This is a genomic window from Maribacter halichondriae (assembly GCF_027474825.1).
GTDB classification, from domain to species: domain Bacteria; phylum Bacteroidota; class Bacteroidia; order Flavobacteriales; family Flavobacteriaceae; genus Meishania; species Meishania halichondriae.
The window spans coordinates 3,830,686-3,888,356 of the sequence record NZ_CP107030.1; the positions used below are offsets into that span (position 1 = coordinate 3,830,686).

The 57,671-nt window shown below is 40.0% G+C and carries 55 protein-coding genes, 1 tRNA gene and 5 pseudogenes (2 of these 61 only partly in view); 18 read left to right on the forward strand and 43 right to left on the reverse strand.

Annotation, left to right across the window (positions count from 1 at the left end):
- From N8A86_RS17815 to N8A86_RS17845, 7 genes are all read left to right on the forward strand, one after another.
- Positions 1–955: the 3' portion of an AAA family ATPase gene (locus N8A86_RS17815; RefSeq protein WP_273566597.1), read on the forward strand. 56 nt of this gene lie to the left of the window's left edge; 955 of the gene's 1,011 nt are visible here — the last part of the coding sequence; its start codon lies off the left edge, out of view; its stop codon occupies positions 953–955.
- 13 nt (positions 956–968) lie between these two features.
- Positions 969–1,862, forward strand: coding sequence for a DUF58 domain-containing protein (locus N8A86_RS17820; RefSeq protein ID WP_273566598.1), 894 nt, complete (start codon positions 969–971; stop codon positions 1,860–1,862).
- 1 nt (position 1,863) lies between these two features.
- Entirely contained in the window at positions 1,864–3,159 is a 1,296-nt protein-coding gene (locus N8A86_RS17825) for a BatA domain-containing protein (protein WP_273566599.1), read from the forward strand.
- On the forward strand, positions 3,156–5,189 hold the full coding sequence (locus N8A86_RS17830) for a DUF4175 family protein (RefSeq protein WP_273566600.1): 2,034 nt from the start codon (positions 3,156–3,158) through the stop codon (positions 5,187–5,189). Before N8A86_RS17825 ends, N8A86_RS17830 begins: the two co-directional genes overlap by 4 nt.
- Positions 5,190–5,203: 14 nt before the next feature.
- A complete protein-coding gene (locus tag N8A86_RS17835; protein WP_273566601.1) occupies positions 5,204–5,374 on the forward strand; it encodes a hypothetical protein in 171 nt (56 codons plus the stop codon).
- Positions 5,364–7,127, forward strand: a complete 1,764-nt coding sequence (locus N8A86_RS17840; protein ID WP_273566602.1) for a hypothetical protein — start codon at positions 5,364–5,366, stop codon at positions 7,125–7,127. Before N8A86_RS17835 ends, N8A86_RS17840 begins: the two co-directional genes overlap by 11 nt.
- A gap of 132 nt (positions 7,128–7,259) precedes the next feature.
- Positions 7,260–8,474, forward strand: coding sequence for a hypothetical protein (locus tag N8A86_RS17845; protein ID WP_273566603.1), 1,215 nt, complete (start codon positions 7,260–7,262; stop codon positions 8,472–8,474).
- Between the two features lie 44 nt (positions 8,475–8,518).
- Here N8A86_RS17845 and N8A86_RS17850 read toward each other — a convergent pair whose 3' ends face one another.
- From N8A86_RS17850 to mnmE, 21 genes and pseudogenes are all read right to left on the reverse strand, one after another.
- Positions 8,519–9,379: a hypothetical protein gene (locus tag N8A86_RS17850; protein ID WP_273566604.1), complete on the reverse strand. Its 861-nt coding sequence runs from the start codon at positions 9,377–9,379 to the stop codon at positions 8,519–8,521.
- Positions 9,380–9,386: 7 nt separating this feature from the next.
- Positions 9,387–10,400: a Gfo/Idh/MocA family protein gene (locus N8A86_RS17855; RefSeq protein WP_273566605.1), complete on the reverse strand. Its 1,014-nt coding sequence runs from the start codon at positions 10,398–10,400 to the stop codon at positions 9,387–9,389.
- 45 nt (positions 10,401–10,445) lie between these two features.
- Positions 10,446–10,631: a hypothetical protein gene (locus N8A86_RS17860; RefSeq protein WP_273566606.1), complete on the reverse strand. Its 186-nt coding sequence runs from the start codon at positions 10,629–10,631 to the stop codon at positions 10,446–10,448.
- Between the two features lie 23 nt (positions 10,632–10,654).
- Entirely contained in the window at positions 10,655–10,924 is a 270-nt protein-coding gene (locus N8A86_RS17865) for a hypothetical protein (protein ID WP_273566607.1), read from the reverse strand.
- 15 nt (positions 10,925–10,939) lie between these two features.
- Complete coding sequence (locus N8A86_RS17870; protein ID WP_273566608.1) at positions 10,940–11,203, reverse strand: glycosyltransferase family protein; 264 nt, start codon at positions 11,201–11,203, stop codon at positions 10,940–10,942.
- A gap of 20 nt (positions 11,204–11,223) precedes the next feature.
- Positions 11,224–11,433, reverse strand: coding sequence for a hypothetical protein (locus tag N8A86_RS17875; RefSeq protein ID WP_273566609.1), 210 nt, complete (start codon positions 11,431–11,433; stop codon positions 11,224–11,226).
- Between the two features lie 23 nt (positions 11,434–11,456).
- Positions 11,457–13,313, reverse strand: coding sequence for an asparagine synthase (glutamine-hydrolyzing) (gene asnB / locus N8A86_RS17880; protein WP_273566610.1), 1,857 nt, complete (start codon positions 13,311–13,313; stop codon positions 11,457–11,459).
- Between the two features lie 68 nt (positions 13,314–13,381).
- The gene (locus N8A86_RS17885; protein WP_273566611.1) at positions 13,382–14,467 is read right to left on the reverse strand and encodes a glycosyltransferase; all 1,086 of its coding nucleotides are present in this window, start codon (positions 14,465–14,467) and stop codon (positions 13,382–13,384) included.
- A 14-nt stretch (positions 14,468–14,481) separates the two neighbouring features.
- The gene (locus tag N8A86_RS17890) at positions 14,482–15,513 is read right to left on the reverse strand and encodes a GNAT family N-acetyltransferase (RefSeq protein WP_273566612.1); all 1,032 of its coding nucleotides are present in this window, start codon (positions 15,511–15,513) and stop codon (positions 14,482–14,484) included.
- A gap of 328 nt (positions 15,514–15,841) precedes the next feature.
- A complete protein-coding gene (locus tag N8A86_RS17895) occupies positions 15,842–16,921 on the reverse strand; it encodes a glycosyltransferase (RefSeq protein WP_273566613.1) in 1,080 nt (359 codons plus the stop codon).
- Positions 16,922–16,933: 12 nt separating this feature from the next.
- Positions 16,934–17,677 (reverse strand): hypothetical protein, encoded by a 744-nt coding sequence (locus tag N8A86_RS17900; protein ID WP_273566614.1) that lies wholly within the window; start codon positions 17,675–17,677, stop codon positions 16,934–16,936.
- Entirely contained in the window at positions 17,674–18,333 is a 660-nt protein-coding gene (locus N8A86_RS17905) for a glycosyltransferase family 2 protein (RefSeq protein WP_273566615.1), read from the reverse strand. The genes N8A86_RS17900 and N8A86_RS17905 overlap by 4 nt, the downstream gene beginning before the upstream one ends.
- Positions 18,334–18,335: 2 nt before the next feature.
- Positions 18,336–19,244 carry a hypothetical protein gene (locus tag N8A86_RS17910; RefSeq protein WP_273566616.1) on the reverse strand — a complete coding sequence of 303 codons (909 nt, stop codon included), beginning with the start codon at positions 19,242–19,244 and terminating at the stop codon, positions 18,336–18,338.
- On the reverse strand, positions 19,241–20,644 hold the full coding sequence (locus N8A86_RS17915; RefSeq protein ID WP_273566617.1) for an oligosaccharide flippase family protein: 1,404 nt from the start codon (positions 20,642–20,644) through the stop codon (positions 19,241–19,243). Before N8A86_RS17915 ends, N8A86_RS17910 begins: the two co-directional genes overlap by 4 nt.
- Positions 20,645–20,756: 112 nt before the next feature.
- On the reverse strand, positions 20,757–22,862 hold the full coding sequence (locus tag N8A86_RS17920; protein WP_273566618.1) for a polysaccharide biosynthesis tyrosine autokinase: 2,106 nt from the start codon (positions 22,860–22,862) through the stop codon (positions 20,757–20,759).
- Between the two features lie 8 nt (positions 22,863–22,870).
- Positions 22,871–23,086 (reverse strand): hypothetical protein, encoded by a 216-nt coding sequence (locus N8A86_RS17925; protein ID WP_273566619.1) that lies wholly within the window; start codon positions 23,084–23,086, stop codon positions 22,871–22,873.
- Between the two features lie 7 nt (positions 23,087–23,093).
- Positions 23,094–23,924 carry a polysaccharide biosynthesis/export family protein gene (locus tag N8A86_RS17930; protein ID WP_273566620.1) on the reverse strand — a complete coding sequence of 277 codons (831 nt, stop codon included), beginning with the start codon at positions 23,922–23,924 and terminating at the stop codon, positions 23,094–23,096.
- A 195-nt stretch (positions 23,925–24,119) separates the two neighbouring features.
- Positions 24,120–25,466: an undecaprenyl-phosphate glucose phosphotransferase gene (locus N8A86_RS17935; RefSeq protein ID WP_273566621.1), complete on the reverse strand. Its 1,347-nt coding sequence runs from the start codon at positions 25,464–25,466 to the stop codon at positions 24,120–24,122.
- A gap of 564 nt (positions 25,467–26,030) precedes the next feature.
- The gene (locus N8A86_RS17940) at positions 26,031–26,750 is read right to left on the reverse strand and encodes a polysaccharide deacetylase family protein (RefSeq protein WP_273566622.1); all 720 of its coding nucleotides are present in this window, start codon (positions 26,748–26,750) and stop codon (positions 26,031–26,033) included.
- 5 nt (positions 26,751–26,755) lie between these two features.
- A complete protein-coding gene (locus N8A86_RS17945) occupies positions 26,756–26,914 on the reverse strand; it encodes a hypothetical protein (protein ID WP_273566623.1) in 159 nt (52 codons plus the stop codon).
- A gap of 244 nt (positions 26,915–27,158) precedes the next feature.
- Positions 27,159–28,561: pseudogene (gene mnmE / locus N8A86_RS17950) on the reverse strand (tRNA uridine-5-carboxymethylaminomethyl(34) synthesis GTPase MnmE).
- 148 nt (positions 28,562–28,709) lie between these two features.
- Here mnmE and N8A86_RS17955 point away from each other — a divergent pair.
- Both N8A86_RS17955 and N8A86_RS17960 read left to right on the forward strand, forming a co-directional pair.
- Positions 28,710–29,168, forward strand: a complete 459-nt coding sequence (locus N8A86_RS17955; protein WP_273566624.1) for a hypothetical protein — start codon at positions 28,710–28,712, stop codon at positions 29,166–29,168.
- A gap of 90 nt (positions 29,169–29,258) precedes the next feature.
- The gene (locus N8A86_RS17960; protein ID WP_273566625.1) at positions 29,259–29,624 is read left to right on the forward strand and encodes a DUF4870 domain-containing protein; all 366 of its coding nucleotides are present in this window, start codon (positions 29,259–29,261) and stop codon (positions 29,622–29,624) included.
- A gap of 118 nt (positions 29,625–29,742) precedes the next feature.
- On the opposite strand, the pseudogene dnaN reads toward N8A86_RS17960, so the two are convergent.
- The 4 genes and pseudogenes from dnaN to N8A86_RS17980 all read right to left on the reverse strand — a co-directional run bounded on the left by dnaN (position 29,743) and on the right by N8A86_RS17980 (position 34,334).
- Positions 29,743–30,860: pseudogene (gene dnaN, locus N8A86_RS17965) on the reverse strand (DNA polymerase III subunit beta).
- 132 nt (positions 30,861–30,992) lie between these two features.
- Entirely contained in the window at positions 30,993–32,657 is a 1,665-nt protein-coding gene (gene gldG, locus N8A86_RS17970) for a gliding motility-associated ABC transporter substrate-binding protein GldG (protein ID WP_273566626.1), read from the reverse strand.
- Positions 32,654–33,388, reverse strand: a complete 735-nt coding sequence (gene gldF, locus N8A86_RS17975; RefSeq protein WP_273566627.1) for a gliding motility-associated ABC transporter permease subunit GldF — start codon at positions 33,386–33,388, stop codon at positions 32,654–32,656. Before gldF ends, gldG begins: the two co-directional genes overlap by 4 nt.
- 115 nt (positions 33,389–33,503) lie before the next feature.
- Complete coding sequence (locus N8A86_RS17980) at positions 33,504–34,334, reverse strand: SAM hydrolase/SAM-dependent halogenase family protein (protein ID WP_273566628.1); 831 nt, start codon at positions 34,332–34,334, stop codon at positions 33,504–33,506.
- Between the two features lie 128 nt (positions 34,335–34,462).
- Between N8A86_RS17980 and N8A86_RS17985 the strand changes: the two genes are divergently transcribed.
- A complete protein-coding gene (locus N8A86_RS17985) occupies positions 34,463–35,416 on the forward strand; it encodes a PhoH family protein (protein WP_273566629.1) in 954 nt (317 codons plus the stop codon).
- 8 nt (positions 35,417–35,424) lie between these two features.
- The gene (locus N8A86_RS17990; protein ID WP_273566630.1) at positions 35,425–36,375 is read left to right on the forward strand and encodes a phosphoribosylaminoimidazolesuccinocarboxamide synthase; all 951 of its coding nucleotides are present in this window, start codon (positions 35,425–35,427) and stop codon (positions 36,373–36,375) included.
- A gap of 55 nt (positions 36,376–36,430) precedes the next feature.
- Here the strand turns inward: N8A86_RS17990 and N8A86_RS17995 are convergent.
- A tRNA-Met gene (locus tag N8A86_RS17995) sits at positions 36,431–36,504 on the reverse strand.
- Between the two features lie 184 nt (positions 36,505–36,688).
- On the opposite strand from N8A86_RS17995, the gene N8A86_RS18000 reads away from it, so the two are divergent.
- Both N8A86_RS18000 and N8A86_RS18005 read left to right on the forward strand, forming a co-directional pair.
- Positions 36,689–37,072: an START-like domain-containing protein gene (locus N8A86_RS18000; protein ID WP_273566631.1), complete on the forward strand. Its 384-nt coding sequence runs from the start codon at positions 36,689–36,691 to the stop codon at positions 37,070–37,072.
- 53 nt (positions 37,073–37,125) lie between these two features.
- Positions 37,126–37,967 (forward strand): annotated as a pseudogene (locus N8A86_RS18005) (aminotransferase class IV).
- 18 nt (positions 37,968–37,985) lie between these two features.
- On the opposite strand, the gene N8A86_RS18010 reads toward N8A86_RS18005, so the two are convergent.
- The 5 genes from N8A86_RS18010 to N8A86_RS18030 form a co-directional block, all read right to left on the reverse strand.
- On the reverse strand, positions 37,986–38,546 hold the full coding sequence (locus tag N8A86_RS18010) for a YqgE/AlgH family protein (protein ID WP_273566632.1): 561 nt from the start codon (positions 38,544–38,546) through the stop codon (positions 37,986–37,988).
- 116 nt (positions 38,547–38,662) lie between these two features.
- Positions 38,663–38,935 carry an HU family DNA-binding protein gene (locus N8A86_RS18015; protein ID WP_273566633.1) on the reverse strand — a complete coding sequence of 91 codons (273 nt, stop codon included), beginning with the start codon at positions 38,933–38,935 and terminating at the stop codon, positions 38,663–38,665.
- Between the two features lie 176 nt (positions 38,936–39,111).
- Positions 39,112–40,068 (reverse strand): methionyl-tRNA formyltransferase, encoded by a 957-nt coding sequence (gene fmt / locus N8A86_RS18020; RefSeq protein ID WP_273566634.1) that lies wholly within the window; start codon positions 40,066–40,068, stop codon positions 39,112–39,114.
- Positions 40,055–41,965 carry a RecQ family ATP-dependent DNA helicase gene (locus N8A86_RS18025; protein ID WP_273566635.1) on the reverse strand — a complete coding sequence of 637 codons (1,911 nt, stop codon included), beginning with the start codon at positions 41,963–41,965 and terminating at the stop codon, positions 40,055–40,057. The genes fmt and N8A86_RS18025 overlap by 14 nt, the downstream gene beginning before the upstream one ends.
- Complete coding sequence (locus tag N8A86_RS18030; protein WP_273566636.1) at positions 41,962–42,522, reverse strand: AAA family ATPase; 561 nt, start codon at positions 42,520–42,522, stop codon at positions 41,962–41,964. Before N8A86_RS18030 ends, N8A86_RS18025 begins: the two co-directional genes overlap by 4 nt.
- An 87-nt stretch (positions 42,523–42,609) precedes the next feature.
- On the opposite strand from N8A86_RS18030, the gene N8A86_RS18035 reads away from it, so the two are divergent.
- The 3 genes and pseudogenes from N8A86_RS18035 (at position 42,610) to murA (ending at position 44,977) form a co-directional block, all read left to right on the forward strand.
- Entirely contained in the window at positions 42,610–42,918 is a 309-nt protein-coding gene (locus tag N8A86_RS18035; RefSeq protein ID WP_273569097.1) for a DUF493 family protein, read from the forward strand.
- Between the two features lie 87 nt (positions 42,919–43,005).
- A pseudogene (locus N8A86_RS18040) lies at positions 43,006–43,654 on the forward strand (DUF4290 domain-containing protein).
- Between the two features lie 15 nt (positions 43,655–43,669).
- Positions 43,670–44,977 carry a UDP-N-acetylglucosamine 1-carboxyvinyltransferase gene (murA, locus tag N8A86_RS18045; protein ID WP_273566637.1) on the forward strand — a complete coding sequence of 436 codons (1,308 nt, stop codon included), beginning with the start codon at positions 43,670–43,672 and terminating at the stop codon, positions 44,975–44,977.
- On the opposite strand, the gene N8A86_RS18050 is transcribed toward murA, so the two are convergent.
- The 7 genes and pseudogenes from N8A86_RS18050 to N8A86_RS18080 all read right to left on the reverse strand — a co-directional run bounded on the left by N8A86_RS18050 (position 44,964) and on the right by N8A86_RS18080 (position 50,210).
- Positions 44,964–45,389 (reverse strand): hypothetical protein, encoded by a 426-nt coding sequence (locus N8A86_RS18050; RefSeq protein ID WP_273566638.1) that lies wholly within the window; start codon positions 45,387–45,389, stop codon positions 44,964–44,966. The two genes, murA and N8A86_RS18050, sit on opposite strands and share 14 nt — an antisense overlap.
- Positions 45,389–46,390 carry a pirin family protein gene (locus N8A86_RS18055; protein WP_273566639.1) on the reverse strand — a complete coding sequence of 334 codons (1,002 nt, stop codon included), beginning with the start codon at positions 46,388–46,390 and terminating at the stop codon, positions 45,389–45,391. Before N8A86_RS18055 ends, N8A86_RS18050 begins: the two co-directional genes overlap by 1 nt.
- 174 nt (positions 46,391–46,564) lie before the next feature.
- Positions 46,565–47,011 (reverse strand): hypothetical protein, encoded by a 447-nt coding sequence (locus tag N8A86_RS18060; protein ID WP_273566640.1) that lies wholly within the window; start codon positions 47,009–47,011, stop codon positions 46,565–46,567.
- A gap of 169 nt (positions 47,012–47,180) precedes the next feature.
- Positions 47,181–47,624, reverse strand: a complete 444-nt coding sequence (locus N8A86_RS18065) for a VOC family protein (protein ID WP_273566641.1) — start codon at positions 47,622–47,624, stop codon at positions 47,181–47,183.
- Between the two features lie 21 nt (positions 47,625–47,645).
- Positions 47,646–48,332 (reverse strand): lysoplasmalogenase, encoded by a 687-nt coding sequence (locus tag N8A86_RS18070; RefSeq protein WP_273566642.1) that lies wholly within the window; start codon positions 48,330–48,332, stop codon positions 47,646–47,648.
- A 5-nt stretch (positions 48,333–48,337) separates the two neighbouring features.
- Positions 48,338–48,772 carry a (4Fe-4S)-binding protein gene (locus N8A86_RS18075; protein WP_273566643.1) on the reverse strand — a complete coding sequence of 145 codons (435 nt, stop codon included), beginning with the start codon at positions 48,770–48,772 and terminating at the stop codon, positions 48,338–48,340.
- An 8-nt stretch (positions 48,773–48,780) separates the two neighbouring features.
- Positions 48,781–50,210: pseudogene (locus N8A86_RS18080) on the reverse strand (amidohydrolase).
- 306 nt (positions 50,211–50,516) lie between these two features.
- On the opposite strand from N8A86_RS18080, the gene N8A86_RS18085 reads away from it, so the two are divergent.
- Complete coding sequence (locus N8A86_RS18085; RefSeq protein WP_273566644.1) at positions 50,517–51,566, forward strand: DUF6340 family protein; 1,050 nt, start codon at positions 50,517–50,519, stop codon at positions 51,564–51,566.
- Positions 51,567–51,606: 40 nt separating this feature from the next.
- Here the strand turns inward: N8A86_RS18085 and N8A86_RS18090 are convergent, their stop codons facing one another.
- The 3 genes from N8A86_RS18090 to N8A86_RS18100 all read right to left on the reverse strand — a co-directional run bounded on the left by N8A86_RS18090 (position 51,607) and on the right by N8A86_RS18100 (position 54,239).
- Entirely contained in the window at positions 51,607–52,917 is a 1,311-nt protein-coding gene (locus N8A86_RS18090; RefSeq protein WP_273566645.1) for a cryptochrome/photolyase family protein, read from the reverse strand.
- Between the two features lie 128 nt (positions 52,918–53,045).
- The gene (locus N8A86_RS18095) at positions 53,046–53,738 is read right to left on the reverse strand and encodes an SDR family NAD(P)-dependent oxidoreductase (protein WP_273566646.1); all 693 of its coding nucleotides are present in this window, start codon (positions 53,736–53,738) and stop codon (positions 53,046–53,048) included.
- Positions 53,739–53,741: 3 nt separating this feature from the next.
- Positions 53,742–54,239, reverse strand: a complete 498-nt coding sequence (locus N8A86_RS18100) for an SRPBCC family protein (protein WP_273566647.1) — start codon at positions 54,237–54,239, stop codon at positions 53,742–53,744.
- A gap of 184 nt (positions 54,240–54,423) precedes the next feature.
- Here N8A86_RS18100 and N8A86_RS18105 point away from each other — a divergent pair, with 184 nt between their 5' ends.
- Positions 54,424–55,275, forward strand: coding sequence for a DUF2911 domain-containing protein (locus tag N8A86_RS18105; protein ID WP_273566648.1), 852 nt, complete (start codon positions 54,424–54,426; stop codon positions 55,273–55,275).
- A gap of 158 nt (positions 55,276–55,433) precedes the next feature.
- On the opposite strand, the gene N8A86_RS18110 is transcribed toward N8A86_RS18105, so the two are convergent.
- Complete coding sequence (locus N8A86_RS18110) at positions 55,434–56,651, reverse strand: M57 family metalloprotease (protein ID WP_273566649.1); 1,218 nt, start codon at positions 56,649–56,651, stop codon at positions 55,434–55,436.
- A 175-nt stretch (positions 56,652–56,826) separates the two neighbouring features.
- Positions 56,827–57,671: the 3' end of a sodium:solute symporter family protein gene (locus N8A86_RS18115; RefSeq protein ID WP_273566650.1), read on the reverse strand. The gene runs 889 nt beyond the window's last position; only the last 845 of its 1,734 coding nucleotides appear in the window; the start codon falls outside the window, past its right edge; its stop codon occupies positions 56,827–56,829.

Consider the following 57,671-nt stretch of genomic DNA (forward strand, 5'->3'; position numbering starts at 1 on the left):
TACCGATTTAAAAAAAGAGATTGCCAAAGTCATAATAGGTCAAGATGAGACGGTAGAACATCTTTTAATAACCTTTTTGGCTGGTGGGCATGCTTTGTTAGAGGGCGTTCCAGGATTGGCTAAAACTTTGATGATCAAAACCTTGGCGCAAGCTATAGATTTAAAATTCAAAAGAATACAGTTTACCCCTGATTTGATGCCGTCCGATATTATTGGAACCGAAATTTTGGAGGAAGACCATAGTACGGGCAAAAAGATTTTTGAATTCAACAAAGGGCCGATTTTCGCCAATATCATTTTGGCGGATGAAATCAATAGGACTCCTCCAAAAACCCAAGCGGCCTTATTAGAGGCCATGCAAGAATTCGAGGTGACCTATTCAGGAAAGACCTATAACCTTGATAGACCTTTCTTTATTCTCGCCACACAAAACCCGATAGAACAATCGGGAACCTTCCCTTTACCGGAAGCGCAACAAGATAGATTCCTTTTTTACATAAAAATCGGATATCCGACCGATATTGAGGAAACGGCTATTTTAAAAAGCACTACGGGAACAAAAAAAGAATCCGTTAAAACGGTCATTACCGGGGCGGAGATTTTGCGTTTGCAGCAATTGGTAAGAGAAGTTCCCATCAGCGATGATTTAATAAGTTTCGTGAGCCAAGTAGTCCGTTCGACCAGACCTGAAACGACCTCAAGCGACTACGTAAAAGAATGGGTGAGTTGGGGAGCTGGGCCGAGAGCAGGACAGGCCATGATTTTAACGGCCAAAGCCAGAGCGCTTCAGGCAGGCCGCCTGGCCGTAACACTTGATGACTTACAACATGTTGCATTGCCGGTACTTCGACATCGTGTTATTGTAAATTTTAGGGCGGAGGCCGAAGGTATAGACTCCGATAGAGTCACGCGACAACTTTTAAAGACGATTCAATTTTCCGAAACCAGCATATAGCAATCACCAAGAAGTGAAAGACTACCATCAGTTACTTAGACCTGAAACTATAAATAGCGTATCTGGGCTGTCATTGATAGCTAGGGTCATCGTCGATGGTTATCTCTCGGGGTTGAATCAAAGTCGAAGGGTAGGGTCGGGGTTGGAGTTTAGTCAGTATCGGGGCTATGAACCAGGAGACGATATGCGACTCTTAGATTGGAAAATGTTGGCTCGATCGGGTCGGTATTATATCAAACAATCGGAAATTGAAACACATATTGCCGTCAAATTCATATTGGACTCCAGTAAATCGATGTTGCATGAAGAAGATGGCCTTTCGAAACTTGATTTTGTAAAGGTTCTCGTTGCTTCATTGTCTTATCTCTCCCAAAAACAGGGAGATGCCGTAGGACTTTTCAGTGTGAACGACCAGAAATTGTTCAGTCTGAACCCAACGGTGCAAAAACAGCAATTCAAACGGATGTTGCATGAACTGATACAGGTGAACGCCCGTGGCAAATGGCCTGATAATCCTGCGATCTTGGATAAGCTACATGACAGAAGCCATAAAGAACTTATTTTCTTTATTACGGACTTATATGAACATCATAACGAATTGACCGAAATGATCCGGGGTTTGAAAACCTCTCGTAACGAGGTGGTCGTTTTACATATTATGGGCAAAAACGAATTGGAATTTGGTTACAATGGTCCCGCGATTTTCGAGGACTTGGAAACAGGTGAACGAATCAGGGTCGATGCAAGAACAATGAAAAGTAAATACCAAGACACATTGAATGCCATGATATCAGATACTAAAGAACTGTTGTTTTCCAATGGCATTGGTTATCATCTGTTCAATTTGTCCGAACCGATTGAGAATGCCCTGCAGATTTTCTTAAAACAACGTGCTAGGTTGATGTAATATGCAATTTTTATCTCCAACATATCTCTGGGCGCTGATCGCACTTGCCATTCCTATCGCCATACATTTTTGGAGTAGAAAAAAAGTAAGGGTCATTAAGGTTGGTAGCACCCAATTTTTAGAAAACTTAAACCCAAAACAAACGAGTAGCATAAAGCTAAATGAAATAATTCTACTCATCCTTAGACTTTTGAGTATCATGCTATTGACGCTTATCTTGGCCAGACCACAATTTAAAAACACTATAAAAAATTCCCCGATTACCTATCTTATCGAACCTTCATTACTTTTAAATGAGAGAATCACAAAAATGCTGGATTCCATCCCGAAAGAATCGATACGATTATTAGAAAAGGGATTTCCTCCCTATCACCAGAACACTGCAAATAACAGAGCATCGAAAACTCCGGATTATTGGCAACTGGCCATTGACATGGAAGAACTTACCACCGACAGTATCGTTGTTTTCGCAAATGCTTACCAGAGCGGAATAAAAGGTATGCGGCCCGAAATTTCGGTAAACGTAAACTGGATTAGCATCGATGATGGAGAAATCCGCGAAGGAATCGTCGAAGCTGTTGACAAAGAAGCTGAAATAACACTTTTAAAAGTTTCTGGCGATTCAAGATTTTTGATATTTTCAAAGGAAGTCGAGCCGAAAAATAGCGACTTAATCAAAATCACAAATGACGGGGATAGTGTTTTGGTGGAAGATGACGGGCGAAGCGTATCCCTCCCTTTACAAAAAGAAGACCCGATAAAAGTCTCCATAGTCTATGAGGAAAGCTTGACGGATCAGATGCGATTTATTCAATCCGCATATCGCGCTATGGGTACGTATTTGGATAGACAAGTGGAAATTCAAGTTGAAAAAGCCGATGATAACCTGAATACTTCAAATTATGATAACCTGATTTGGTTAACCGGAAAACCATTGAAGAAGTATTCTGGAAAAGCCCTTGTGTATCATCCGGACAGTTTAAGCACTTCGTTGATTACCCTCGGGAATTTGGCCAATGTCTGGCATTTGACGCGAAACCTGAACAGCCAGAATATCATAAAAGAACATGTTGTGGAACAACTGATGGAACTACATTATTTTCACCCCAGATTGAAGGATAGAATAATACCTTACGATGCCCGGGTTTTGGATGTAGCCGAACTGCGCCCTGTAGTTTCAAATCTTAGGAAGAATAAAACCAGTCTTCAGCTTTTCGATATTTCACCGTGGCTATGGGTCTTTTTAGTCATTGTGCTCTTGGCCGAACGCATTATCGCTAAATATCGAAGGCAATGACGGGCTCAGGTAAAAACATATTGATCCAACTACAAAATAAGTGGAAGCTCCGTCTTTGGTTCGAGATTTTTCTTTATTCGTTCGGAGGTACTATTTTAATCTACAGATTAGATTTTTCTCCATGGTTGACAATACTACTTTTCTTGACAATCGCCGGTGCACTGATCATCTTAAAAAAACCTTGGCGATTGACTTTGGAAAAAATAGCCAGTCATATAGATAGAAAACTGGACGCTGTGGAGTACAGCTCCGGACTTTTATTGCTTCCGAAAGAGCAAATGTCCTATTTGGCCATGCTACAAGAGCAAAAGGTCATCAAAGCCTTGAATAAAAACGGCGATGCCATCGTACCTAAAAAAGGTTTAAAATCCGCTATGCTATTTGCGGGAATCTGTTTATTACTTGGTTTTTTGTTTTCCTATTTTAATCTATCCGATAGTTTTACATCTAAGGCTACGGAAGCAGGGAAAAAAGATATAATCAGTTTTCAACCGGCCGATTCATTGGCGCTTAAGTCTTCACTCCCAAAGTTATTAGGTCAGAAGGTTACCATATCCTATCCTGCGTATGCGGGAATCAAACCGCTATTGACTACCAAAATGAACGTTCAGGCACTTGAAGGATCTAAACTATCCTGGGAAATTAATTTTGATAATCATGTAGATAGCGTCTTTATCGAACGCAACTTGGAAAGGTTTCCGATGCAATACAAAGAAGATTCATATTCCAAAACCATGGTTTTGAATGCATCCGGATTTTATAATTTTCGTTTCGTTGACCGAGATGGCGGAAGTTACGTCTCAGATCTATATGCGCTAGAAGCTATCAAGGATCAAATGCCCACTTTGGAAATTCAAGGTCTGGATCAGTTCTCATCCTTTGAATCCGAAGAAAATAAGCAGTTGCAGTTTAAGACTTTGATCAAAGATGATTACGGAATTGAAAATGCCCAAATTATAGCGACGGTAAGCAAAGGTTCTGGAGAATCGGTAAAATTCAGGGAAGAAAAACTTCCCTTTGCAAATTCGATTAAAGCAGGAAGTAAACAACTTGAACTCTCCAAGAAAATCGATCTGGATAAGCTAAAAATGGAACCGGGCGATGAGCTTTACTTTTACATTGAGGCGACCGATACAAAGCGTCCAAAACCCAATACGACAAGAAGCGAGACCTTTTTTGCCGTTATTAAAGACACAACATCCAATCAATTTGCGGTCGAAGGGACTCTCGGAGCCGATTTGATGCCAGATTATTTCAGAAGCCAACGCCAATTGATTATCGATACCGAAAAATTGATTGCACAAAAATCAAAATTAACCAAACAAGCGTTTAATTCTACCAGTAATGAGTTGGGCTTTGACCAAAAAGCACTCCGCCTTAAATACGGTGAATTCATGGGTGATGAAGCTGATTCGGGAATACAGGTTACCCAAGAAGTGGATACCGAAGAACAAAAGGACGATAACCCCTTGGCCGAATATACCCATGATCATGATGGCTCCAATGAACCTAATCTTGTGGATCACGACCATCAAGAAGCGGATGACGATAAGAAAACAGAAGACCCATTACATGATTATCTACACGATCACGATGATCCTGAGGAGTCAACCTTATTTACACAGTCCCTGAAGAGCAAGTTACGTCAAGCAATGGCTGAAATGTGGGATGCGGAACTATATCTGCGATTGTACACCCCGAAAAAATCGTTGCCATATCAGTACAGGGCCTTAAAGCTGATTCAAGAGATAAAGAATAGCGCACGAATCTATGTGCACCGTATCGGTTTTGATCCACCACCCATAAAAGAGGAGGTTCGTTTGACGGGTGATATCGTTGAGGTCGGCAATTATCAAAAAATCGAAGAAATCGGTGTATCGAAACCATATCCGAATATACGATCGGCGATTCAAAGACTTCAACAAATTTTAGTCGATGAAATTTCGATTTCCGAGTTGGATAAAACTCTTTTGAAAAAGCAGGTAGCGAATTGGCCGAAAAGGCGATTTCAGAACCCGGTAAGTACTTAGGAACCCTACAACAATTGAAGTGGTTAACCGAAGATCTTAAAACAACTCCTGAAACACTACTCGAAGTACAACAAGGTTTGCTCAGGGCAATTCCAAAGTCGGATGCAGTTCCTAATGGGGAGAATATGTTTTACGATGAAATCAATCAAATTTTGGTAAAGGAATTGGAGCACTATGATGAATGAGTTCGTTTTTATGAACCACAATTGGATTTGGCCCGTTGTCATCGGTTCCATTTTACTTTTTCTATTTTTCTTCTGGAAGGAATGGTCGAACTCCCCAAAACAAAAAATAGTTGTCAATGCAATCGTAGGCCTAATTACCATTGGCTCACTCGCACTTATGGCCCTAAGACCTGCGATTCCCCAAACTCTCGAAATGGGCGGGGCGGTTTTGCTCACCGAAGGTTACGATCAAAAGAAATTGGACAGCCTTCTGGAATCGGACAAAAACCTGGGTATAATCCGATATGATACCAACGGACCTACATCCCTTAAATTAGATTCCATTACTTCATTACATATTCTTGGTGCGGGGATCGCCCCTTTTGATTTCTGGCGGTTTGCAGAGATATCCGTTACGTATTTGGGTGCCAAAATTCCAAGAGGCATTACAAGGCTGCAATACGAAGAGAAGAATACGGTAGACTCTGAGTTGGTCGTGAATGGTGTATACAACACCCCGACGCCGGGCCATAAAATTATCTTGCAAGGCCCTGGGGAATCACCATTGGATTCGGTGGAATTGAATAGTTCGAAAACTCAAACATTTAGCCTCTCTACAACCCTAAAAGTCGAAGGTAAATATGTATATGCACTGGCCGAAAAAGATGCGTTGGGCACAACCCTATCCTCAGAACCCTTGCCGATTCAGGTTATGGAGCTCAAACCGTTGCGTGTTTTAATCATAAATGAATTTCCTTCTTTTGAGACTAAATATCTGAAGAACTACTTAGCGGAAATGAACCTCGAAGTGATGGTCAGAAGCCAATTGACCAAGGGTAAATATAAATTCGAATACTTTAATAGGTCCCGAACACCGATATACAGTTTTTCTTCGGATAATCTAAAAAACTTCGATGTAGTCATTCTGGATGCCACTTCATACCGAAACTTAACTTCAAGCGCATTTTCAATATTGGTGACCGCGACAAGGGAAGAAGGACTTGGCATCTTTATTCAACCTGATGAAGAATTGTTTCGATTACGGGGTAAAAAATCCTTTTTCAATTTTATTTCCAACAGAAATACTGAAGTTGTATTGGGCGAAAGGGAGAGAATCAAATTGGAAAGTTATCCTTATAGTTTTGATAAAGAACTTTTATTGGAACCCATCCAAAACTCAAAAGGCAATATTTTGTCGGCGTACCGAAGACTTGAGCGGGGTAGGGTAGGCACAACGGTTTTAAAAAATACCTATCAATTGTTTCTTGAAGGCCATTCAGATGTTTATAGACGATTATGGGCCGATATTGTTGGTGGCATCAGTAAGAAACCGATACCCAATGCCCTTTGGGAGTCCGGCAAAATGATGCCCGTTCAAAATCACCCCTACCCTTTTAAAATCAGAACTTTTTCGCAAAAACCGCAAATAGAAAATGGGGTAGGAAGCCCTATTGCCCTTATCAATAATCCGGATATACCAAGTCTTTGGAAGGGTACTATATATCCTCGCAGAAAAGGGTGGAACAAACTGAGCCTTGAACAAGACACCACAGCATTTGATTTTTATGTAATAGATTCTACACAATGGAAAACACTTCGTATGAACCAAACCATGGATGCGAACCGTATATATTTTCAACAGGCATCGAAAAGTATTACCAAAAAAGAAATTTTGGCGCCAATTGAACGAGTTTGGTTCTTCCTAGTCTTTATTTTGGGGATTGGATATTTATGGTTAGAACCAAAATTGCGCACTGATAGGGCAATAAAATAAGGCCCTGTCTCTTGGTTTGATTTAAACACTGTAAAGTTTAGACAAACGAACTAGTAATATTTATTGGAACGGGGCACTTAAAATAAGTAGGATATGATTCCGTTACCTAGTCACGCCCCAAGTAAAAAAAGTATGAATTTCCCCACTTCTGTTTTCTGTATTTTTTTGATATTCCAAATTTTTATGGCGGGTTCTTGTTCTAAGGACAAGGATACTTTTGGCCCTGAAAGCGTACAACCTGAAGCACCTATCATAGAATCAAGGAAAGAATCAGGTGAACCAGATGAACAAGAAACGGAAGAGCAGGAAGAAGAACAAGAAGGTCATTCAGAGGAAGAGGAAGTAGAAGAAGAAGGATCAGCGGAAGAACAGCCTCAAGAAGAGACCATGCCTGAAGGTCAGCAAGAAGAAGAACAGCAAGAAGCGCCGGAACAGGAAGGCCAACAAGAGCCACCACCTTCAGGACCTACAAAATCAGTGGAAGAGATTACGATATTTCCACAGAACCATCCGTTGCACGATGATGTTTTGGGGGCTTCTGTTGATGATAATTCTGATGCGATATTGGAACACATCGGTCTACAAACGAACATTTTTGCAGATTTTGGTAGTGGAACCTATCAGGGTGAACCCATCGGGATTCCTTATGTCTCTGTAGGAAGTGATCAGCCTAAAGTGCCTATCGTATTTAGGGGAAATGGAACCGATGGTAATTACGGGCACCAAAGTGAAAAAGGCCCTTTTCCAATTCCCTTGGATGCGCCGGTAGAAGCGGCATTTGTAGGAGATGGCCATGTCATTAGCGTGGATGTCGATAACGGAATGCTTTATGAACTTTACAATGCCCAACAAGTCGGAAACGGCTGGGAAGCTTCCTCGGCCGCCGTCTTCAATCTGAATACGGTCGAGTTCAGGCCTGAAGGATGGACCTCGGCCGATGCGGCCGGACTCCCAATTTTTCCGTTGCTCATACGTTATTCAGAAGTGGCAAGTGGTGAAATTGATCATCCCATCCGGTTTACATTGTCCCGAAATAAAATTTACGAAGGGTATATTCACCCTGCGAGACATTCGATTCAAGGTGAAGTCGGGAATCACCTTTTACCTTTTGGGGCACGACTGCGGCTTAAGGACGATTTTGATATCAGTGGTTTTTCCCAAGAGAATCAAGTTATTTTAAGGGCATTGAAAAAATACGGACTGATTTTGGCCGACGTTGGTGTTGATATGTATCTCAAAGGAGACCCCAATGAAAATTGGAACAATGCCGACCTTCGAGAATTGAAAACTATCAAAGTAGAAAATTTTGAAGTCGTAGAAATGGGTCAAATCAAGACCAATCAATAGCCCCCTGACGACTTTACTATTGTTCCTTTGTCCTTCTTTAAAAGCTATTTCCCGTCGAAAAAGTGAATGTTCTGAACCGTATTCTCAATATTCCCCTTTGAAGAGGCCCCAAAAAGAATCGATTCAATATTGGGCAGTCCACAAACATATTCTATGGCTTCTTTAGGCGCAATCGCCCCACCGCCTAAAACCTGCATGGCAATAGCCCTGAATTTTCTTTCTTTTAGTGTTTTTTCATAAAGAGCCTGTCCGCCCGACATTCTGAAATCGGCCTTGTTTATCGAGGCACATATAATCGGATTGGTAATACCCACACCTTCCAATGTATCCAATAACTTTGGCATATTCATCGTAATAAATCCCGCCTCGGCATTGTATTTTTTGACTACGTGGTCATGAAATCCTTTCAAAAGGTCTACCATGCCCAACCCCAATAATAAATCTGTGATTACATTTTGCAAGAAAATTACAGGAGTTTGTACGCCTTTAAACATTTTCATTTCGGCATCGATGAGCAATTCCATGATAGAAACGTAGTCTTTCGAAATAAAAGCTTTGCCTCCTTTGAACATTGTGCCGAATAGATTTCCGGGCACATATTGTTTTATGGTACCGGCAATGCCCAGTTCGGTCATGGCATTCGCATATTTATGTGCATAGGGCATGCACGGATAGATTTTGAAGTCTTTATATTTTTCGGGATTAGCTCGAATAACATCACAGATCTGGGCAATTCTATCGTGTGTTGTACACATAAAAGTAGTAATACCCGCGTCAATGGCGTAGTCCAATGTTCTAATGATAGCATCGTTGTTCTTGAAACGTATGGCCTGCTCCCTAGATTTGGAATCAGAGATATGGTTGACCGCAAAAAATTGATTGTCGCCGTATAAAATTCTTTCCATTTGAATATTAGTTTTTTGCATTCATTTTAATAATAGAAATAGCCCTGTCGGTGTGCCAAGCACTTCGAAACGTATTTATCGTATTCGGGACTTTTCCTAAAACCGCTTTTACGAAATAATCTATCTGGGCCGAGTATTCCTCTCCTCTGAGATAAAAATCCACTTGCTCGGTCAGGTCGGTGATATACTTTACGTTCCAACCTTTCGAATAATCTTCTGGACAGTCTTTATCCTTGAAATAAACTTTTAGTTCGTTCGCATCGGAAACGATTTTTCCTTTGGTTCCCATTATAGTAATTGAAGTGGACATTTTACGATAGGTCTCATCGCTCCAATTGACCGATAATACACCTGTGGTATTATTTTCAAGTCCAAGTAATGCGTAAACGGCATCATCGACGTTCGTCGAATACAATGATTTCAACAAAGCGCCTTGTGATACGGTCACCGGTGCCAAAATATCATTGATTAAATCGATGACGTGCGAGGCATAATCCATCAAGCAACCTCCGCCCTCGGACGGGTCTGAGCGCCAAGTATCTTGCTTCTTTTTTAGAACGACGGGGCCATACGCCTCTCCGACAAAATGTTGTATTTCCCCTAAACTTTTGTTTTCTATCAGTCGCTTTACTTCTTTAAAAGTTCCGATGAACTTATTGTGATAGCCAACCTGGTTGATACGGTTTTTGGACTCTGCAAGTTCCGCTAATTCCTGTCCTTCATCTGAAGAAAGACAAAATGGTTTTTCCGTAAAGACGTGAATATTTTCGTTCAACAATTCTTTGACGAAGGTGTAATGAAACTTGGTAGGTACGGCCACAAATACCGCATCGGGCCTTGCTTCTTTAATCATCTTCTTATAATCGGTAAAGCAAGGAAAGGGACTGTATTTCTGAAGTGCCCCAACGACAAGTTTTGAAGTGTCACAAACCCCGACGACTTCCACATCAGGGTGTGCACCGAGGATTGCCAAGTGCGATATTCCCATTTTTCCTGCTCCTATCAAAGCAACTTTTACCATGTTTTTTTTAGTTTTAATAATGCTATTATTTGTACTGGTTGGATTCTATAATTTTCGTATGTACTCGTCAAGATAATCGATAATAACCTCTTTTTTTGAAACATAGGGCGATGGGGTGTACGCATCGATTCGGTTCAAAAGTTCTTTCAACAAATTTTCTTCACGCCAAGGGAGTATATAGTTGAGCTCCGCAAAGGTATCAAGCAATTCCACTTGATGGTCATCGACCATTTCGTTGTATTTGGCCCTTCTAGCTATCGCGATAACCTTTTTTCCAATTTTATTCCTTTTATCAAAGATCCTGTTCCTGCATGCGATATGATCAATCTAGCTTTTGAACAAAGCTCGGTCAGTTCATCAGGTGCTATAAAAGGTCGAATTTGCATAAAGGAACTCTCAAAAGGGGTATGCCCACTTTGGACGACAATCTCTTCATTGATGATTCCCTTTTTGCATAAATCTTCCAATTCGAGCAGCGGTCTTTGAAATTCAGTAGGGAAAGTCCCCAACATCACTACGATCATATACCTTTTATTTAATCAATAAATACCGCCCAGATAGACTGATTTCTTATAATGCTTTTGAACCTCTGGCCATTGTACGATGAATTTATCGACGATGGGGTAGGCGATGTCCGCCGAAAAGGCTTTGGAGTTAATGCGTGCAAACGATAATATCCAAACCACTTTCGCCATAAAAAGTTTGCCCAAAAAACACATCGGTAACGCTGTATGGCTTCCCGTGGTGATAATGACTTTAGGATAGTGTCGAATCAATATTGTAAGTGATAAAAAGGAATTCACCAATAACGTCAAGAAAAAACCTAGGTCTCTTTTTTTCCTTTAGAGCGCGCCTTTAGGTATTTGATATTATATTTTTCACGTAAAGGTAATGTTGTGGGTGATTCTTCGGTCACCAATAAATAGTCATATTTCACGAACAGACCCTTAAGTTCCAAGATTTGGGCCAAATGACCGCCATTGGAACAGATCAGTATTATTTTCTTCTTTTTCACTTCTTGTTTTTCACTCATCTTCAAAGCATTAGCCCATTAACTCAGTTTTGGTTGTAGAAATTCTTGTACCACAATTCAAGCGACAAAAGTATAAAAAGGTGCTTTTTATAATCTTTTTTACGTGCTACGTGCATATGGACCATTTTTTTGATAAAAGAAATATCAAAATAATCGCGACTCAATGACTGCGGACTTTCTATCAATTCAATCAACGATTCAGAGAGCTCTTTCTTGAACCAGATACCTACCGGGGTTTCGAATGCCCTCTTTTTTCTATTGATGATAGACGCCGGAAGCCATTGTTCGGCCGCCTTTCGATGTACATATTTGGTGACTTTTCCTTTAAGCTTCAGTTCTATCGGCAGACTTTCTATAAAATTGATGAGATCGATATCTAAAAACGGCACTCTGTTTTCAATCGAATTCGCCATTGTTATCTTATCATTAAAAAGCAATAGATTATCGGGCAACATGGTGCGCGTATCTAAATACAACAACTTCGATAACGAGTCGGCCTTCGGGTCTGTTCTGTCGAAATGTTCTTGGAACAAAGGTCGTTGGCTCTCTGTAATCAAGTGGTTTATTTCATTCTTGTACAGTTTTTCTTTTTGGTCCGGAACGAACAGTGTATAAATGGCAATAAACCGATCAAGTTCTTCCTTGAATTTAGAGGAATAGACGCCTCTATCGATACTACTGTTATTCGGAAACGCCTTCGAAAGTAACGATAACGGCATTACGGATAATATTTTCTTGTAATCGGTCAAGAACTTTTCGCCCCTGTATCTTTTGTAGCCCGCCATGGGTTCATCTGCCCCTTGTCCGCTCAATACTACCTTAACGTGTTTTGAAGCAAGATTCGAAACATGATAGAGAGCGGGTATCGTTGGTTCTGCGATAGGTTCTTCGGTATGATGGAAAGACCGGTAGAAATAATCCATATACTCTTCGCGATTCATGAATATTTCATGATGATCGGACCCTATGATTCGAGCTGTTTCCTTGGCATCATCCAATTCATTAAAGTTTCCTTCGCCCTCAAAACCAACGGTAAAAGTATTTATCTTGTTGGTTGATTTTTGTGACATGAGGTACCCCAGTACTGCAGAATCGATACCTCCACTCAAGAGAAGCCCTACCGGTACGTCGCTCAAGAGTTGTCTTTCAACGGATTGCTCTAACAAGCGTTTATATTCCGATACGGCCTCTTTTTCGGATATAGAGTGATCTACCTTTTGTTTTTTAGGCCAATAATTGGTCAATGTTATATTGGTGGTGCTGTCAAACTCTAAATAAGTGGCCGCTGGAAGTTTTTTTATGTCCTTAAACAGTGTTTGTGGTGCGGGATTGTACCGCAGCGTAAGAAATGTATTCAATGCCGTTATATCCAGTTCTTTTTTGTAGGCCGGATTTTTCTTAATGACCTTGATTTCAGAACTAAATACCAATTTATCGTCCTTGGTAAAATAGTATAAGGGTTTCACCCCGAAAAAGTCCCGAGCCAAAAAAACCTTTCCAACTTTTTTATTTAAAAGTGCAAAAGTGAAAATGCCATTGAAATCTTTCACGCCCTCGATTCCGAATTCCCTTAAATAGTACAGGATCGTTTCAGTATCTGATTGCCCTCTGAATTTTACATGTGTCAATCTAGTGCGTAACTCCTTATGATTATAGATTTCGCCGTTGAAGACAATACAGAAATCGCCACAATCGGTATACATAGGCTGATTGCCGGCTTCGGAGAGGTCTATAATCGAAAGTCGCGTATGACCGAAAAACAGGTCATGGCCAGCACACTTGTCTTGAATCAGGTTTTTATAATCGGGGCCTCGATGGTCGATAAGGTCAATATCGGCCATGGTCAAGGTACTATTGATGCTTCCTGCGATTCCGCACATATTGGTTTAATGGTTTAGTGTTTTCTTTTTTCCGTACTACCTTTTCTTATTGATAAGATCGTGGTAGATTACCTCCAATTGGTTTGCTTTCTCAAAAGATCCAGATTTTTTCTTGCGTGTTTTTTTGCGTTCTCTCCGATTCTCTTTCTCAATCCCATATCTTTTTGTAGCATGGTAATTTTGTCCGCAATATCATGCGAATCGTGCTCTTTTACAAGAAAACCAGTTGTTCCATCACTTATTACGGATGGAATGCCACCATGCCAGGTCGATATGACCGGCAATCCACTTGCCATGGCCTCTACGACCGCCCCAGGAATACCTTCTTTATCATTTTGTTTTGTAGTGATACTGGGGTGTACAAAGATATCGGCGTTTTTCAGTTTTTCGTTAAATTCCGGTCCGTGTTTCAATGGGCCATAAAAATGGACTAGATTCGAAAGTCCATTTGATTCAATAAAATGGGTCAGCTCTTGTTTATGAGATCCCTCACCGACTAGGTGGTATTTGATTTTTATATTCGGTTCATCAGTAACTAACTTTTTCAGCGCTTTAAGTACGCTCATATGGCCTTTGACGGGCAAGAGACTAGCGATAGTAAGAAGGTTCAATACTCCGTTGCTCAGTTCGTAATCCCTTTCCATTTCAAATTTTTTGGTGTCTATGCCGTGATAATGAATGTGCAATTTGTTTTCAGGACAACCCAACTCGACCAAATCTTTTTTCATCTCTTCGGTCATCGGCAATATTAAATCGTATTCGTCGAATATTCTTTTATAGTACGACTTGGCGAACGGTCCTATTTTCTGTGGTATTACCGATACATCATAGCCATAGGCCGAGCATATCTTAGGAATATTCTTGTTTTTGGTAAAGGGAAGAAAAACCGCAGCATCGGTCAAGTAATGACCGTGAATCAATTGGGGCACGATTTTATGGAATTCGTTCTCGAAATACTTTTTATGCGACTTTCTCAAGACTTTAGTGCCAAAGGATAACATTTTTAAAGGTGCATAAATCTTGGCGTTCGCCTCGAGAGAACCCAAATATTGTATCGTGAACACGCTGTGGTCGAATGCATCTATGGCATTGATCTGGTTTACGATGAAAGTCTCGGTCGGACTCGTGAATTTACGCTCTAAGTGTAGAATCATGTTTGGAATAAAGATTAAGCAATAGTACTGATCAATGCCCGTTGTAGTATATTTTCTCCTGAAATGATAAATGTATTTTCTTCATTTGCGACATATACTTGAACGTCGGTGAATTTCTGTGGCTTATAGAAAACCAGGTTATAGATGGTTGGACGAAGAAGATCAAATGCTTCCGAAGCTCTACTTAAAGCGGGCAGGCTGTTCACATCAATGTGAGACCCATTTAAATCCTTTAATGAAACTTCTATTTTCTGGAGATTCTTTTTGGCAGACAGTTTAAAGAACTGTTTTAGTTTCGAATAGACCACGTTTACTTTTTTCCGCCTCAGATACTCTTTTAGTTCATAAAAGTAGTTCAAACAAGTTCCTAATAGTAAAGATTTCAATGCGCCGGAATCATAAATAACATGATTTTCGAAATTGTAGGTATTGTTGGCCCACCTTAATTTATACTCGTAAGTACCTTTTGAAAAGTCCAATGTGATGATATCGTTTTGTAAGCACCAGTCTACCATTTTCTTTATCATAATATGCCCTACATTAAATTTTCCATAATCGGAATCAAAAGCGGTAATCGCAAAAAAGAGATATTGTTTGGTTGTGAAGCCTAGTGCAATGTTTACTGGAGAATTATCGGCCGAAAGGATAAAAAGTTTGGCCTCCTTACTTTTGAGCATTTCGTAAATCAATTCTTTATAAAATATTTTATCTTTTAGTATGTCGTTGTCCTTACTCAAATCGACCCATCTTTTTTCCAATAAGGAAAAAAAAGAACCTATTATACTTTCGTAGTCTTTTGGAGAAATATCCTCGCCATAAACTCTAAAATCTACATCAAAACAGCTTTCGAGTTTTCTAATATGTTTTCTTAAGTTGTTTTGACTTTTTTTAGAAGAATTTTCAGCTAAATAGTCGTCAGCATTTTTGCAGCCGGACATATCACAAGAGTATCCCTTATACTGGACGAACTTTTTAATCCTTAACCTGTCGATGTCAGCTTCTTCAGATGAATGAAGGTGTTGATGTACATCGTTTAGTACCAGCACCTTTTTTTGAAATCATTTTTTGTTTCATCAAGCCCATAGAAAATACCGTTCGTATCATAATGTCCCAAATTACGATACACCAGAGAAAACCTGTTTTTTACAAAAGACATTGGTTCAATAAATCGAAATTTATAAATAGGAGATGTATTGGCAAAGTGTTTGTGCCAAATGGTAGTAAAAGTATTTCCGAAAAATGGGTACATAAAAATTTTATTGGAATTATCAGGAACGCACTCGGAACTTGCGAAAAAAAGAGGTCATCACTTTACTTTTGTTCAAGGTACCGTTGAAATACATTCATTATTCATTTTACGCTCAAAGAAACTTTCTAATCGGCATATTTATGGATCAATGGAATAAACTTTGTTCGAACCATTCTTTCCCAGGTATCCTCGGAATAAAGTTTTTTTATTTTTTCGCTAGTGAATTCACTTTTTCTTTGGTTCATCTTTTTTAGTCCTTCATAGAAAGACTCGGCATTATCCTTCACTAGTTCTCCTGCCACGGGCAAAACAATTTCACTGTTGGCGGCGGTGGCCGTAGCGATTACCGGAAGACCTGAAACAAGGTATTCATAGGTTTTAGTAGGGGGCTGGTTCTGAAAATACGGGGTAATCGGTACATAGGCTACCCCAATATTCGCTTCTTCAAAGTAGGGGTACAAACCTTCTTGATGTATAAAACCGGGCGTAAAAATATAGTTTTCGAGTTTATTCTCCTTTACGTATTGTCGTATTTCTTTTAGTTCATTTTGCAATGTGTCGCCAACGATAACAAATCTTGATGTCTCATCTTCTTTTAAAGCATTATTTTCCGTTATAAACCGATGAAACCCTTTGACACAGTTAATCACATTTCTATTTCCTAGGGTGCCTACATACAAGAGTGAAAGTTTATCGAAAGATTTTTCTTTTTTAGAAAAGCAATTGCCCCCCATTGTGAGAATATCATATTTATTCACCCTCAATTTTTTGGCAAGTCCTGAATTTATTAGAACAATATTTTTGAAGGCTCTCAACTCAAGCTTGACCATCGTATCGAACAACCATCTTTTTAGCTTTGAATAGGTCACACCCATTGTAATGACATAGAGGATAAACTTGGTCTTCGGATTCAGCAGACGAACCAAAGAAATGCCCTTGATATAATTTGCAAAGACAATATCGTATCCTTTTTGTATCTCTTTATGGGCTTTGTGCAACAACCTTAGATTTCGAACAATGATATTTGATTTGCGACTGACGTATAGCACCTTGATACCGGGCAACTCAATTTTCGGGTCTTCATAGTCCCATCCTAAATAAGTAATATCGAATTCGTCACGTGAAAATTCACAATGCTTGAATACCGCGGTAGTATAACCGAACTGCCAAAAACCCAAGATGAGCAATCTCTTTTTTTCTTTCATTCTATTTCTATTTCAGGGACTGAAATAAGGTTTTTCAAATTCGAACCTATCGTATTTCAAGGTACAACGAACACCTAGCTTCAACGTATTTTGAGATAGTACCGGCCAGCTTTTCTTGATTGATTTTCGTAAAAAAAACCAAAAAGTTTTAAACCCGAATTTTGATGCTTTTTTGGCAAAGAAAAAGAATTGATTGCCCAGAACCTTACGAAGGCTTTTCTTATCATAGATTTTAGCTTTATTATTGGCTCCTTCGATTTTCTGTAATAATGCATATGCCGAAGTAAACTCATCAAAATCCCCAAAAATTTTTTCGGAACAAATTAATTGGTATGTTCTAAGATCCTGTTCTGTATAATTTAGGTTCAAGCCTTTTAAGGCCCTTTTATAAATTGTTTTTTGTATTTGATACTGTCGCTCTTCAAGGGCTTCGAATTGTTTCATGATACTGGTCTCTGAATCACGATACATATACAGCAGTTCTTGAATATTGGCAAATTTTAAGTGCTGCACACAGCGAAATATGAAATCATAATCTTCACTTATAGGCAGTTCGGTGTTGTACCAAAGATCATGTTTTCTGATTTCGGACATACGGAGCATAGCCGTCGCATTCGGAATGGTGGCGGGTCTGAAGAGCAATGACGCCTTGATATCTTCAGCATTTGCGAGGGCTTTTAAAACACTAGAGGTGTGCGAACCTTTGAACCTCCTCAGCCAAGTGCCACAACCCCCGTAGTCAGGGTTTTTACTCAAAAATCCAACTGTTTTTCAAACCTTGTGGGAAGGCTTACATCATCGCAATCGGCCCAGCACAAAAACGCTCCTTTTGCCTCTTTTAAACCTAGATTTCTATTATACGGAATACCTTGGTTTTTTATATTGTTGATGATTCTAATCCTATTATCTTGATACGATTTTATGATATCTAAAGACCCGTCTGTCGATCCATCGTTAATGATAATCAGCTCAAAATCGGCAAAAGTCTGCCTTAAAATACTATCGATGGCCTCGCCGACGTATCGCTCCCCATTGTAAATGGGCATTACCACTGTCAAAACAGGAATTTTCGTCTTATCCATTTTTTGAGAAGTAGCGTTTTCATCGTTATTTTCAATGTACTCTTCTTGTAATGGTCCTGCACGTCTGGTATAGCCGACCATTTGATACATATAAAGCACAAAAACAGTTATCAACAGGTAATCATGATGGTACGTAGTGTACCACGTTAGGCTGGTCATTAACAAGAACCAGAAATAGTATTTCAAATAATAATAATCTTTGGGTACAGAAATAATAAAACTCATGATCCAGATAAGTGCAAAAGCCAAAATTGCCAAGATTCCGAATTGTGCATAGACCGTGATAAGACCTACATCTGAAAGAAAATAATATTGTTCTACTCCCAGCATATTCACAAAAATACCATAGTTGGAAACACCTGAGTATGGAACGCCGTTTCCAAATATTGCAGGTATGGTATCCGGTGAAAAATCGAACAAGAAATATTCTCCGGCCAATATCCGTATATAATCACCCCTTCATCCGCATCGTTTTGGGTCGATTCTATAAGACCTTCGATAACTGGAATTTCCAAATTTGAAATAATGATTACAGCTATGACAGAAGAAACAAGAATGAGCGTTTTTTTTGTGATACTGAAATTGCGGATGGCATGATATAAATAGATCAGAAGTATTCCTGCAATGAATTGTCGGGTAACCTGTAGAATTGGTATTATAATGCCGAAAAGGGCCATGACTAACCAAAACCATTGATGTCTACTTTTAGAAGTCAGCTTGTTAATGGCTATAAACGAGGTCAGCACAAAAATACCGCCTCCAGGAAAAATAATTCGAACAATACCTCGTGTTGTAGTAAATTCATCGCCCCATAATGATTTGCCGAACAAAACGGTCGGAGCATTCATTAATTGGAAGAAATATAACAGTATATATATCACGCCATATACAACGATAATTTTCTCAAGGGTCTTCACAGGAAATTTTACGCTCAGCAAATAGAAAAAGAAAATAACGACCAAGTACGGGGCGGTTGCGATCATACTATGTACTGCGCTCTGTTCCCAAAAAAGGTAGGCCATGAAAATTGATATCATAAAGGAGACGAACAGTAATTGTACGGGAAATACAAAGCCCCGGTTCTTAGGAACTATATACGGTATCGATACTGCAACTGCCATTATCGTGTAGAGATATAGCGCATAGTGGATTATGGAGTCATCTATAAATTGGGCATCGAAAAACTTTATGGAAACGAGTACCAAGAAAAAAATAAATATTATTTGAAGTTTTCTTGTCATTTAACCTGAATCGATTTGTAGGATTTAAACAGATATGTTGCTATGCCCATTAAAATCAATGTTGATAACAAGAGTTTGTAGCCCAAAGCCATATCGTAAGGTAGAAAATACGAAATCAAGAACAAGGATATTCCCATGGCCCAAATAAAGCCATTGTGCTTAAGTTCTAAACCGAGCGTTCTTTTAAAAGTTAGCCAAACATATATCAAACAGGCTCCGAAAGCGATGACATAACTATACGACAGACCGAGGGCTCCATATTTACTGCCATAGTATAGGGCCGGGGTACATATGAAAAAGTAAACAATGCCGAATCTAAGAATCAATTTTTCTTTGTTGGCGGCCCCAAGAATCACACCGATAAGACTATCTATTGAGGTCAGGAATAAATACCAGACCTGTATTTGGCATACGGCCACGGCCGGAAGGTATTCCACGGGAAATAATAAAATGACCACTTCCTTGGCAAATAGGGTAAACAAAAAACAGAATATCATGGATGCCAACATGAAAAAGCGAAAACCTTTTGAAAGATAATTGTTGAATTTTATTTTGTCCTTTACCCAAAGTGCCGATAAATTCGGAAAAATCGCCGTCAACATCATCGTAATGATCAACGAAAGTGGACCTATCAATCTTTGTGACAAATTGAAATATCCTATTTGTTGGTTATCTGAATTTATGTCCAAAAAGTTGTTGGAAAGACTTGTTAACGGCAGCATAATAAGTATTAGCACGAAGTAGGGCCAACTTTCTTTGATGAGTTGTCTTGTTGAGACCATGAAATTCTGTACCCTACCGATCAATAGCTTGTGATACTTAAGAAAAATAAGAAAAAGTACCGCTTTGAGAAAGGTCACGGCAATATAGAGCGAGAAAATAATGGTGATGTCTATTGCTTTATTCGGAAGGAAAAAAATAATCGAGAACCAAATAACACTATAGATCAAATTGATCATTGACGACGGAAACATTTTTTGGTTTCCCATGAATATAAGTTCAAAAAGGCTGGCAAAACAACTGATAAGGGTAAATACGAATATGAGTGCCAAATGTTCGTTCGAGAGACTGCCTAGAAAATGATTGTAAACGACATAAATCAAAAAGAGCACTATAATTGCAAATGACCTTACAATACCTCCGTTTACCAAAAGATCGTTCGTCTGTATCGGTTCGCGGGCGACGGTTCTGATTACGATATTGCGATTACCAAGGTCTCCTATTTTCAATAAAAGTGACCCTTGCGCTATCAAAAAAGTAAATAAACCGTAATCATTGGGGTTTAATATACTGGTAATTTTCAAGATGGTGACCAGTGCAATGAGCTGTGAGATTACAGTGCTAACGGTTAGATAAGAAAAATTTCTGAAGACAATATTGTTCAGTAATTTTTTAAGCATCAGGAAGCTTTTTTAAGAGCCGAAAAAAGGCTATGGTGAACAATTTGCTTTTGAATAAAATTTTTAGCCGTATCATCGAGCTATCAAAGATGATACGGCAATTACTTCTTAACTACATCTGCGATCCATAAGGGATGTTATAGTCATATTCGATACCATACCCATACCCATAATCTCCTTTGATCATTCCTCTCTTCTTAACGCCGTTGAAAATTATGCCCACATCATTGAACGGGGCCAATTTGGCCGATTGACGTAAACGTTTAATGATTCGTTTCGGAGTATGCCCGTGTCGTACGACAAACAGGGTCTTGTCGCAGAACTCACTGAGAAAATTTACTTCCGAGACAAAATCCAGCGGTGCAGAATCGATTACGATATAATCAAAATTATCGGTCAAATAATCAAAAAGAATTTCCATTCTACCGTTTAGCAACAACTTTGAATGATACCCCCCTTTGGTTCCTGCGGGTACAATTTTGAGCAAATCGTTCTCTTGTGATGGGTGCAGTATGTCATTGAACTTGGCCTCGCCCTTCAGATAATTAATCAAACCATTTTCAGCTCCTAGACTATATAGGTTCGTAGTATTCGGTTTTCTTAAATCCATATCGAGCAGAGCGACCTTTTTACCTGACAAGGCAAGACTATTGGCAAGATTTGAACTTACGAAGCTTTTACCTTCGCCAGAAACACTGGAAGTTACAAGTATCTTGTTTTTGTCCGATTTTCGTCTGTACAACCCCAATTTGGCACAAAGTTGTCGGAATTGTTCCAGTATACCAAGATCATATGACAATACGGGATGAGCCTTCACACCTTTATTCTTTAAATGGGAGAACTCTGCAACGATAGGTAAATTTGTATTCTCCTCGATTTCGGACCTGAAAAGCACTTTGTTGTTAAAACGTTCTTTGAAGATAACGAAGCAGACCCCGATGGTCACTGCTAGGGCCAAACCGGCCAAGTAAGCAAAAAGGGACTTAGGACTCACAGGCACCAGAGATGATTCGGCAGCATCTACCAATCTACTATCGCTTGAGTTAGGCGCATAGGTCAGTGCAGTTTCTTCTCTTTTTTGTTGAAGGAATAAGAAAAGGTTGCTCTTTATTCCCTTCCTTCTAGTAATCTCTAAAAGATTTCTTTCTTGTTCTGGAATATTTTTGAACGCGGTACTCGATTTTCCAGAATTGTAGCTTAAACTGCCCAAACTGGCATTAAGATTGCCCTGTTGGTTTCGAATATTCTCAAGAATACTAGGTCTGATTTTTTCGATTTCGTTCCGTATGGAAACTAAGATCGGGTTATTTTCTGCGGTGGTTTTTTTGAGCCTCGCATATTTGATTTCCGCCTCGTATAGTTTTTCCAGCAACCTTGCCAAGACGGGGTCGTTTACGCCAAGTGTGGAAGGAACCAACCCGCCTTCATTCTTTTTAGATACGACATAGGACTCTACCTCGTTCAAAACTTGCAATTGACGATTAATATCGCCTATTTGTCTATCGTAGTCGCCCATGTCTTTCAGGTAAAGCCTACCTTGTTCACTTAGATCAATGACGCCCTTTGTGGCTCTATACTCTTGAATTTCCTTTTCGAGATCGGCTAATTCGTTCCCGACTTTTTCCATTCTATCCTCGATAAACTTCAATGTATTGGCGGCCAGCGCGTTGCGATCAGAAACGGCCTTCTGGTTATAACTGATTATCAGGCCATTAAGGACGTCTTCCCCTCTTTCCGGCACGGCATCTTTATATGATAGACTTACAATTGTAGAAAGCTTATTCGTAGACTTCACCTTTAGGTTGTCCAATAATTCCATAGTCACGACCTTTGGATTGGTAAGTGTAAAGTATAAGAGGTCTTTGGGTTCGCCAAATTGCCTTTCGTTCAAAAGAAACCGTAAGTCGCCCATGGGCAGATCGGTAATCCAGCTATCCACGGCATATGATTTGCCTCCGAATCTGACTTTTTTTGTACTGGTATCAAAAGAAAAATAATACTTTTTGGGTTCTCCTTCATATACCAAAGGAATTTTGTTGGGCTCTCTCAACTCAATTTTAACGGGCGAAGTAGTGTAGGCCGAACGACTTTTTAAACTACCATCTTCAAAAGTCTGTGCATATAGTGCAAGATCGTTGGCAACTTCACTCATTAATGAGCGTGAACTGATGACCTCAATTTCGTTTTCAACTATTTTCTTGGAATCGAAAACGTTCATCGACTCCATCACATTGGGGTCGTCGACTCCTTTTTCTCATCCTTTATAATCAAGGTCGCCGAAGTTTCATAGATGGGCGTCGCCCATTTCAGATAGCCCCATGAACCCAGTACCCCCAAAACTGCCAAAACTGCAAAAAGAGGCCAATACGGTAGGTAACGTGAAATAATCAGACCGAATAGGTTTTGATCCGAACCCTGTTTGCTATTTGTATCTGTATTCAAGACGTTTTTATTTAAAGTTTACAATTGTTATTACGGCAAGTGAAATGGCACTTAATGCAACGGGAACCCATTGTGTGGCTAGACTCGTACTGGCCACTTTCGATTTATTGGGTTCTACATATACAATATCGTTCGGCCTGAGATAGTAGAAGGGCGAACTGAAAATTTCATTGGAGGTCAAATCAACACGGTTAAAGTTCTTAAGCCCGAATCCTTCTTCCCTGATGATGACTACGTTATCTCGCTTCCCATAAATGGTGATATCGCCTGCGAGACCCAAGGCTTCCAATAATGATATCTTTTCATTGGGTATGGTCAAGACTGAAGGGTTTTGAACTTCGCCCAGTACCGATACCTTAAAATTAAGATATCGTATGTCAACGATAGGTTCTAATAAAAGCTTACGCGTTTCAAGTTCTTTTGTTATCTCTTCCCTTAGTGCCTTTTTTGATTTGCCCGCAGCTTTTATCTTTCCCAATACTGGAAATCGAATAAACCCATCTTGATCAACGAGGTATCCCGAGATTTGAGATGTGGATCCAGAGACGGTAGACGATTGCACAGATGTTACGTTAGACACGTTGAATATTTCGGCCGCTTCAGGGTTTACACTGCTTACCGTAATGCTCAGCATGTCATTCGCCTGTAAGATAGGCTCCAAACTTTCCATATTGTATGGAAAGGTGGTATCTTGAATATCATTGAAATAGGTTGCATCTTTAATATTGCCGCATGAGGTCAATACCATTGCGGTCATACAGCAAACTATAACGGCATTACTATTTGAACGGAGTGTAAAAGCAGGATTGTATTTGATCAACTTGGAGAAATAGTTCATTTTTAAATTCTTTTGATGGTAGCCTCAAACTTTTTGTTCTTGGTTTCTTAAAATTGGCAACGAAAGTACAAAATTGGCCATACTAAAATAGATTACAAAAAAAATCGGATAGTCGGTCAATTCTTACTGTAAATGACCGTTATCTTGTTAATGTTTATTTTCCAAAGCGAATATCGTTGTAATCCCAGACTAAATTTAATAAGCCCGTTCTTCTTGAGAAAAGGCATTGTAAATTGTTTGTAATATTATTTTTAAATCCAGGGCCATAGACCATCGTTCCACATAAAAAATATCAAAACGGGTTCTATTTTTAATATCCGAAGAGCAAAGTATTTCACCTCTATAGCCTTTAATTTGCGCTAGTCCCGTTATTCCAGGTTTAACGAAATGGCGAACTAGATATTTATCTACAGAGCTTTCATAGTCCTCGGTATGGAACATCATGTGCGGTCTGGGCCCCACAACGCTCATATTACCGAGCAGTACATTGAAAAATTGTGGAAGTTCATCGATGCTGGTTCGTCGCATAAATCGACCGATCCGTGTAACACGCATGTCATTTTTAGTGGTCATCTTAATATCCGCCTCTCCGTTGATCGCCATGGACCTGAATTTATAACACCAGAAAACCTTTCTTTTTAGTCCGTGTCGCTCTTGCTTGAAAAATACCGGTCCTGAAGATTCCAACCTGATTAAAATGGCCAATAGGGGTGTCAACCATGATAAAATAAATATAATTGCGAAAAGAGAGAAGAAGATATCAAAAATACGCTTCGTAATACGGGCATAATCAGTATCTAACGGTACTTTTCTTAAGTTCAGTATAGGAAGACTACCATATCGCTCGATGCTCATGGCCCTTGTCAGAATTTCTTTGTTATCGGGTATAATTTTGAATTTAATCAAGTTGTTATCGGCGAAATCGATGAGATTGTCCAGCTCATTCTTACTAAATTTTGATACCGAACAATAAATCTCGTCAATTCTATTTTCAAGCATGTACAAGAAGCTATCTTCGATTGCTCCGAGGTAATCGGGCCTTTTATAAGACCTGTTGTCGAAAAACCCTTTGTAGCGATACCCCAAATACGAATCTTCGAAAATCTGACGCATTTTTTTCAGATTGGTATCTTTTCCTAAGACGACCACATTCACCGAATTGCCCCCGAGCATTCTATATCTTCGTCTTGCCCAAAAGAAAAACCAGCGATATGCAGAAAGACAGAAACATAAAACCGCAAATACAAGAAGTTGATATGAAAGGGAGAAAGGCATGTTTTGATTGAAACCAAAGGCCGAGAAATAGACGAAACCAAAAATGACATATAATTTTATCATCTTTTCGAAATTGGTCAAAAACCTTTCTTTTCTATCTGTAGGGTAGAAGTCAAGAGTATATGTAATGAGTAACCAAGCTACATTGTAATAGATGATATGAAAAGAATGTAGATAGGTTTCAGGTGTTAAAATATATAACAGACCATTTATTATCGCCAAGTTTATGGCAATAGAAATAGGAATTATGAGGTCTGAATTTTTCACGATTTATCGCTATGGGTTGAACTCAAACTAATTAAGAAAAAAGATTTTGCCTTCGTAATGAAGTCAACTGACTTCGCCGAACGGAAAGGAAGATTTTGTAAGAGCAGACCTAAGACGCCCATATTTCGGTTTTGGTTTGGTTAAAAAAATAAAATGGTATTCGTTAATGGCGAACAGTTTTGGAGCAAGAAAAAAATAATAAATACTTTTTTTCAAAAGTCGGCAAATATAAATGTAATTCGATTTATTAACAGTATTTACAACGGGTAATTTTGCACTCACCCACTTTTATATTTCAAAGATGTAACTATCGAAGTTTATTTGAAAATAATCCCCTTAGAATGGTATTATGATCGATGAAATGCACATTCTATCAACATCTTAAAAGTGGAATTATTGGCACGATTTTGATTATCGTTCTTTTCATGCATTTAGTGGGGCGTGGATATGGTTTAATAACCGGCCAATGACTTTTTGATGTTCAATTCTAAAAAAGTAAATTATGACAGGGGAAATTAATGACAGAAGCAAAAAATGTTTAGCAGTATTGGCCAATTATGATTATTAACTGACAACTTTTTCAGTTTTACCCACCGTTTGTTTGCGACCATTTCTGGTTTTAATAAAATCCCAAAGACCACTTACTTTGGCAATTAATTCGTTCTTATCATACGAATCGTCGAGGCCAAGTCTTTTTAAGATGAACAAATCAGATTCCAGGTCGTTAAAACCATATTCTACCGTCAAACCACATTGGTACCCGGCTTCTTTCGATAATCGTATGGTTCTTTCACAATAATCTCCGTTGGGGTAAGCGATAGCGTTTATTTCCAGTCCGAACTTATTCTCAAGTGCTTCCTTGGTCCCAAAAATTTCAGTGCGAACCTCTTCATCATCGCAGTTCGGAAATATCGGATGGTACATCGCATGGGCCTGAAAATTGACGTACGGTCTCATTTCTTCAATATGTTTTCTTTGCAGGGCACTAGCAGAATCGTATTCATGATTTTTGTCAAATCCGGCTTTTCTTAAAATTTTAAGTCGCTCGTTATTTTTCTTCTTCTTTAATTTTTCAGCGGACATCGGAAGTTCGTCATATTGAAACCAAAATTGGCGATTGGTATCAATAATCGATGCACATAAAAATATGGTAACCGGAATATTCAATTTTTTTATGATAGGCAACAACTCGTAATTGCCGATATGCCCATCATCAAAAGTGATGACCATAGCTTTTGAGGGCAATTTGGTTCGATTTTTAACGGCATTGATGTAGGTGTCCAAAGAAATCAGGGCATACTTTTTTTTAGATACTCAAACGTCATTTCTGCCGTGGTCACATCGATATCGTGCAATAGTATAATTGTAGTCTTATACTTTTGTACAAACTCATGGAATAAATAGGCGAGGCCTGAAAAACGCATTATAGCGAAAATAATTTTCTTCATATCACGTACTTCTTTACCAGTACTTTATGTTGGGGGAGATAGTGAAAAGTTAAAATCATTGGGGTAGTTCTGGAAATGTACAAAATTTTGTTAAAAAAAACCAAAGTATGAATTCCTAAAATATCAAAGTCACTTTTAGATACCAAATTAAATCGTCGATCAGGCAAAATTGATTGCTCATTATCGCTTTGGGAATGGTTAGCCGCTATCCAAAAAAAATTTATCGAGTGTGTGGATGTGCTACTTATTTACCGATGCAAAAATTCGAAAAAATATTTCCTAAAAGCTCATCATTGGTTACTTGCCCCGTTATCTCTCCTAAATGATACAGCGCTTCACGTACATCTATGGCCATCAAATCGCTAGGGAGGTCTTCCTCCATCCCAAATTGAACTTTTTCAATTTCCTCCAGAGCCTTTAAAAGTGAGTCATAATGCCTTGTATTGGTCACAATGGTTTCATTGTTGCGAAGTACGCCGGTATTTACAAATTCCAAAAGTTTGGATTGCAGTTCTTCAAGACCCTCGCCAGTTTTTGCGGAAATCAAAAGTGCGGTCGATAGCTTTTTGTTAATCGCCGTTAGTTGTTCTTTTGAAAGCATATCTTTCTTATTGACCAGAACGATAAACGGTTTTTGTGGATACTGATTTTTTATCTTTTCAGATTCGATTCTGAAGTCTTCCAACGTTTTCCCAGCGATCATCAACCACGAACCGTCAACTAAAAAAATAACCACCTGTGCCTTTTCTATCTTCTCAAAAGTCTTTCGAATACCGATGCCTTCAACAACATCTTCAGTTTCTCGAATACCTGCTGTGTCTATAAAACGAAAACCGAAACCACCAATTGAGATTTCATCTTCAATGGTGTCTCTTGTGGTGCCGGCTATTTCAGATACTATAGCTCTTTCTTCATTGAGGAGTTCGTTCAACAAAGTAGACTTACCGACATTAGGTTCCCCAACAATAGCTACCGGAATTCCAGTTTTAATCACATTGCCCACTGCAAAAGAGTCAATAAGGTTTTTGAGCACTTTTTGAATACGATTTAAGAGTTGCGAGAATTGCTTCCTGTCAGCAAACTCAACATCTTCTTCAGAAAAATCGAGCTCCAATTCCAATAAGGATGCAAAATTGAGCAGTTCTTCGCGAAGCTTTTTTATTTCCGAAGAAAAACCACCTCGCATTTGATTGATTGCGATTTGATGGCTTGCCTCATTATTGGAAGCAATCAAATCGGCAACGGCCTCGGCCTGACTAAGATCCATCTTTCCGTTAAGAAATGCCCGGAGGGTAAATTCCCCTGCGTCGGCCATACGGCAACCGTTTCTAAGGAACAGTTGTATGATTTGCTGTTGAACGTAAGGTGATCCATGGCATGAGATTTCGACAACATCTTCCCCAGTATACGAATGGGGTCCCTTGAAAATGGAAACGAGTACTTCGTCCATGACCTTTTTTCCATCCGTAATGTGACCGAGATGTATGGTGTGGCCTTGTTGTTTTGAAAGTTTTTTTTTTTTCTATTTGAAAATTTAAAAAACGGATTTGCGAATTCGATGGCACCATCGCCCGAAAGACGTATTACGGCAATCGCACCCACACCGGACGGGGTCGCCAAAGCAATTATGATATCATTTGGAACCATGGTATAATTTGCTTACAAAAGTAGTCAAAAAGCTTTGATGATATTATCTACGGGTCATAGGCCAAAGTGTTAGATAATTGGTAAAGTCGGGTCTTGCACCCACTTATTTTATATCTTCGATAAGCATTAACTTAAAAAATAAAATAGAATGAAAACCATATTTATTTCGATTGCGGCTGTTTTCCTTGTAGGCTTTTCAATACAAGCGCAAGAGACGACTCAAGTAAAAGATTCAATGGCCACACAAGTGCAAGATGCAGATAGAATAAGTGATGAAGTGAAGGCGGACACCAAAGACACTAAGGAGGCCGAAGACGCCATTAAGAAAGCCGAAAAAGAGGCAAAAAAAGCAGAAAAAGCCCAGAGTAAAGCCGAGCGAGAGGCCAACAGGATGAAGCGTTTGACAAAATCCATCGGTAAAAAAAGAAAGTCGATTGATAAAAGCGAACGTAATATACAAAAACTACAAAGCAAACTCACGAAGGGAAAAAGTAAGGGAAAATTGTCTCCTGTGGATGAAATGGAAATGAACCAGAAAATCGATAAATTAAAAATCGAAATCGTGAAGGAAAAAGCGAAGTTAGCGAAGTTGGAGCGAAAGCAATAGCACTATTAAAATTGGATTTTTATGTAAAATTGTAACAAAACGGGAATTTTTTCGTCATATTATTGTATAACCCCGAAAAACAATCAAAAAATGGAAATCATCAATCAAAATGCAGCATTACGGACCGATAACCAGTTATTGGTCATTACACATTTATCACAATTGCTTACGTATATTACCGGATTTGGAGGACTTATCGTTCCATTGGTCATATGGTTGACCTCAAAGGATAAGGTACAAGGTATGGACGAACACGGAAAGGCAATTGTCAATTTTCAATTGAGCTTGATTCTTTTGGCCATATTAAGTATTCCTGCAATACTCTTGTTCGGATTGGGAATCATAAGTCTTATCGTCATCGGAATTACTTCATTTGTCTTACCCATTGTAAATGCGGTTCGTGCAAGTAATGGAGAAGCACCGAGTAAGTTTATGACAATACCTTTTATTTCTTAATAAGTTCATAGGTTAAAATAAAAATGCCCTGACCGCGGTCAGGGCATTTTTTATAGCCGTCATTCAATATGTTTATATATCTCGAACGACCGATTGCTGCGCTGCGCACACCATGACATCAATTATTTAGCATAACGGGCATGACCAGCATGGTCACATTTTCACCTTCATCAAGGCCATCGACAGGCGTCAATATTCCTGCGCGGTTGGGCAAGCTCATTTCAAGGGAAACTTCCTCAGAATCTAAATTATTCAACATTTCAGTTAGAAACCTTGAATTGAAACCTATTTGCATGTCGTCACCTTGATACGAACAGGTAAGACGCTCTTCGGCCTTGTTGCTATAATCGATATCCTCTGCCGATATATTCAATTCGGCTCCGGCAATTTTCAACCGGATCTGGTGCGTGGTCTTGTTCGAGAAAATAGATACCCTTCTCACCGAACTCAAAAATTGATTCCGTGAAATCGAAAGTTTATTCGGATTTTCCTTCGGGATGACCGCTTCATAATTTGGATATTTTCCATCAATCAGACGGCAAATCAATTCTGAATTGTCAAAGCTGAACTTTGCATTGCTATCATTGTATTCTATAGTTACTTCCGATTCACTTCCGGCTAAAATTCCTTTTAACAATGTCAGCGGTTTTTTAGGCATAATAAATTCCGCCACCTGAGACGCCGTAACATCTGAACGTTGGTATTTTACCAATTTATGTGCATCCGTTGCAACGAATGTCAAATTTTCGGGTGAGAACTGAAAGAACACACCACTCATTACCGGGCGCAAATCATCATTTCCAGCGGCAAAAATCGTCTTATTAATGGCCGTTGCCAAAATATCCGCCAAAAGCGTCGTAGAAATTGGATTGGCCAGTTCAACGGCTTTCGGAAATTCCGCCCCATCTGCATACGCCAAGGCATATTTACCGTGATTGCTGCTGATTTCTACCGTATTGTTATCCTCGACAACGAAGGTCAAGGGTTGCTCAGGGAAGGTTTTCAAAGTTTCCAGTAACAAACGGGCGGGTACTGCTATGACTCCTTCATTGTCTGAATCGACCTTGAGCACCGAGCTCATCGTTGTTTCGAGATCGATGCCGAAACAGTCAAAGTATCCTGCTTTAAATCGAATAAAAAATTGTCTAAAATGGGTAGCGTATTACTATTGTTGATAACACCGCCCAAAACCTGCAACTGTTTCAATAAATACGTACTGGAAACTATAAACTTCATGCGTTTTTTAATTTTCTATTAGTTGGTGCGGATTCGAATATTCTGAGGCACATTTATACGGATAGCCGACGAAATCGAAATCAAACAAAGATATTTGAATTGTACTTTTTACCGAAACAAACTTATCAACACTCAACTACCATATTTACGCCTTCTAAAAAAGTTGAAGAGAAGGCCCAAAACCAAGGTGAGTACTACTGGAAGTGCAATATTTAGTAGCTGCCATTTGGTTCTTTGCCCACTGATTTTCTTTTCATCCAAAAATGGGATGGCCACTTTTTTATTCCGAATGTTTATAAGTCCGGTATCGTCCAACATATAATTGAAGGCGTTTATCAAAAATTCCTTGTTGCCATAGTAGTTGTTCGTCCATTTGTCGTAACCGAGTTCCAAGGGCCTGCCATTGCGTAATTGGTTCTTGATAATGTCCCCGTCAGCGACTACGAGCATTTTATTTTCAATATCTTTTTCGACAGGGTTTTCCAATGCCACGGGCTTAATGCGATTTGCATACGCCGAGGTAAATGTGCCTTCTATCAAAACCGCCATAGGTCGGTCACCTTCGTTGAACTGTTCTCTTTCTGGTGGGGTATTGATGAGGTCAAGACTAATCTGTCGCGGAGTGCCGTCTACCTTTGAAAGTGGGGAGCTTTGAAATAAAATCGTTTTTTTATAGGAATTGGATATCGTGTCTATTGTATTGGCAAATTGAAAACGTAAGGCTTCAATATTATTATTAATGGGATGGTCGTTCTTTGAAAATACCATAGGATTGTACAACCAAGGTACCGGTTCATATTGGGAGGCATTGCCGTCGCCCGTGGCCAATACGATTTGGGTAAAATACATATCGTTTACCAAAACAGGATTGATCCTGACCCCATAACGAAATAGAAAATCGTTCAAGTTCAAATCGCGCGGAAGAGCCATAGCCCTGCCACTTTCGTTAAAAAGGCTATCGAGTTCCATATTGACCTGATCGATGAGCCAGACCGATTTTCCACCATTGACCATATATTGGTCCATGATATACTTTTCGGCATCCGTAAAGGCATCCGTAGGTTTGGCGATCAGGGCGAGGTCGTAGCCCTTTAACTGCTCTAAAGTCTTTTTCGGATTCGTACTGACGGAATCCAAAGTGATTGCACCGATATTATAATAATCGCGAATGGTGGTCAAGAAATCGGCGAGATAAATGTCTTCCAACTCACCATTGCCTTTTATGACCGCAATACGTTTTTTCTCCTTGATGTTTATTTTGGTAAAGGCATCTGCAAAAGCATATTCGAGATGTTGCACCGAGTTGTTCACACGCTCTTCGGTCGATACACCCAACTTATTTTTCAACAATGAAACCTTGACCGTTGTATTGTTATAGTTGACCATCGCCCATGGAAAAACGATTTCCTGCGAAACCTTTGTATCGTTTTCTACGGTTACCCGGGCAGGGGTCAGCCCTAAGGCCTGAAGTTCGGTAATCGTACCTTCAATACTTTCAACATTTACCAAGGGGTCTACAAAACTGAATTTGATATTCGAATTTACGGAGGCGAATTCTTCCAGAATTTGTTGCGTCTCGGTCTTGAGTTTTATAAACTCCGGGGGAAGATTTCCACCCAACAATACATCAACAATCACTGGACTCTGAAAGGATTCCGCGGACCGCTCCGCAGGTTCGGAAAGGGTATAGCGCTTATCTTCAGTCAAATCAAATCGTGTGTAGATCAGACTGGCCAATAGGTTAATTAGAATTAGTCCTGCCAAAGCCATCAAAATTTTAACAAGAGGCTTTTTCATGACCGGTCCGTATTTTTAAGTTGAACAACGGTAAGAAAGAGGAAGAAAATCGTTAGGCCCGTAAAATAAACCAAATCACGTGTATCAAGTACGCCCCTCGCCAGACCTTCGGAATGTGCTTTCATGCCCAATTGCAGAACAAACAATGCTGCACTTCCTTCACTGAACAACGTGGATAAGGCCTCAAAACCGTAAAAGGCCGAAAAACAGATGGCAATGCCTAAAATAAACGCTACGATTTGATTATCCGACAGGGTAGAGGCGAACAGTCCTATTGCGGTATAACATCCGATTAAAAAAAGAAGGCCGAAATACGATCCGATGACAAGACCCATATCCAAATTTCCAACAGTCGTTCCCAATTGTGAAACCGAGTGGACATAAAGTAACGTTGGCAGCAAGGCAATCAAGGCCAATGCAAACGTGCCCAAGTACTTGCCCAATACCGTCTGCCAAATGCCTATCGGTTTGATAAAAAGCAATTCTAAAGTGCCCAATTTCCGTTCTTCCGAAAAACTTTTCATCGTAATAGCAGGTATCAGGAACAAAAATACCCATGGCGCCAATAAAAAGAAGTTTCCCAAGTCTGCAAAACCGTAATCAAAAATATTAAAAGGGCCTTTGAAAACCCATAGAAACAAACCGCTTAGCACCAAAAAAAGCCCAATGACCAGATATCCTATGGGCGAGGTGAAGAACGACTGTATTTCACGTTTGAAGATGGCAAACATTATTTAGTTTATGGTACGTTGTTATGGTTTGTAATCATAGGTCTCAATGAAAATCCGTTCAAAACTAGCAATATTTTCTTTTTAAAAAATCAAGCAGACCGTCATTTTTAAAATTTTATTCGAAGCTAATGGTGATGGTATCCCTATAATCAAGGCCCAATAGTGTAGAAGCTCCCCCGACCGTATTAAGGTCACTTTTATAGATGGCCAATTCTATATATTCAGCAGAATTAAAAAGTGCCATAAGATCGCCCGCACCTTTGCGCTTACCTTTTTCCAAATCGAAATTTATGATATCGCTATACTTATTATGTATGCGCTTGATTTTAGTCGTACGGGCGCTCAGTTCATAATCCCTTCCCTTTCGGTAGGCTTCAAAGAATTTCTTATGAATATTGGTCACTACATTGCCATAGTTGTCGATATATATTACGCTTCCTATAATTTTCTTGCCATTATCGGTGACCGTAGGTGCAAATTCGCGTAATTCCTTAAGTCCTTCGAACGACTTGCCTACGACTTCAAGCGTACCTCCACGGGCGATATGACAGGCTACCTGTACGAATACATCCAAAACGGGAAAAGACCCGTGAATAGGATTCGGAATATTTATCTTCACAACTTTCTCCGGATTGATCTCTGAGGTTATCAACCCCACAACACCATTGTTGGCACTGACAAAATAATGTCCGTCAACAAATACGGCAATATGTTCGTTTTCGGGCGTAGGCTCCGAATCGACACCTACGATATGTACGGTGCCATCAGGAAAGTTCTTATAGGCGTTCTCAAGAATATAGGCACATTCCTGTATATTGAACGGACTGATATGATGTGAGATATCAACGATTTTGACATCGGCCAATTCTTTGTAGATACTCCCCTTTAAAGCACCTACGAAGTGATCTTTGAGTCCGAAATCAGTAGTTAAGGTAATAATTGCCATACAGCAATGTTGATATGTTTTTACATGGGCAAACCTAATTTTTGGTTAAGTTTGTATCACAAAATTAGAACAAAAAAACAGCCTTCCGAAATTTATCTTTTGGCTTCATCCTTAAACCGCGACATTCTTTGAACGAAATAGTACTAGAGCTTACCGAGATTAGTCCGAGAGATTTTTTCGGACAACAGAACGAGAACATCAATCTACTTAAGAAGTATTTTCCAAAGCTAAAAATAGTTGCCCGGGGAAGCAAAATCAAAGTCTATGGTGACGAAGAACTTCTTGAGGAATTCGAAAGACGTTTCGATATGCTATCGACCCATTTTGCCAAGTACAACAAGTTAGATGAAAATATCATTGAACGGGTACTCACCAGTAATGGCGCTTCGGACTATCAATCGCCAGCAAATAGTGAGGAAACCTTGGTTCATGGTGTAAACGGCAAACTTATCAAGGCGCAGACTTTGAACCAAAGAAAATTGGTCGATGCCGCCAAAAAGAACGATATGGTCTTTGCCATTGGCCCTGCGGGTACAGGTAAAACATATACAGGAGTGGCTTTGGCGGTTAAAGCACTGAAAGAGAAGCAGGTAAAACGAATTATCTTAACAAGACCTGCGGTCGAGGCCGGCGAGAACCTGGGATTTCTTCCTGGAGATTTAAAAGAAAAACTAGATCCCTACATGCAACCGCTCTATGATGCTTTGAGAGACATGATTCCTGGGGAAAAACTTTCACATCTTATTGAGAATGGTACAATTCAGATTGCGCCTTTGGCATTTATGAGGGGACGCACGTTAGACCATGCCTTCGTGATTTTGGACGAGGCCCAAAATACGACCCACGCACAAATGAAAATGTTCCTGACCCGAATGGGGAAAAGTGCGAAATTCATGATTACGGGCGATCCCGGTCAAATCGATTTGCCCAGAAGGGTAATCTCAGGACTCAAAGAAGCACTTTTAGTACTAAAGGATGTCGAGGGCATCGAGATTATATATTTGGACGATAAAGACGTCATTCGCCATAAATTGGTCAAAAAAGTTATTGATGCCTACAAAAATATCGAACATCAGAATTGAGCATTTCCATGAGTAATACCATAGTAAATACCAATTTCAATTTTCCGAATCAAAAAAGCGTTTATAAAGGCAAGGTAAGAGAAGTTTATTCCTTGAAAAATGATTTGTTGGTCATGGTAGCCACTGATCGGCTTTCCGCATTTGATGTGGTCATGCCCAAAGGTATCCCTTATAAGGGTCAAATTCTAAACCAAATAGCCACCAAGATGATGGCCGCTACTCAAGACATTGTGCCTAACTGGCTTTTGGCAATCCCAGACCCCAATGTCGCTATTGGCCATGCTTGTGAACCTTTCAAGGTCGAAATGGTCATACGGGGTTATTTATCGGGCCATGCCGCAAGGGAATATAAGACGGGAAAAAGAATTTTGTGTGGAGTTGCGATGCCTGACGGAATGAAAGAAAATGATAAGTTTCCTAATCCTATCATTACCCCTGCGACCAAAGCCGAAAAGGGCGACCATGATGAGGATATTTCCAAAGAAGATATTTTAAATAGGGAAATCGTATTAAAAGAAGATTACGAAGTACTCGAAAAATATACCCGGGCACTTTTTCAAAGAGGAACGGAAATAGCCGCAGAACGAGGCCTTATTTTGGTCGATACCAAATATGAATTCGGCAAGACCAGAGCCGGTAAGATCGTGTTAATAGACGAAATACATACACCCGATTCTTCAAGATATTTTTATGCCGATGGGTATCAAGAGCGCCAAGATTTGGGAGAGCCACAAAAACAGCTTTCGAAGGAGTTCGTTCGTCAATGGCTCATCAGTAACGGTTTTCAAGGGTTGGAGGGTCAAAACGTGCCTGAAATGTCTGATGATTATATAGAAACGGTTTCTGAAAGGTATATTGAGCTGTACGAGAATATCACTGGAGAAACGTTTGTTAAGGCCGATATTTCGGATATTCAAGAGCGTATCGAGAAGAATGTATTGGAATATCTTAAAAAGTGATTTTTTCGAAATGAGAATAAAAAACCCTTTCAAAATTTTTGAAAGGGTTTTTTCGTAGCGAGAGGGAGACTTGAACTCCCGACCTCAGGGTTATGAATCCTGCGCTCTAACCGCCTGAGCTACCTCGCCAAATATTGTTTTTCTTTATTTCTGGGCCAAGGTTATGAATCCGATGCCCGTCATAATCAAAACGGCTGCAAATATAAAGTTTAATTTTATGGTCATCAAACTTCATATGGCAAAAATATTCCCTCCGTTTTATTTTTTTATCATCTATAAATATATATATTGCCCGAAGTAAAGAATTATAAAAATGAGCGATAAGGTTAAGTTTGAAATGGAGTTTGTGATTCAATCGTCACCACAATTACTATATCAGTATTTGGCCACTCCATCAGGACTTTCGGAGTGGTTTGCCGATAATGTGAATTCCCGTGGCGAAATGTTTAGTTTTATTTGGGATGGTGCCGAAGAAGAAGCCAAACTTTTAAAAAGAAAGAGTGATGAGTTCGTAAAATTTTCATGGGAAGAAAACGACGACGGAAGTTTTTTCGAAATGAAGATTATCGTCGACGAGATTACGAAAGATGTTTCTTTGTTTATAACTGATTTTGCCGAAGAAGACGAAATCGACGAAGCAAAAATGTTATGGACGAACCAAGTATCCGATTTGAAACAGGTCTTGGGTTCTCGATAGAGACGTTCTGCAATAATCAGTATATTTGATCCCGATTAAAATCGGGATTTTTTATGGTCAATTATAATGGTGAACTTTTCTCGAATACGACCAAATTTCTAAATCAAGAAAATAGGGGGCTGCGCTACGGAGACGCTCTTTTTGAATCAATACGCTTTGTTCAGGGGCACATTCCTTTTTGGGAGGATCACTATCTTCGACTAATGTCTTCCATGCGGATGTTGCGCATGGAAATACCCATGAATTTCACCATGGAATTTTTGCAAGAGCAAATCGTCAAGACCGTAGAAGCCAACAATTTACAAAAAGGAGCACGTATGAGGGTGTTGGTTTTTAGAGACGATGGAGGTCTGTACACTCCTTTGACCAATACAATATCCTATATTATTCAGGCAGAACCCCTGGAATCTCCTTTTTCGTTTGGGAAGATGACAACTACGAAGTGGAACTCTTCAAAGATTTCTATGTTAACCCTGATATGCTTTCCACGCTTAAGACCAATAATAAAATAATACATGTTCTCGGCAGTATTTTTGCCAAGGAAAATGACTATGACAATTGTTTGCTTTTAAACCATTCAAAACAGGTAGTTGAAGCTTTGAACGGAAATTTATTCATGGTCAATGGAACTGTTCTGACTACACCGCCCCTTAAAGACGGTAGTCTGAATGGAATCATTAGAAAAAAACTTATCGAAATTGTAAATAAACTTGATGGTTATACCATTGAAGAGAAGTCTATCTCACCTTTTGATTTGCAAAAAGCCGATGAACTCTTTATAACCAACGCGGTAATTGGAATAAAATCTATAACAAAATATAGAAAAAAGACTTTTGAGGTATCCGTAGCCAAGGATATGTTGGGCAAGCTAAATGCTTCTGCAAGGCTAAACTAAGTTTTGCTACTACTGACTTTAATTCAGACTTGGATTTTCCGGAGCATTCGACCACAGAAGATAATTACCGCCTAGTTCGATCATTTTTTCTTTCCAGAATGCATTCGAAGACTTTTGGATAATCGCGCTTTCGTATTCGTTCTTTACAACGATCCAAGATTTTGAAGACAACTCGGCATCCAATTGTAGGCTCGACCAACCTGAATATCCCAAAAAGAAACGTATGTCTTCTTCTGTAATCATTTTTTCGTTGATGAGGGTAATGGCGTTTTCAAAGTCGCCGCCCCAAAAAATTCCGTCTGAAATTTCAACGCTATTGCTGATCAAATGCGGCACTTTGTGAATGAAATACAGATTGTCTTGTTCTACGGGACCCCCATTATAGACCTGAAAAGGTATTTGGATCTCTGTAACGAGGTCATTGATATTATAATCCAAAGGTTTGTTCAAGATAAATCCTACAGAACCCTCTTCATTGTGCTCGGCCAAGAGCACTACAGATCTATTGAAGGAAACATCCCCGGTCAGGGCAGGTTCTGCAATGAGCAACTTTCCTTTTTTGGGCTTAAGGCCGACCATAGTCAATGCGTGTTAGTCTAACTAAAATAAGATAATTCTTATAACTGGCAAAAAAGGTGGAAATAAAAAAAGCATCACGTCATACGTGATGCTTTTCAGTATTGAAAAGATGTAAATTAGTTTACGGAATCCGCCAAATCAGATCCTGCCTTGAACTTCACAACATTTTTTGCTTTAATCTGGATAGTCTTTCCAGTTGATGGGTTTCTACCTTCTCTTGCATTTCTTCTAGAAACTGACCAAGATCCAAAACCTACTAAAGAAACACGGTTTCCTTTCTTAAGAGATCCCTCAACGTTACCCAAGAAAGATTCCAATGATTTCTTTGCCGCTGCTTTTGTGATGCCAGCGTCAGCTGCCATTGCATCGATTAATTCTGTTTTGTTCATAATGTGATTAAATTAATTGTTGTTAAAATAATTTTAAATCTAAAACAAATTTATAGGTATTTGTGCGCAACGCAAGTAAATACAAGGGAAATCCCTGTTTTTGTTGATAACTCGAAGCGTTTGTTAATAAAGTAGGGCATTTTTTACGTTTCTCGCAGCCCAATGATGGCGGGACTTCACGAGATATGCGCAGATTTTGACAAATTTAGGCCGTTCAACACTTCGTTTGTCCACATTTTTCGTTTCCCGGGAAGCTGAATTTCCAACAATTGAATGTAACCCTCATGTACCGCCACTTTCATCTCTTTTTTTGAAAAATGTATCGTACCAATCTTCAAAGAGTGATCGTTATATTCTTTTGATGCCCCGTAGATTTTTAAGAATATCTTTTCTTGGTCGTTAACCAGTGAAGTCCATGCAGTCGGGTAGGGGCTAAGACCCCTTATATGATTGAAGATAGTATCGATTGGCTGTTCCCAATCTATTTTGCAGGTTTCCTTGTGTATTTTGGGAGCTAGTTTTTTTGTCTTTTCCTCTTTCTGTTTTTTGGTTTTAACCGGACCTTTTTCTAATAGTACCACAGTTTTAATAACAAGCTTCGCCCCTAAATGCATTAGTTTATCATGCAGTGTGCCTGCTGTATCTTCAGGTTCTATGCTGGTTTTTTCCTGTAGGATGATTTCGCCGGTATCGATTTTGTCATCGATAAAAAAAGTTGTGACTCCCGTCTCGGTCTCCCCATTTATAATGGCCCAATTGATTGGTGCTGCCCCACGATAATCAGGAAGTAACGATGCATGAAGATTAAACGTGCCATATTCCGGCATATTCCAAACGGACTTTGGCAACATGCGAAAAGCCACGACGATTTGAAGGTTGGCGCTTAAACTTTTCAACTCCTGCAAAAACTCGGGTTGGTTTAGGTTTTTCGGTTGTAGAACCGGAATATCTTTGTCGATGGCATATTTTTTTACAGCCGATTCTTGCAGTTTTCTTCCTCGACCTGCAGGTCTATCTGGAGCCGTAACCACTCCTACTACGTTATACCCTTCTCGTACTAGGGAATCTAAAGTTGCCACAGCAAAGTCAGGAGTGCCCATAAATACAATGCGCAAGTTCTTATCTTTTTTCAAGTTCGTATTCGTTTTTGGAGTTTATACTAATTCTTTCATCTTCCAAAAGATTTTGTAATACGCCGAGAACAAGGGTTGAATCACAATCCAATTCTTGAATTAATTCTCTTGAGGTACGACTTGTTTCTTCCAAAAGTTCTAGTATACGGTGTTGAACCGATTCATGACCGACCTCACTTCGCCGTTTGCGGCTCGAACAAATATCGCAAACCCCGCAATCCGTATTTTTTTCTTCCCCGAAATAGGACAATAGCTGCCGATTTCGGCAGCGCGAATTATTTTTAATATAATCCAATATACTTTCGACATTGTCCTTTTTAATGCCATTACGTTCCTTTATTTTTCTCGAAAAAACGTTTATAGTACGGTCATCATCCCGCGGAACTAAAAAGGTAATTTCGAGATCGTTATTCGATGCGGTATACTGAACAATACCGTCTTTTTGTAATTTTTCCAACGTATGAAGCACCGTATGTTCTGGGATGTTTATCTTTTTTGCGATTGACCAAGTATTTATTTTAGTTTCATAATCAAAAATGCCTCCATACGTGCGCAAAATTAGCTGAACGATCGGTACCATTTTTTGATTTGCCTCCAGGTATTCGAATAACCTTTCTTTGGACGCCAAAAATTGCAACACGGTCTTTCTATGAAACGCTTCAGAAAGTGCGATAACAGAATTTTGGTCTAGTATGCGCAGCGCATTATACGTTATCAGACCGTTCAATCTGTAGACTGAACAAAATTCATTGAAGTTAAGCTGAAAGGTTTGATCAAAACCTTCCCCATAGGCGATTTGAAAAAAATTGTTTAGTCTATTGTATACTTTTTTCAGAAAATCAACATCGGGCAAGGTGCTTAGAAATTGGCTTTTGACCAAATTGACATCATTTTGATTGGTTAAGAGAATGGCTTGGGCCGGTGACCCGTCCCTACCTGCTCTGCCGGCCTCTTGAAAATAATTTTCCAAGCAATCCGGTATTTGATAGTGTACGACCAGTTCTACGTCGGGTTTATCGATTCCCATTCCGAACGCATTGGTGGCGACCATGACCTTTACTTTATTTTGTAACCATGAATTCAATCGGTCTTTTTTATCCGTTTGGGAAATACCTCCATGAAAATAGGTTGCGGTGCATCCGTTTTCATCTAAGAAATGTGCCAATTCTTGTGATAAACGTCGCGTACGAACGTAGACAATGGCACTCTTTTTCACTTTAGAACAAAGCTGTTGTAGGTGGTAGCGCTTATCTTCTTTCCAAAAAACCTTGAACGCGATATTATCCCTTGAAAAAGAGTCTTTGACGATGAGAGGTTCGACAAACTTTAAATTATCAACGATATCTTTTACTACTTGTTTTGTGGCCGTTGCGGTGAGGGCAATCATAGGGGTGTCGGGCAACAGACCGCGTAATTTTGAGCATTCCAAATAGGCCGGTCGAAAATCGTGTCCCCATTGCGAAATACAATGCGACTCGTCAATGGCGATCAAATTTACATTCATTTGTTGGATGCGGGTTTGAATCAATTCTTGCTGTAGACGTTCGGGGGAAAGGTAGAGAAACTTATAATTACCATACATACAATTGTCCAATAGATTATTTAACTCATTGAAGGGCAGTCCTCCGGTCAAGGCAATAACCTTTATCCCTTTTTCCTGTAAGGTATCGACCTGGTTTTGAATCAAGGCAATCAGGGGAGATATGACGATACAGATTCCATCCATGGCCATTGCCGGAATTTGGTAACAGAGCGATTTCCCACCCCCGGTGGGCATTAGGGCCAACACGTCTTGCCCCTGAAGTATTGCATCGATACTTTCTTTTTGAGAACCTTTGAAATCGGAAAACCCCCAATACTGCCTTAAAATTTCCTTTGGTTCTTTAGTTGTTATCATCCTTTCAATTTTTGAAGGATGAATTCCAAACGCTCCTGAATACTGTATTTGGGCACTTCGATTACATCATAGTTTAGCTCGTTATAGGTCTGAACAAGGCAATCATGAATTTTAAGGGCATCTTCATAACTTTCAAAACGCTCATCATCCTGCACAAAAATATCGCGCCACATAGGGAGCACAAAGACCATATCATAAGCACTTTTTTTGACTATCGAAATAAATTCCTTCGGATGACTTTGTTTGTAATATGTCATATAGGCCAATACATCGGGCATGCCACGATCAAAAAAATTAATGGAATCTTTGAGTTGCAACGAATCTTTATAATGTGCTAAACGTGCATCCAATATTTTTCTATTGAAGTCCAAAGGATTTGAAACTGCGGCAATCGGATTTGTGTTGAGGTTAATCAATGCTCCCTTATCTTTTGCTTCAAGGGTCATTTGACGAATGACTTCCGGATAACAGAAATGGCCGGCATTTTGCAATCCTTTGATTAAGGAAGTTTTTCCGGTACTGGGCCCTCCCGTGATTACTATTTTTTTAGCGCTCAAGCGTAATGGTTTATAATACAAAAGTAATCAAATACGCCCTAAATATTGTCGTCAAGACCTCTTGGCCCAAATTGTGAACGAAGCGTTATCTTTGTAGCAAAATGGTCGTATGGAAAAAAGAATACCGAAGAATTTTACAAAAGACTGAGAGAGCAGTTGCAAGACAGTGCGCAATGGCCTTCGAATTATCTTTATAAATTTATTGTTCCGACAGATACACGGAAAATCGAACAGATCCATGCGGTATTTGATAATACGGGAGCTGTGATCGAGTCCAAACAATCAAAAAAAGGAAAATATACCAGTATTTCAGTGACCGTGCATTTGAAAAATCCCGATGCGGTTATTGAAAAATACAAGGAAGTGGGACTGGTCGAAGGAGTTATATCCCTATAAACTAGTATTACACGTATAATTTTGTTAATTTGCCGTCGTTATAGAAGTACACTTCCCTAATAGAATATTCATACAAAAGACTTCAATTTGAATTTAGTAGAAAACTTAGAATACAATACTGAGCGTCCGCATCTTATTATTCCCGAATACGGGCGACATTTTCAGAAGATGGTAGATCATGCCGTTTCCATAGCCGATAGGGATGAACGCAACAAGGTCGCCAAGGCCATTATCGATGTGATGGGAAATCTGCAGCCCCATTTGAGGGATGTGCCGGATTTTCAGCATAAGCTTTGGGATCAATTGTTCATCATGTCCGACTTTAACTTGGACGTCGATTCTCCCTTTCCTATCACTTCCAAGGAGGTTTTACGACAACGGCCAGAACCGCTTGAATATCCGCAGAACCACCCGAAATACAGATTTTATGGCAACAATATCAAAAGAATGATCGATGTTGCGGTAAAATGGAACAAGGAGACATGCGCGATGGACTCGAATACGCCATAGCAAATCACATGAAGAAGTGTTATCTCAATTGGAACAAAGATACCGTTGACGACCAAGCTATCTTCAAACACTTGCTTGAATTGAGCGATGGTCAAATTGACTTGACGGGGGAAAACCTTACCGAAAGTGGTCAGTTTCTAAAGAATCGTGTGGCTAAAACACCGAGATCCAATAATTCTGGCAAAAAAATCAAAGAAATAATAACCGCGGTAAGAAGCGGTACTAACATTCTCCATTCTACATGGGTACATTCAAAATCGAAGGCGGCCACCGACTTTCAGGTGAAATCACGCCACAAGGTGCCAAGAACGAAGCCTTACAAATTCTCTGTGCAGTACTATTGACTCCCGAAGAAGTCACGATCAGCAATATTCCAGATATTGTAGATGTCAATAAATTGATTTCACTATTGGAAGATTTGGGTGTAAAAATCCAAAAGAAAAATAAGGGTACGTATTCCTTCAAGGCCGATAACGTAAATCTGGAGTATCTACAATCACCTCAGTTCAAAAAAGATGGCGCGGGTCTGCGGGGATCCATTATGTTGGTAGGGCCTTTATTGGCACGTTTTGGAAAAGGATACATTCCCAAGCCCGGAGGCGATAAAATCGGTCGCCGTCGCTTGGACACCCATTTTGAAGGTTTCATTAAACTGGGAGCCAAATTTAGATACAATAGAGAAGAACATTTCTATGGCGTAGAGGCCAAGAAATTAAAGGGAACCTATATGTTGCTCGATGAAGCTTCGGTAACCGGAACAGCGAATATCGTAATGGCCGCCGTTCTTGCCGAGGGTGAAACGACGATTTACAATGCCGCCTGCGAACCGTATTTGCAACAGCTTTGTAAGATGTTGAATCGAATGGGGGCTAAGATCAAAGGTGTGGGCTCAAATTTATTGGTTATAGAGGGTGTTGAAGAACTTGGTGGTACCGAGCATCGAATGCTTCCTGATATGATAGAAATAGGAAGTTGGATCGGACTGGCCGCGATGACCCAAAGCGAACTGACCATAAAAAATGTAAGCTGGGACGATTTGGGACAAATTCCTTCAGTCTTCAAAAAGCTTGGCATACAACTTGAGCGAAGGGGTGATGATATTTACGTTCCTGCCCATACTGATGGATATGAAATACAAAACTACATCGATGGCTCTATCTTGACCATCGCCGATGCCCCATGGCCGGGAATGACCCCTGATCTTTTGAGTATCATTCTAGTTATCGCGACTCAGGCTAGGGGTGAAGTGATCATCCACCAAAAAATGTTCGAAAGTCGCTTGTTCTTCGTAGACAAACTTTTGGATATGGGCGCAAAAATCATTTTATGTGATCCACATCGCGCTACGGTGATTGGGCACGATTTCAAATCGACCCTTAAGGCAACGACGATGACTTCCCCTGACATTCGTGCGGGTGTTTCGTTGTTGATTGCCGCATTATCTGCAAAAGGTACTTCGACCATTCACAATATCGAGCAAATCGATAGGGGGTATGAGGATATCGATACAAGATTGCGTGCCATCGGGGCTAAGATTACGCGGGTGTAGTTCGATTTCGGTAGTCAATAATTCCCCATATAAAAATAAAATTCCATACTGCTGTTCGTAACCAATTTTTGGTTACGAGGTTCTTCAATGTTTCCTCCGTATAGTTTCCACTTGCTATTTGGTCGTGCAAAGGCACAAAAATGGCAAATGTCAACACCCAAACGAGCAGCACCAATAGCAGACTTCCAATAGTGTACGTGCTACGTTTTTGAAAGGCGATAAGTGCCGAGAGGATGACTTGTCCAAACATTAGCGGGATAACCACAAAACTGATATTTTGAACATACTCGGAATGCCAGGCATCAAGTTCCGTTGCTGAAAAAAAACTAAAACTTGGATAAATGGTCAGTTGTACGAGCCAAATTAGTGCCACAAGACCAAAATCGAACAGAAGTCGAAGCTGAATTAACATTATGGCTTTTCTACGACAGTCCCATCCGGGTATTTGGCAAAACGACCTTTATCTCGATCATGCACGTTATCAGGGTATTGCCATGGCCAACCCCCGAACTGTGTCGTACCATATTCCCGCATTGCATCACGAATTTCATCTTGGGTGTTCATGACGAACGGACCGTGCTGAACTACGGGTTCGTCAATCGGTCTTCCCTGAAGCATTAGAAAATGGGCTTTCGTATCGTTGGTGTTTATTCTGACTTCTTGTGAAGCATCCAATTCGATGCCAAAGTTTGGTTTTATTAACCGCCCATCGATTTCGATTTCGGAACCTTCATAAAAATATAGCGTTCTATTTACTTCAGATTCAGCAATAGGTATTATAAAGCTCGAATTTGCCTCCACATGAATATTCCAAATGGCAACCTCGTTCTGGGAATCCGCCGCCCACGAATTTGGTGCGGGATTCGGAGCTTTTTGATTTTGAAACGTCCCTGCGATGACTTTGACTTCAGCGGTGTCGGATTTTACTATAGGAATGTCTTCATGCCATAACATGGCAAAATGCGGGTCGACAAATTTGTCTTTTTTAGGAAGGTTCAACCAGATTTGGAACAGCTCCAGCGTATTTTCGGAATCGGTGTTCAACAACGGAAACATCTCGGAATGTTGTACGCCACGCCCTGCGGTCATCCATTGTACGTCGCCTTGGCCAAAGCGACCTGCCGCACCCAACGAATCGGAATGGTCACAAAACCCTTTGTTCGCAATCGTAATCGTCTCGAATCCTCGATGGGGGTGATACGGAAACCCAGGAATGGTCTGCCCGTGGTACATACGCCAACCATCTTTGATGACAAAATCATTGCCAAGGTTTCGGCCTCTCAAAGAGGCATCAGGGCCCATCTCTTCGTTGCCTTTGGGGTAATGATCCAGATGATAGACGCAGAATAAAAAGGGATCTTGTGTTTGCCATGGGAAACCTAATGGGAAAACAGATTTGATTGGGGTGTTCATATTTATATTTTTTGTAAATGGGTTGATGTGAAACTGGACTGTGACTTTTCATAAGAGGCTTTGTCATTACACTTACTTATTGCCAAATAATATCTTCAATTTCGTCAATAATCCATTCTCCATTAAGTTCTTTTATGTACACTAGCGAAGTCACTCCGCATTGTTGACCGCAAGTCAAACTGCTCTCAAGTATTCCATATTTACGCTCTTTATCAAACCTAATTCGGGAGAAGCTAGTAATTCCCGCAAGAAAAAGTCCTCAGTCTTTTTCCATCTGCGAGGTCCGGTTGGAATCTGCGATAATTTCTTGAAGTTGAAAATATCACTTGATTTGATTCTCGAAATCTCCAGTTTAATCGTTTTAGCCGTATTGGAAGTGTCCAAATCTACTTTTTCTTCAGAAAAATGATGAATAAACTTAGAATCTTCGGATTTGCCTAAATCGTAAATAGAGTCCACAATTCCCACCACTAAAAACGGAAGGTTTTCTTTCTTGTTTAGATCTACATTTTCATCAGAGAATTCTTGAACAAGTTTAGGGTAGATTTCTCTGACTTCGTGGTAAAGTGAATCAATTATCTTTGGTGCAATCTCATAAAACACTCTTTGTTCAAAAGGCAATTCGGATTGTTTTTCCTTGCAGTTCGAAAGAACGAAAAAAATTAAAAATCCAACTAAAATTCGTTCTAAGTTCATACGTGCTCTAACTTGTTCATCTAGATATAAAATAAATCGTTATTCACTCGTAAAGTCCTATAAAAAATGCCTCCATCTGTTTATTATAAAACAATCAATGCTCCGCCGTATTGATCTCGATCCAATTGTTCTCCGGATCCTTGATGTAGATTTGTTTAACACCGTCGGCACGATCGGTGATAGTATTTTCTTTTCCGGGCCAATCCCAAAAAGTGATATTATTGGTTTTTAAGTGTTCAATAAAACCTTCAAGATTTTGGGTTGCCAAACAAAGATGCACACTTTTACTGTGTTCCATGGCTACGCTATCTTTCCCGATAAGGTGCAATTGGGAGTTTCCGTTCACTATGAACCATCGAAATCCCGAAGAGGCCGATGGGTGCGGAATTTCTTCCAGTTGTAAGACATCCGCATAGAAATCGCCGACCTTTTCCAAATCTTTGACGATAAAGGAATAATGGTCGTATTGAAAATCAAATGATTGTGCGCTTAGGTTTAGGCAAAAGGCAAATGCCAGAAGGGATACTAATTTTTTCATTTTATTGATTATTTTGGTGATTCACAAGGTACTTAAATTTTTGATGGGTTCGTTTTCCCGTACGATACCTGATACGATCAAATATTGTGCCGTGGCGTAGGTTCCCATAATTAAGACATTCGAAAACGGAATTTCAAATTTGAACATGTTGATGGCTAGAATGCTGTCAGAGGCTATAAAGAACAAGGCACCAACAAAAACCCATAGAAAACTTGAAGGGCGTACTTTTCCAACACGTAGTAATGCCGTAATCGCCATAAAAAGAATGCCAAGCACATATACCATCACCGGATAGGTAAGGTCTCCCAAACTGTCGTTTATATAAAAGAACAGCAGCATTCCGATACCTATAAGAAGCATCATGACACCGTACAGGAAAAAAGGCAATTTTTTATTTCTCTTTTTAAGAAATACAGTCCCGTAGGTAATATGAGCCAATAAAAAGGATACTAGCCCAAGTATGAAAAATGTATTTGAACGCTCATCAAAGAGCAAGAAAATGTCACCCATCAAAGAAAACAACAGAGCAAGCAACATTATGTAATAGGTGGATTTTGGAAGGCGCTTCCCAGAAATCGCAAAATAGGTCAAAAGCGAAATAAGGATGAGCGGTTTTGTTACCACCCGGTATTGGGCTAAATCAAAACTTCCTATAACAATATCCATAAGAACCAGTAGGATATAAATCTGCCAGAATTGTACTTTCACGATGGTTATCCTTCGAATCCGACCGAATTGTGTGCTCCATCGCAATAGGGTTTGTTTTCCGAAGCGCCACATCTACAGAAGGCGGTAATCCGTTCTTTCTTTTCTGTGTTGCCCTCGGCATCGGTTACCTCCAGATTTCCGTGAACCAATAAAGGTCCGTTTTTACGCAGCACGACTTTTGTGTCTTCCATAGCAGTATCTTCTTTTTCTTGTTTTTGATTTTCTATTTCGTAAGCTAGCGCTCCCGAAGGACATTTTGCGATCTGTGCTTTCAACGCTTCCACAGAGGCGTTCTCTTGCTTGATCCAAGGTTTTTCATTGGGATTGTACACCTCGGGAAGCTCTTTTACGCATATCGCCGAATGAATGCATAATTTTGGTTTCCAAACTATTGCAAAATCGTCTTTTCGATATTTTTTGATGATTTCTTTTTCTTTCATAGCTAAAATTATTTGTTATCTCCTATAGGCGGGGGGCCGTCTATCATCGGCTCATAGACCTCACTGCCCTTTCGCTGTTTGAACTCTTCGGTAATCTCGGTTCTTAATTTTTGATTTTCAAACAAATCGACCGCCGTAATCCCCAGAGCCTTGGTAGCATGCAACATGCCCTTGTGGCCGATAGACATGCCGCCGCAGGCCACTACGGCCCAAGAGTGCCAAGGGGTATCATAGGGCGCGACGGAGACACCAAGGTTTATATTGGGTACGTTCCAACTCACATCGCCGACATCGGTAGAGCCACCACCGGCATTGGGGTCGGTTTCCTTAAAGGGTTTTACTCCGCCTGCCATGCCGACTTCTGGTTTTCCCGTCGCTTTCTGAATTGCTTTTCCAAATGCGATTTCTTCCTCGGTATAGGTAATCGGGCCGAGTAACTCTAGGTTTTTTTGCATGGCCATACCACCGGTCCTGTTGACGAGTGTTTCGTAAATGCCCGATACCAGACTTATCTTATAATCTACGTTGGCCATGATGGCCGCTCCTTCGGCCATTGCCTTTACCCGCTCGTAAGTGGGTAGCATTTTTGTACGTTTCGGATCTCGAACGCGAACCCATAATTTAGCATAGTCGGGCACAACGTTCACGACTTGCCCGCCATCTTGAATGTGGTAATGGATCCGGGTAGTTGGTAAAATATGTTCGCGATAATAATTGATTCCCGTGGTATAAAGTTCTAGGGCATCGGAGGCGCTTCGACCGTTCCAGGGATCCATCGAGGCGTGTGCTGCCTGCCCCGAAAATTCGACGATAAAATCGATCAGGGAGAGTCCTGTCTGTTGGTCCGCCTCAATGGTCGAACCTGGATGCCAGCTTAGGTTGATATCGACATCGTCCCATAATCCGGCCTTGACCATCCAAACCTTGGCAAAATATTTTTCTTCGGCAGGGGTGCCTAAAAATTTGATCGTACCCTTGATTTTACCTGCATCCATCAATTCCTTAATGGCGATTGCCGCGCCAAGACTTGCCGTTCCGAACATATTATGGCCGCAACCGTGACCGGCTGCCCCTTCGTTCAAAGGTTCTTTTACCGGAGATGCTTTTTGGGATATCCCCGGAAGGGCATCGAATTCCCCAAAATACTGATTACAGGTTTTCCTGAACCATAAGTGGCGGTGAAAGCGGTAGGAATATCAGCAACACCACGTGTAACGGCCAAGCCGTTCTTTTCAGCATAATCGGCCAATATTTTTGAAGAACCATGTTCGTTAAAAGCTGTTTCTGCCAGCTCCCAAATGGAATCACTGATTTTGATCAATTCGGCCTTGTGATTCTCTACCGAAGCCATAACGGCCTTTTTATTGGCATTCATTTTCTGGGCGGAAAGGGAAATGCCGGTGCATATCAAAATCCCTAAAAGTAATGTTCTCTTCATTTTTATCATTGAATTAGCTGTTGATTTTATGTTTTAAGGAAAGATTTTAGTTCGGAGGCTAAAAAAATCCAAGTGAGGTAAATATAACATTTTCCAAGCTCACAAAGAAGTGTTCAAAATAGAAGGATTTAGGTAGTATTAGAAAGGATTGGTTGTTTTTTTCCACTTGTATCCTGCCAAGTAAAAAATAACGGTGCATTTGGTCGATAATATTACTCGAAATGCAATATTAGGTTCTTTTACATGTTAATAATCAAGTATTTATGCAAAAACCTAAATCGAAAACCAATCTAACCTATTTATCCTATGAAAAATTTGAATCGAATAGCAATATTGCTCCTTATCGGCCTACTATTCGGTGCCTGTGGTGCCACCAATAGACTTACCATGGGTGCCGCAGAACCAGCACGGATTACGATACCATCTGATGTAATGAAGATAGGAATCATCAATCGAAGTGTTCCTTCGGAAGGAAACAAGACCCTTGACCAAATCGACAAGATTTTATCATTGGAAGGTCTTAAAATGGACAAGGAAGGCGCAGAGGCCGCTGTAGCTGGAGTACAAGATGAACTTACCCGATTTGTACGGTATGAAAGCGTTGATATCATTGAAGATAGTAAAGTACAACGAAAAGGTCTTGGTGTATTCCCCGCGGCTTTGAGCTGGCAAGATGTGGACCGAATTTGTGAGGAGAACGATGTAGATTTATTGATTTCCCTTGAATTCTATGATACCGATACAAAGGCCGATGTGGCCGCCGAAATGGTAGAGGTGCCAAATAATTTTGGAATAAAGGCCAAGGTGCCCCATACGAGAATAACGTTGAATACTGTTATTAAGAACGGATGGCGCGTGTATTATCCACCGACAAAGGATATTTTGGACGAAGTGGCCTCGAACAACTATGTAACATCGACTGGGCAAGGTATCAATCCGGTTAAGGCGATGGAAGCTGTTGTTGGAAGAAAAGAAGCCGTATTACAGAACAGTACGTATATTGGCAATCTCTACGGTTTGGACACCAGACCAAAAAGCAGAAGAGTTACCAGAGACTATTTTGTTTCTGGCACCGATAACTTTGTAGTGGCGAGAAGAAGAGCACAGGCGGGAGACTGGCAAGGTGCAGCACAACTATGGGAACAAGAGGTCAATAACCCTAAAGGTAAAATTGCCGGCAGGGCCTGCTATAATATGGCCATCATTAATGAAATCAATGGCGACTTAGATGCCGCCATAGACTGGGCCTCTAGATCGTACTCCGACTATGGCACTAACGAAGCCTTACGCTATATCAATATTTTGAGGAATAGAGTGAACGATGAGCGAAGGGTCGACCAACAGTTATCTAGGTAAAAACTTCAAGGATATATTCTTAAAGAGGCGGTTGTATAATTTATGCAACCGCCTCTTTATATGTTTTTAAGCAACGCTCTCTAGCAAATTTATGATCTACCATTTTTTCAGGATAGGTCAGCTCTTGTAGTTCGGGCACCCATGTGTTAATATATTTTTTTTGTTTGTCAAATTTTTCAACCTGCGTCATCGGATTGAAAATACGGAAATAGGGAGCAGCATCGACACCACTTCCTGCCGCCCATTGCCAATTTCCGACATTTGCGCTCATATCGTAATCCAATAGTTTTTCTGCGAAATAGGCTTCACCCCATCGCCAATCGATTAAGAGATGCTTGCATAGAAAACTAGCGACCAACATACGCACACGGTTGTGCATATATCCGGTGGTGTTCAACTCTCGAATTCCGGCATCGACCAAGGCATAACCGGTTTGCCCGTTTTTCCATTTTTCAAATTCGGCTTCGTTGTTGCGCCATTCGATCCTGTCATATTTCGGTCTGAAGGATTTTGTCGCCGTATGGGGATAGTGCCATAGGATCTGCATAAAAAACTCACGCCATATCAACTCGCTCCAAAAAACCTCGTTTTTTTCTGCAATGGCCTTTTTCATCATTTTACGAACAGATACGGTACCAAACCTTAGGTGAGGCCCTAATCTAGAAGTACCATTTTCAATGGCGGGATAATTTCTGGTATCCTCATAATTCTGAATGAGGGTAGGGGTAACCATATATTCAGGCACCTTTATAGACGAAGTCTCAAAACCCATCTCCGATAATGATAGATTCGGCAATCGGGTATGTGCTATCAAATTGTCAAGATATTGACTGGTGTAATGAATTTTCAAATCCTCGTCAGCATCAAAATTCTCCTTCCACTTATTTTTATAGGGCGTATAGACCACATAAGGGTCGCCATCACCCTTAACGATTTCATCCTTTTCGAAAATTACTTGGTCTTTAAAGGTTTCGAATTCGATTTCCTGTTCCGCTAAAAGTTTACGAATGTGCTTATCACGTTGTAGGGCGTAAGGCTCGTAATCATGATTGGTAAATACCTTCTGAACTTCATAATCCTCCAGCAAATTTTTGAAAACTTCTTCAGGTTTGCCATAAAATAAAGCTATGGAACTGTCATGCTCGTCTTGAAGTTCTTTTCGCATTTCTTGCAGTGTTTCATAAATAAACGTCACGCGCGCATCATTTTTGGGAAGCTTATCGAGAATTTCGCTATCGAATATAAAGAGCGGTAGAATGGGAAAATTCCCCTTTAAACCCTCAAGAAAACCCATATTGTCATCCAGGCGCAAATCCCTTCGAAACCAGAATATGGAGATTTTTTTACTCATCTGTCATCAAGTTCAAAAAAGTTTATAAGTTTATTGGTTTATGAGTTTATAAGGACTGAAAAGAGCTTTCTTCGATTACTGATTACTGATTACTGATTACTGATTACTGATTACTGATTACTGATTACTTAACTAACGTTTAAACTCCCGATTCCGCCATCGACCCCCAGTACTTGACCGGTTATCCAACTGCTTTTTTCGGTTAAAAGAAAAATGGCCGCATTGGCAATATCCTCAGCATTTCCTACTCGTTTTAACGGATGGCGTTCAGACATCATTTCTCTTTTCTTATCATTGTTGAGCAGTCTTACGGCCAGTGGAGTGTCAACCAAAGAGGGTGCAATTACGTTCACCCTGATTTTCGGGGCATACTCCGCGGCCAAAGACCTTGCAAAACCTTCAATGGCGCCTTTTGCGGCCGCAACACTGGTGTGATATGGCATTCCGGTGCCTACGGCTACGGTACTAAAAAATACCATACTTGAATTCTCTTCCATTTTAGGTATTATATCCTTTACCATGCGAACCATGCTAAAAAAATTAAGCTGCATATCTTCTTCAAAAGTATCCATCGACATCATTTTGAAGGGTTTTAAATTGATACTTCCTGGAAGATAGGCAAAACCATGAAGTTGGTCGGGTAGTCCATCCGTATCCAGTGCATCAGAAGTAGCATCGTATTGAATATGGGTAATGTCTAGGTCTTCCAACCCCTCCTTGGTTCGGGATGCAATAAAAACATTTTGGTCTTCATGCAGCTTTTTTACCATGGAAAGCCCGATTCCGTGGGAGCCACCAATCAATAAAATATTCTTTTTCATCTTTTAAAAGGATTTAAATTTAAGTTCCTTCGGACTATTTTCAATAGTACCAAAAAGCTCGATCAGCTTTTGCTCTCGATAGGAAAAAATCTGTTGCAGTTGTTTTTTTACCACGATGGGATGTGCCATTTGTCCCAAAACGCCAAAGGGAATTTTATAATCGATGATATCTTCCATTTCGACACCGCCTTCTATCGGTTTGATAAAATGTTTGTGGTGCCACAAGGCGTATGGCCCGAAGCGTTGTTCATCCACAAAATATTCACCCTCTTTCACATGGGTTATTTCGGTGACCCATTTGGTACTGTAAAAGGGAAAAGGGCTTACCTTATATTGTATGATTTGACCTGGAAACATGGGTCTATCGGCCCCCGAAAGGATGTTAAAACCCATATGATCCGGAGTAATCGTAGCTAGATTGGCCGGACTTGAAAGAAAATCCCAAGCTTCTTTTTGTGAAATGGGCAGCGATTGCCTAGAACGGAGTTGATATAGTTTCATAAAAATGTTTCCTGCAAAAGTAATGGTATATAGTGTTTAATAAAAAAATTAAAAGTTAAACAATTTATAATTACGATGAACGAGAGCCCTAGAATCCATTCGAAGGGAACTCTTATTTAAGATTTTGTTAACAGATAAGAAAGGGTTTATACCTAGTTTTGTGGAAATTGAAAACTCTAACAAAATGAAAAAACTAGTACTATTTTTATGTGTTGCTGCCATGACCTATACCGTTGAGGCACAAATCAATACGCCGGCGCCTAGCCCATCATCGACTTTGATGCAAACAGTGGGCTTGACCGACGTAACGGTCGAATATTCAAGACCGTCTATGCGAGGAAGAACAATCTTTGGAGATCTTGTGCCGTACGATAAAATATGGCGAACTGGGGCCAATGCCCGAACAAAGGTAACCTTCAATAAAGATGTAACCGTTGACGGAAAGACTCTGGAGGCTGGTTCGTATGCCCTTTTCGCGAAACCAAGTGCTTCTTCTTGGGATGTATATTTTTATACAGAAACTGCAGGCGGTGGAACTCCACAAAACTGGGACGAATCAAAAGTTGCGGCTAAATTGACAGCTCCTATAATTGAAATGCCTAAGGAAATGGCCGTGGAAACGTTCACGATTACCATAGATGACCTAACAGACAATGGAGCCGTTATTGGGCTGTTGTGGTCAAATGTTTATGTGCCCGTGAAGTTTGGTGTCGGTACCGACGCTGTGGTATCTGAAAATATTGATAGAGTTCTAAATGGTCCGGGAGCTGGCGATTATTACGCCGCCGCTGTATACTACATGAACTCCGGCAAAGATATCAACAAAGCCAAAGAATGGATGGACAAGGCAATGTCCATGACTGAAAAGCCTGCCTATTGGCAATTGCGCCAGCAGTCTTTGATCTATGCCAAGGCTGGAGATAAGAAAGGCGCAATCGAAACCGCTAAGAAATCATTGGCCGCCGCTAAAGAGGCTGGTAATGATGACTATGTTAAAATGAATACCGACTCTTTGAAAGAGTGGGGGGCGATGTAATTTTCATTAAAGCCTATATAATAAAAACCCGTAATGCATCAGCATTACGGGTTTTTGATTCTTCAAAGTAACACCTTGAGGCTCGACTAGTTTATCATTAAAGTTTGAATGACAACAAGAGCCGGTTAAACCCAAAGGGATAGATATTTTCTAATTATCTAGATTCCGCTGTGATACACTGTGGTCATTGCCACTGTACTTCCGCTAGAGTTGTTCAGGTTTATTCTGGTTAATCGATTAGTATTGCTTTGGGGATTGGGCATGTAAACAATAATTGTCCTGGGCGCTGTAAAGCTAAGGGTTGTTCCAGTGGTTGATCCATTTTGAAGCAATATACCGGAATCGCCTGTTAATGTTAAGGTTACGGGGCCTGTGCCTGTTATACTTACGGAAGTATTACCATTATTAGCCTGAGTTAGGTTCAAGCTGGCTGGGGTCATGGATAAAGGAATAGGCCTAGGATATAGTGAAAGCGCTCCCGTCCTATCATGAGTGGAGAACCCTATAGTGGTTCCACCAATATTGTGGTTCATGATTGAGTTGGCATCTGCCCCTGTCGGGGTACCGGCGACATGAACATATCCATATTGTGTTCCGTAATTGTTATTACCAGTGGTGTGTTCGTTTCTTCCTCCCAGTCTAGAATCGGTATGTCTGAAGCCAATAAGGTGACCAATCTCATGGATCATTACCGTAGTTTTTTGTGCCACGGAGTAAGTATTAAAAAAGGGGTCAATTTCCATAATTGTACCTGGCCTTCCAGTATTATTGGGAAAGTCTGCTCTAGCAACGGTAGTTCTGACACCACCGACTAAAGGTAAGTTGGCATGATTTACGGTAACATTTAAGTTATCCGTGTTGGCAGGAAGTGTGGTAACGGCGCTAAGACGGATTCCACAAACCCCATTCCATGCATTGACCGCATTCGTAATGGCCGTTTCCCAACCATTTTCAAGAGCTGGATTTCTATGGATTCTTACAACTCTATTCAAATAGTTGCCCACCTTATTGCCTGTGAACCATTGCCCATCTATATTTAATTCAATTTCTTCATCCTTGTCTTTGTCTGAATTCTGCTTACCCGCTTTGAAGTCAATAGCATCCAGACTATAGTCCTCGTCTTTGTGGAAAATCATATCGCCCTCGACTACATAATAATCCCCGAAGTCAAGAATATTGTCCTCCATATATCCCCATTTCCGAATATCCTTTAGAACCAATGTTTCTTCCAAAGCCTCTAAAGGTTCTAGTATGAGGTCTTTGGCTATTTCCTCTTGCGAATATTCGTCTGTTGATATCTCATCCTTGTTACATCCCTGAAGTAAAACTAATGACCATCCTACTCCAAACGCTAAATTTTTAAAGAATTTTTTCATGATTTATTTGTTTTAAATTATTATTTAAATTTTCATCAAATGTAGTATTATTCCGTATATAAAATATTTTTCTGACGGAAAAAATCACAATGATAAATAATTGATAATTAATGTATTGATATCAATTATGAGGAATTATAACAAAAAATACACGAAAATGATATTTTTATTTATTTTATGAGGTAGTCCTTAATACTCGGTCAAAACCTTCCATTAGAACGGCAAGGGTAATGACCAACGCAGCACCGATAAAGTTAAGCCACAGGTAGCCTAGTTTTTCTTCCCCGGACGGGTAAATATGTATGTAGTAGTAATAAATCACGCAAACAATAAGTTGCGTTAGCAATGCAGCAAAAAACACGGCATTTCCTCTGACGAACTTAAAAAAGAACGCCAGTAGGAATATACCCAAGACATTTCCATAAAAAATGGAACCTATAATGTTAACGAGCTGTATAAGGTTATCGAAAAGATCGGCTACACCCGCAATTAAAATGGCCAATACACCCCACATTAGGGTAAAACCTTTTGAGGCGGTAACATAATGCTTTTGGGTGAACGTACCTTTTTTATTACGCTTATAAAGATCCAAAGCGGTGATAGTGCCAAGGGCGTTCAGTTCAGAAGCAGTTGATGACATGGCCGCTGAGAGTATGACGGCTAAAAGTAGCCCAATAAGTCCTTTAGGAAGATGGTGAATAATGAAATGGATAAAAACATAATCCTTATCATTGGTCTCAGCGCCATCATCGGCCTTTTCAATCAACGATTTTGCCGCAATCCTACTGGCGCTATCCTTTTTATTGATGGCGATAATATGCAATTTTGCCTCTTCAATGGCCGCAAACTCCTTGAGTTCCAAAGCAGCCGAGAATTCATCTTGTGCCATCTTTTTTTCGACTTCAAGCTTGTCATGCTCTTCCTGTAACAGTTTATAATCTGAGGCGTATTCGGACTCCATAACGGTTTTAGTCGCCGAGGGGTTAAAATTTAATGGCGAAGAGTTATACTGGTAAAAAA

Bases quoted from the DNA above. Each gene is read 5' to 3' on its own strand.
- N8A86_RS17825 (WP_273566599.1), top strand. From the start codon at position 1,864: ATGCAATTTTTATCTCCAACATATCTCTGGGCGCTGATCGCACTTGCC.
- N8A86_RS17830 (WP_273566600.1), top strand. From the start codon at position 3,156: ATGACGGGCTCAGGTAAAAACATATTGATCCAACTACAAAATAAGTGG.
- N8A86_RS17840 (WP_273566602.1), top strand. From the start codon at position 5,364: ATGATGAATGAGTTCGTTTTTATGAACCACAATTGGATTTGGCCCGTT.
- N8A86_RS17845 (WP_273566603.1), top strand. From the start codon at position 7,260: ATGAATTTCCCCACTTCTGTTTTCTGTATTTTTTTGATATTCCAAATT.
- N8A86_RS17850 (WP_273566604.1), bottom strand. From the start codon at position 9,379: ATGGAAAGAATTTTATACGGCGACAATCAATTTTTTGCGGTCAACCAT.
- N8A86_RS17855 (WP_273566605.1), bottom strand. From the start codon at position 10,400: ATGGTAAAAGTTGCTTTGATAGGAGCAGGAAAAATGGGAATATCGCAC.
- N8A86_RS17860 (WP_273566606.1), bottom strand. From the start codon at position 10,631: ATGGTCGATGACCATCAAGTGGAATTGCTTGATACCTTTGCGGAGCTC.
- N8A86_RS17865 (WP_273566607.1), bottom strand. From the start codon at position 10,924: ATGATCGTAGTGATGTTGGGGACTTTCCCTACTGAATTTCAAAGACCG.
- N8A86_RS17875 (WP_273566609.1), bottom strand. From the start codon at position 11,433: ATGAGTGAAAAACAAGAAGTGAAAAAGAAGAAAATAATACTGATCTGT.
- asnB (WP_273566610.1), bottom strand. From the start codon at position 13,313: ATGTGCGGAATCGCAGGAAGCATCAATAGTACCTTGACCATGGCCGAT.
- N8A86_RS17885 (WP_273566611.1), bottom strand. From the start codon at position 14,467: ATGATTCTACACTTAGAGCGTAAATTCACGAGTCCGACCGAGACTTTC.
- N8A86_RS17895 (WP_273566613.1), bottom strand. From the start codon at position 16,921: ATGAAAGAAAAAAAGAGATTGCTCATCTTGGGTTTTTGGCAGTTCGGT.
- N8A86_RS17905 (WP_273566615.1), bottom strand. From the start codon at position 18,333: ATGCTGGGAGTAGAACAATATTATTTTCTTTCAGATGTAGGTCTTATC.
- N8A86_RS17910 (WP_273566616.1), bottom strand. From the start codon at position 19,244: ATGACAAGAAAACTTCAAATAATATTTATTTTTTTCTTGGTACTCGTT.
- N8A86_RS17915 (WP_273566617.1), bottom strand. From the start codon at position 20,644: ATGCTTAAAAAATTACTGAACAATATTGTCTTCAGAAATTTTTCTTAT.
- N8A86_RS17920 (WP_273566618.1), bottom strand. From the start codon at position 22,862: ATGAACGTTTTCGATTCCAAGAAAATAGTTGAAAACGAAATTGAGGTC.
- N8A86_RS17930 (WP_273566620.1), bottom strand. From the start codon at position 23,924: ATGAACTATTTCTCCAAGTTGATCAAATACAATCCTGCTTTTACACTC.
- N8A86_RS17945 (WP_273566623.1), bottom strand. From the start codon at position 26,914: ATGAAGAAAATTATTTTCGCTATAATGCGTTTTTCAGGCCTCGCCTAT.
- N8A86_RS17955 (WP_273566624.1), top strand. From the start codon at position 28,710: ATGAAAACCATATTTATTTCGATTGCGGCTGTTTTCCTTGTAGGCTTT.
- N8A86_RS17960 (WP_273566625.1), top strand. From the start codon at position 29,259: ATGGAAATCATCAATCAAAATGCAGCATTACGGACCGATAACCAGTTA.
- gldG (WP_273566626.1), bottom strand. From the start codon at position 32,657: ATGAAAAAGCCTCTTGTTAAAATTTTGATGGCTTTGGCAGGACTAATT.
- gldF (WP_273566627.1), bottom strand. From the start codon at position 33,388: ATGTTTGCCATCTTCAAACGTGAAATACAGTCGTTCTTCACCTCGCCC.
- N8A86_RS17980 (WP_273566628.1), bottom strand. From the start codon at position 34,334: ATGGCAATTATTACCTTAACTACTGATTTCGGACTCAAAGATCACTTC.
- N8A86_RS17990 (WP_273566630.1), top strand. From the start codon at position 35,425: ATGAGTAATACCATAGTAAATACCAATTTCAATTTTCCGAATCAAAAA.
- N8A86_RS18000 (WP_273566631.1), top strand. From the start codon at position 36,689: ATGAGCGATAAGGTTAAGTTTGAAATGGAGTTTGTGATTCAATCGTCA.
- N8A86_RS18010 (WP_273566632.1), bottom strand. From the start codon at position 38,546: ATGGTCGGCCTTAAGCCCAAAAAAGGAAAGTTGCTCATTGCAGAACCT.
- N8A86_RS18015 (WP_273566633.1), bottom strand. From the start codon at position 38,935: ATGAACAAAACAGAATTAATCGATGCAATGGCAGCTGACGCTGGCATC.
- N8A86_RS18025 (WP_273566635.1), bottom strand. From the start codon at position 41,965: ATGATAACAACTAAAGAACCAAAGGAAATTTTAAGGCAGTATTGGGGG.
- murA (WP_273566637.1), top strand. From the start codon at position 43,670: ATGGGTACATTCAAAATCGAAGGCGGCCACCGACTTTCAGGTGAAATC.
- N8A86_RS18050 (WP_273566638.1), bottom strand. From the start codon at position 45,389: ATGTTAATTCAGCTTCGACTTCTGTTCGATTTTGGTCTTGTGGCACTA.
- N8A86_RS18055 (WP_273566639.1), bottom strand. From the start codon at position 46,390: ATGAACACCCCAATCAAATCTGTTTTCCCATTAGGTTTCCCATGGCAA.
- N8A86_RS18065 (WP_273566641.1), bottom strand. From the start codon at position 47,624: ATGAAAAAATTAGTATCCCTTCTGGCATTTGCCTTTTGCCTAAACCTA.
- N8A86_RS18075 (WP_273566643.1), bottom strand. From the start codon at position 48,772: ATGAAAGAAAAAGAAATCATCAAAAAATATCGAAAAGACGATTTTGCA.
- N8A86_RS18085 (WP_273566644.1), top strand. From the start codon at position 50,517: ATGAAAAATTTGAATCGAATAGCAATATTGCTCCTTATCGGCCTACTA.
- N8A86_RS18090 (WP_273566645.1), bottom strand. From the start codon at position 52,917: ATGAGTAAAAAAATCTCCATATTCTGGTTTCGAAGGGATTTGCGCCTG.
- N8A86_RS18095 (WP_273566646.1), bottom strand. From the start codon at position 53,738: ATGAAAAAGAATATTTTATTGATTGGTGGCTCCCACGGAATCGGGCTT.
- N8A86_RS18100 (WP_273566647.1), bottom strand. From the start codon at position 54,239: ATGAAACTATATCAACTCCGTTCTAGGCAATCGCTGCCCATTTCACAA.
- N8A86_RS18105 (WP_273566648.1), top strand. From the start codon at position 54,424: ATGAAAAAACTAGTACTATTTTTATGTGTTGCTGCCATGACCTATACC.
- N8A86_RS18110 (WP_273566649.1), bottom strand. From the start codon at position 56,651: ATGAAAAAATTCTTTAAAAATTTAGCGTTTGGAGTAGGATGGTCATTA.